This window comes from Phreatobacter stygius (assembly GCF_005144885.1).
Lineage (GTDB): Bacteria > Pseudomonadota > Alphaproteobacteria > Rhizobiales > Phreatobacteraceae > Phreatobacter > Phreatobacter stygius.
Genome location: NZ_CP039690.1, coordinates 3,784,269 through 3,841,939, shown reverse-complemented (window position 1 = coordinate 3,841,939; position 57,671 = coordinate 3,784,269). Strand labels below are relative to the sequence as shown.

The 57,671-nt window shown below is 67.7% G+C and carries 48 protein-coding genes and 1 pseudogene (2 of these 49 cut by a window edge); 37 read left to right on the top strand and 12 right to left on the bottom strand.

The window, feature by feature from the left end; translation table 11 throughout:
* The 10 genes and pseudogenes from E8M01_RS18090 to E8M01_RS18045 all read left to right on the top strand — a co-directional run.
* Positions 1-257: the end of an ABC transporter substrate-binding protein gene (locus E8M01_RS18090; RefSeq protein WP_136961398.1), read on the top strand. It extends 1,003 nt beyond the left edge of the window; the window shows 257 of its 1,260 coding nt (coding positions 1,004-1,260); its start codon lies beyond the left edge, outside the window; it ends in the stop codon at positions 255-257.
* 108 nt (positions 258-365) lie between these two features.
* Positions 366-1,235 carry a branched-chain amino acid ABC transporter permease gene (locus tag E8M01_RS18085; protein WP_136961397.1) on the top strand — a complete coding sequence of 290 codons (870 nt, stop codon included), beginning with the start codon at positions 366-368 and terminating at the stop codon, positions 1,233-1,235.
* Positions 1,232-3,760, top strand: coding sequence for a branched-chain amino acid ABC transporter ATP-binding protein/permease (locus E8M01_RS18080; RefSeq protein ID WP_136961396.1), 2,529 nt, complete (start codon positions 1,232-1,234; stop codon positions 3,758-3,760). Before E8M01_RS18085 ends, E8M01_RS18080 begins: the two co-directional genes overlap by 4 nt.
* A gap of 39 nt (positions 3,761-3,799) precedes the next feature.
* Positions 3,800-4,621 (top strand): shikimate dehydrogenase family protein, encoded by an 822-nt coding sequence (locus E8M01_RS18075; RefSeq protein WP_136961395.1) that lies wholly within the window; start codon positions 3,800-3,802, stop codon positions 4,619-4,621.
* Complete coding sequence (locus tag E8M01_RS18070) at positions 4,618-6,327, top strand: FAD-dependent oxidoreductase (RefSeq protein ID WP_136961394.1); 1,710 nt, start codon at positions 4,618-4,620, stop codon at positions 6,325-6,327. Before E8M01_RS18075 ends, E8M01_RS18070 begins: the two co-directional genes overlap by 4 nt.
* Positions 6,328-6,340: 13 nt before the next feature.
* Positions 6,341-8,095, top strand: a complete 1,755-nt coding sequence (locus E8M01_RS18065; RefSeq protein WP_215908762.1) for an FAD-dependent oxidoreductase — start codon at positions 6,341-6,343, stop codon at positions 8,093-8,095.
* Positions 8,085-8,699, top strand: a complete 615-nt coding sequence (locus E8M01_RS18060) for an NIPSNAP family protein (RefSeq protein WP_136961393.1) — start codon at positions 8,085-8,087, stop codon at positions 8,697-8,699. The genes E8M01_RS18065 and E8M01_RS18060 overlap by 11 nt, the downstream gene beginning before the upstream one ends.
* 12 nt (positions 8,700-8,711) lie before the next feature.
* Entirely contained in the window at positions 8,712-9,539 is an 828-nt protein-coding gene (locus E8M01_RS18055; RefSeq protein WP_136961392.1) for a sugar phosphate isomerase/epimerase family protein, read from the top strand.
* A gap of 49 nt (positions 9,540-9,588) precedes the next feature.
* Positions 9,589-9,851 (top strand): annotated as a pseudogene (locus E8M01_RS18050) (ribbon-helix-helix domain-containing protein).
* Entirely contained in the window at positions 9,826-10,152 is a 327-nt protein-coding gene (locus E8M01_RS18045) for a type II toxin-antitoxin system RelE/ParE family toxin (protein WP_136961390.1), read from the top strand. Before E8M01_RS18050 ends, E8M01_RS18045 begins: the two are co-directional and overlap by 26 nt.
* Positions 10,153-10,247: 95 nt before the next feature.
* On the opposite strand, the gene E8M01_RS18040 is transcribed toward E8M01_RS18045, so the two are convergent.
* From E8M01_RS18040 to E8M01_RS18015, 6 genes are all read right to left on the bottom strand, one after another.
* The gene (locus E8M01_RS18040) at positions 10,248-11,546 is read right to left on the bottom strand and encodes a chorismate-binding protein (protein ID WP_136961389.1); all 1,299 of its coding nucleotides are present in this window, start codon (positions 11,544-11,546) and stop codon (positions 10,248-10,250) included.
* Between the two features lie 108 nt (positions 11,547-11,654).
* The gene (locus tag E8M01_RS18035) at positions 11,655-12,587 is read right to left on the bottom strand and encodes a LysR family transcriptional regulator (protein WP_170181952.1); all 933 of its coding nucleotides are present in this window, start codon (positions 12,585-12,587) and stop codon (positions 11,655-11,657) included.
* Between the two features lie 34 nt (positions 12,588-12,621).
* Positions 12,622-13,890, bottom strand: coding sequence for an FAD-dependent oxidoreductase (locus E8M01_RS18030; protein WP_136961387.1), 1,269 nt, complete (start codon positions 13,888-13,890; stop codon positions 12,622-12,624).
* A gap of 18 nt (positions 13,891-13,908) precedes the next feature.
* Positions 13,909-14,898 (bottom strand): Bug family tripartite tricarboxylate transporter substrate binding protein, encoded by a 990-nt coding sequence (locus E8M01_RS18025; protein WP_136961386.1) that lies wholly within the window; start codon positions 14,896-14,898, stop codon positions 13,909-13,911.
* Positions 14,899-15,105: 207 nt separating this feature from the next.
* Positions 15,106-16,494, bottom strand: coding sequence for a serine hydrolase domain-containing protein (locus tag E8M01_RS18020; RefSeq protein ID WP_170181951.1), 1,389 nt, complete (start codon positions 16,492-16,494; stop codon positions 15,106-15,108).
* Positions 16,495-16,684: 190 nt separating this feature from the next.
* Positions 16,685-16,957, bottom strand: coding sequence for a hypothetical protein (locus tag E8M01_RS18015; RefSeq protein ID WP_136961384.1), 273 nt, complete (start codon positions 16,955-16,957; stop codon positions 16,685-16,687).
* A gap of 133 nt (positions 16,958-17,090) precedes the next feature.
* Here E8M01_RS18015 and E8M01_RS18010 point away from each other — a divergent pair, with 133 nt between their 5' ends.
* The 9 genes from E8M01_RS18010 to E8M01_RS17970 all read left to right on the top strand — a co-directional run bounded on the left by E8M01_RS18010 (position 17,091) and on the right by E8M01_RS17970 (position 29,363).
* Entirely contained in the window at positions 17,091-18,044 is a 954-nt protein-coding gene (locus E8M01_RS18010) for an NAD-dependent epimerase/dehydratase family protein (protein ID WP_170181950.1), read from the top strand.
* A 156-nt stretch (positions 18,045-18,200) separates the two neighbouring features.
* Complete coding sequence (locus tag E8M01_RS18005; protein WP_136961382.1) at positions 18,201-19,547, top strand: aspartate aminotransferase family protein; 1,347 nt, start codon at positions 18,201-18,203, stop codon at positions 19,545-19,547.
* A 3-nt stretch (positions 19,548-19,550) separates the two neighbouring features.
* On the top strand, positions 19,551-21,566 hold the full coding sequence (locus E8M01_RS18000) for a hydantoinase/oxoprolinase family protein (RefSeq protein WP_136961381.1): 2,016 nt from the start codon (positions 19,551-19,553) through the stop codon (positions 21,564-21,566).
* 3 nt (positions 21,567-21,569) lie between these two features.
* Positions 21,570-23,189, top strand: a complete 1,620-nt coding sequence (locus tag E8M01_RS17995) for a hydantoinase B/oxoprolinase family protein (RefSeq protein ID WP_136961380.1) — start codon at positions 21,570-21,572, stop codon at positions 23,187-23,189.
* A complete protein-coding gene (locus E8M01_RS17990; RefSeq protein WP_136961379.1) occupies positions 23,186-23,947 on the top strand; it encodes an SDR family oxidoreductase in 762 nt (253 codons plus the stop codon). The genes E8M01_RS17995 and E8M01_RS17990 overlap by 4 nt, the downstream gene beginning before the upstream one ends.
* 223 nt (positions 23,948-24,170) lie before the next feature.
* Entirely contained in the window at positions 24,171-25,784 is a 1,614-nt protein-coding gene (locus tag E8M01_RS17985; RefSeq protein ID WP_136961378.1) for an ABC transporter substrate-binding protein, read from the top strand.
* Positions 25,785-25,792: 8 nt separating this feature from the next.
* Entirely contained in the window at positions 25,793-26,824 is a 1,032-nt protein-coding gene (locus tag E8M01_RS17980; protein WP_136961377.1) for an ABC transporter permease, read from the top strand.
* Positions 26,821-27,669: an ABC transporter permease gene (locus E8M01_RS17975; protein ID WP_136961376.1), complete on the top strand. Its 849-nt coding sequence runs from the start codon at positions 26,821-26,823 to the stop codon at positions 27,667-27,669. Before E8M01_RS17980 ends, E8M01_RS17975 begins: the two co-directional genes overlap by 4 nt.
* Before the next feature lie 11 nt (positions 27,670-27,680).
* Positions 27,681-29,363 carry a dipeptide ABC transporter ATP-binding protein gene (locus E8M01_RS17970; RefSeq protein WP_136964701.1) on the top strand — a complete coding sequence of 561 codons (1,683 nt, stop codon included), beginning with the start codon at positions 27,681-27,683 and terminating at the stop codon, positions 29,361-29,363.
* Between the two features lie 10 nt (positions 29,364-29,373).
* Here E8M01_RS17970 and E8M01_RS17965 read toward each other — a convergent pair whose 3' ends face one another.
* The 4 genes from E8M01_RS17965 to E8M01_RS17950 all read right to left on the bottom strand — a co-directional run bounded on the left by E8M01_RS17965 (position 29,374) and on the right by E8M01_RS17950 (position 33,388).
* Entirely contained in the window at positions 29,374-30,813 is a 1,440-nt protein-coding gene (locus E8M01_RS17965) for an NAD(P)-binding domain-containing protein (RefSeq protein ID WP_136961375.1), read from the bottom strand.
* 110 nt (positions 30,814-30,923) lie between these two features.
* Positions 30,924-32,177: a hypothetical protein gene (locus E8M01_RS17960; protein WP_136961374.1), complete on the bottom strand. Its 1,254-nt coding sequence runs from the start codon at positions 32,175-32,177 to the stop codon at positions 30,924-30,926.
* A gap of 105 nt (positions 32,178-32,282) precedes the next feature.
* Entirely contained in the window at positions 32,283-32,516 is a 234-nt protein-coding gene (locus E8M01_RS17955; RefSeq protein WP_136961373.1) for a hypothetical protein, read from the bottom strand.
* A 215-nt stretch (positions 32,517-32,731) separates the two neighbouring features.
* Entirely contained in the window at positions 32,732-33,388 is a 657-nt protein-coding gene (locus E8M01_RS17950; protein ID WP_136961372.1) for a glutathione S-transferase family protein, read from the bottom strand.
* Between the two features lie 134 nt (positions 33,389-33,522).
* Between E8M01_RS17950 and E8M01_RS17945 the strand changes: the two genes are divergently transcribed.
* Positions 33,523-34,737: a polyhydroxyalkanoate depolymerase gene (locus E8M01_RS17945; RefSeq protein WP_136961371.1), complete on the top strand. Its 1,215-nt coding sequence runs from the start codon at positions 33,523-33,525 to the stop codon at positions 34,735-34,737.
* A gap of 168 nt (positions 34,738-34,905) precedes the next feature.
* Positions 34,906-36,243: an MFS transporter gene (locus E8M01_RS17940; protein WP_246088346.1), complete on the top strand. Its 1,338-nt coding sequence runs from the start codon at positions 34,906-34,908 to the stop codon at positions 36,241-36,243.
* A 28-nt stretch (positions 36,244-36,271) separates the two neighbouring features.
* Here E8M01_RS17940 and E8M01_RS17935 read toward each other — a convergent pair whose 3' ends face one another.
* Together E8M01_RS17935 and E8M01_RS17930 are read right to left on the bottom strand one after the other, a co-directional pair.
* Positions 36,272-37,159: an SDR family NAD(P)-dependent oxidoreductase gene (locus tag E8M01_RS17935; protein ID WP_136961370.1), complete on the bottom strand. Its 888-nt coding sequence runs from the start codon at positions 37,157-37,159 to the stop codon at positions 36,272-36,274.
* A 26-nt stretch (positions 37,160-37,185) separates the two neighbouring features.
* The gene (locus E8M01_RS17930; RefSeq protein ID WP_136961369.1) at positions 37,186-38,022 is read right to left on the bottom strand and encodes a MurR/RpiR family transcriptional regulator; all 837 of its coding nucleotides are present in this window, start codon (positions 38,020-38,022) and stop codon (positions 37,186-37,188) included.
* A gap of 135 nt (positions 38,023-38,157) precedes the next feature.
* Here E8M01_RS17930 and E8M01_RS17925 point away from each other — a divergent pair, with 135 nt between their 5' ends.
* From E8M01_RS17925 to E8M01_RS17850, 16 genes are all read left to right on the top strand, one after another.
* Positions 38,158-39,465: an ABC transporter substrate-binding protein gene (locus E8M01_RS17925; RefSeq protein WP_246088345.1), complete on the top strand. Its 1,308-nt coding sequence runs from the start codon at positions 38,158-38,160 to the stop codon at positions 39,463-39,465.
* A gap of 68 nt (positions 39,466-39,533) precedes the next feature.
* The gene (locus tag E8M01_RS17920) at positions 39,534-40,457 is read left to right on the top strand and encodes a branched-chain amino acid ABC transporter permease (RefSeq protein WP_246088344.1); all 924 of its coding nucleotides are present in this window, start codon (positions 39,534-39,536) and stop codon (positions 40,455-40,457) included.
* Between the two features lies 1 nt (position 40,458).
* Positions 40,459-41,463 (top strand): branched-chain amino acid ABC transporter permease, encoded by a 1,005-nt coding sequence (locus tag E8M01_RS17915; protein WP_215908761.1) that lies wholly within the window; start codon positions 40,459-40,461, stop codon positions 41,461-41,463.
* A 3-nt stretch (positions 41,464-41,466) separates the two neighbouring features.
* On the top strand, positions 41,467-42,210 hold the full coding sequence (locus tag E8M01_RS17910) for an ABC transporter ATP-binding protein (protein WP_136961368.1): 744 nt from the start codon (positions 41,467-41,469) through the stop codon (positions 42,208-42,210).
* Positions 42,210-42,911: an ABC transporter ATP-binding protein gene (locus E8M01_RS17905; RefSeq protein WP_246088343.1), complete on the top strand. Its 702-nt coding sequence runs from the start codon at positions 42,210-42,212 to the stop codon at positions 42,909-42,911. The genes E8M01_RS17910 and E8M01_RS17905 overlap by 1 nt, the downstream gene beginning before the upstream one ends.
* Entirely contained in the window at positions 42,908-43,555 is a 648-nt protein-coding gene (locus E8M01_RS17900; protein WP_136961367.1) for an ATP-binding cassette domain-containing protein, read from the top strand. The genes E8M01_RS17905 and E8M01_RS17900 overlap by 4 nt, the downstream gene beginning before the upstream one ends.
* A 95-nt stretch (positions 43,556-43,650) precedes the next feature.
* Positions 43,651-44,505: an ABC transporter substrate-binding protein gene (locus E8M01_RS17895; RefSeq protein WP_136961366.1), complete on the top strand. Its 855-nt coding sequence runs from the start codon at positions 43,651-43,653 to the stop codon at positions 44,503-44,505.
* Positions 44,506-44,932: 427 nt separating this feature from the next.
* Entirely contained in the window at positions 44,933-45,637 is a 705-nt protein-coding gene (locus tag E8M01_RS17890; RefSeq protein ID WP_136961365.1) for a lysophospholipid acyltransferase family protein, read from the top strand.
* Positions 45,638-45,863: 226 nt separating this feature from the next.
* On the top strand, positions 45,864-46,649 hold the full coding sequence (locus E8M01_RS17885; protein ID WP_136961364.1) for an IclR family transcriptional regulator: 786 nt from the start codon (positions 45,864-45,866) through the stop codon (positions 46,647-46,649).
* Positions 46,646-50,494: a hydantoinase B/oxoprolinase family protein gene (locus E8M01_RS17880; protein ID WP_136961363.1), complete on the top strand. Its 3,849-nt coding sequence runs from the start codon at positions 46,646-46,648 to the stop codon at positions 50,492-50,494. The genes E8M01_RS17885 and E8M01_RS17880 overlap by 4 nt, the downstream gene beginning before the upstream one ends.
* A gap of 65 nt (positions 50,495-50,559) precedes the next feature.
* Positions 50,560-52,188 (top strand): OPT/YSL family transporter, encoded by a 1,629-nt coding sequence (locus E8M01_RS17875; protein WP_136961362.1) that lies wholly within the window; start codon positions 50,560-50,562, stop codon positions 52,186-52,188.
* A gap of 40 nt (positions 52,189-52,228) precedes the next feature.
* Positions 52,229-53,161 (top strand): DUF1177 domain-containing protein, encoded by a 933-nt coding sequence (locus E8M01_RS17870; protein ID WP_136961361.1) that lies wholly within the window; start codon positions 52,229-52,231, stop codon positions 53,159-53,161.
* 9 nt (positions 53,162-53,170) lie between these two features.
* Positions 53,171-53,851, top strand: a complete 681-nt coding sequence (locus tag E8M01_RS17865; RefSeq protein WP_136961360.1) for an AroM family protein — start codon at positions 53,171-53,173, stop codon at positions 53,849-53,851.
* 83 nt (positions 53,852-53,934) lie between these two features.
* Positions 53,935-54,453 carry a hypothetical protein gene (locus E8M01_RS17860; RefSeq protein WP_136961359.1) on the top strand — a complete coding sequence of 173 codons (519 nt, stop codon included), beginning with the start codon at positions 53,935-53,937 and terminating at the stop codon, positions 54,451-54,453.
* Between the two features lie 293 nt (positions 54,454-54,746).
* The gene (locus E8M01_RS17855; protein WP_136961358.1) at positions 54,747-55,934 is read left to right on the top strand and encodes an efflux RND transporter periplasmic adaptor subunit; all 1,188 of its coding nucleotides are present in this window, start codon (positions 54,747-54,749) and stop codon (positions 55,932-55,934) included.
* A 12-nt stretch (positions 55,935-55,946) separates the two neighbouring features.
* A protein-coding gene (locus E8M01_RS17850) for an efflux RND transporter permease subunit (RefSeq protein WP_136961357.1) crosses the window boundary here: on the top strand, positions 55,947-57,671 show its 5' portion. Its footprint extends 1,458 nt past the window's final position; only the first 1,725 of its 3,183 coding nucleotides appear in the window; it begins with the start codon at positions 55,947-55,949; its stop codon lies off the right edge, out of view.

Here is a 57,671-nt window from a genome sequence, read left to right as displayed (position 1 = left end):
TCGCCAAGTCGACGGCGGCCCCGGAGATCGTCGGCGCGCTCGAACGCTGGACCACCCGGGAAGGCGACCTCTCGGTCAAATATCGCGACTTCGACCACCAGATGCTGCGGCGCACCGTGGTGGTCGAGACCAAGCCCAAGATCACCGATCGCTGGGACTATTTCGACGCCAAGGCCAACCTGCCGCGCAGCGCCGCCGAGATCGAGCCGATCTTCGGCACGCGCCAGCAGATCGGCTGCACCATGGACGGGGTCTGACGGCGCCCGGTCCGCCCGATCCCCTCATGACACCATGACTGCTCGATAGCGAGCGCCAGGCGCGACACCGGCCCATGCCGCCGGTGTCGCCGCTCCGGAAGGTGCCCCATGCTCGACATGATCCTGTCTCAAGCCGTCAACGGCCTCGTGCTCGGCTTCCTCTACGTGTTGATCGCCATCGGCCTGTCGATCATTTTCGGCCTGCTCGGCATCGTCAATTTCGCCCATGGCGCATTCTTCGCGCTCGGCGCCTATTTCGCCCTGTCGCTGTCGCGCCAGTTCGGCTGGGCCGCCATCTGGCTGGCGCCGGTGCTGACCGGCCTGGTTGGCATCGTGGTCGAATTCGTGCTGATCCGCAGGCTCTACGGCAAGGAGCCGCTGCTCGGCCTGATCCTGACCTTCGCGCTGGCGCTCCTGATCGAGGCCCTGCTGCGGCTCGCCTATGGCGGCGCGCCAGTGCCGTTCAGCGCGCCGCGCTTCCTGTCCGGCTTCATCGAATATGGCCCGATCCTGATCACCAGGTACCGGCTGTTCGTGCTCGCAACGACCGTCACCGCGCTGATCGGGCTCTGGGCCTTCCTGGTCTACACGCCTTATGGCCGGATCCTGCGCGCCGGTTCACGCGACGGCGAGATGGTCGGCCTGCTCGGCATCAACCTGCCGCGCGTGCTCTCCGGCGTGTTCGGCCTCGGCTGCCTGCTCGCGGGGCTTGCCGGCATGCTCGCCGCGCCGCTCTGGACGGTCAATCCGTCAATGGCCGCCGGCGCCATCATGCCGGCCTTCGTCATCGTCACCATTGGCGGGCTCGGCTCCTATAACGGCGCGATCATTGCCGGCCTCCTGGTCGGCCTGGTCACCGCCATGACCATCCAGTTCAAACCGGAAGCCTCGGGCGCGGCCATGTACGTGCTGATGGCGATCATCCTTCTCGTCAGGCCGCGCGGCCTGTTCGGCGAGCGTTGGGAGAGATTTGAATGAAAACCCCGTCGCTCCTGACCAATCCGATCCTGTGGGTCGCGGTCGTGCTGACCGCCCTGTCGGTCTTGTGGACCGCGCTCGGCGCGCCGATCTCGCTGGTCACCCAGATCGCCATCTATGCGCTCTACGGCGCCGGCGTGAACCTGTTGATCGGTTATACCGGCCTGGTGCCGTTCGGCGCCTCGGTGTTCTTCGGCTGCGCCAGCTATGCCGCCGCCTTCGCCATTGTCAGCGTGGTCGGCAACGAATTCGCCGCGCTGGTGCTGTCGGTCGTCTTCTCCATGGTCATGGCGCTGGTGATGGGGCTGATCATCCTCCGCCGCCGCGGCCTCTATTTTTCGCTGCTGACGCTCGCCTTCTCGCAGATCGCCTTCGAACTGGCGTTCAAATGGACCAGCGTCACCGGCGGCGAGAACGGCATCCAGGGCGTCCCGCGGCCCTCCTTCGGCAGCGACATGGCCTTCCACATCTTCACGGTGGCGAGCGTCGTCGCCGGCCTGTGGTTCCTCTGGCGGCTGGTCCATGCCCCCTTCGGCCGGGTGCTGCAGGCGGTGCGCGACAACGAGCAGCGCGCCTCGAGCCTCGGCTACAACACCTATCTGATCAAGCTCGGCTCGTTCACCCTGATGGCCGGCGTCATCGGTTATGCCGGCGCGCTTTTGACCCTCATGCTGCAGGGGGTCTATGCCAATAATCTGAGCTGGCAGCATGCCGGCGACCCGCTCCTGATGACCGTGCTCGGCGGCGTCCACCATTTCCTCGGGCCGCTGTGGGGCGCCATTGCCTTCATCGTGCTGGAGAACCGGCTGTCGGCCTTGACCGAGAACTGGTGGCTGATCTTCGCGCCGATCATCATCGCCTTCGCGCTCTTGTCGCCGGAAGGCATCCACGGGCTCGCCCAGCGGATCATGCGCCGCGAGCGCTGGACCTTGACGCGCGCCGCGATCCCTGCGCGCCCGGCTGACATCGCGCCTTATGAGAGCGCCGCGATCCAGGTCGATGCCGCCAGGCCGATCCTGTCGGTCAGGGGCTTGAGCAAGAGCTTCGGCAGCCTGGTCACGGCCAATGCCATCGACCTCGAGGTCATGCCGTTCCGGCTGCACAGCATCATCGGCCCGAACGGCGCCGGCAAGACCACCTTGTTCAACATGCTGACCGGCGTCCTGCCGCCGAACAGCGGCACCATTACCTTCGAGGGCAAGGACATCACCGGTCTGCCGATGTATGCGCGGGCCCGGCTCGGCATCAGCCGATCGTTCCAGATCCTGTCGATCTTCCCGAACCTGACCGTGTTCGAGAATGTCCGGGTCGCGGTGCAGGCGCAGCGCCACGGCATCAGCGGGCTGATCCGCGACGCCTATGATCTGACCGGTATCAACGACCGGTCCTGGTCGATCCTCGACGCGGTGGGTCTCGCCGACCAGGCAGCCGAGCCGTGCGCCAATCTGCCCCACGGCGCCAAGCGTCTGCTCGAGATCGCGGTGACGCTCGCCACCGACTGCAAGCTGCTGCTGCTCGACGAGCCGCTGGCAGGCCTTGCCGAAGCCGATCGCCAGGTCGTGGCGGCCCTGATCCGCAAGCTCGCCGACCGGCACGCCGTGCTGCTGATCGAACATGATATCGACCGGGTGCTGGCCTTGTCCGACCGCATCACCGTGCTGCATCAGGGCCGCCTGATCGCCGATGGCCCGCCGGCCGAGGTCGGTTCCAACCCCGAGGTCATCGCGGCCTATCTCGGCGCCGCCAAGGACGCCGGCGCGGCGGCGGCACCGGCGGTGACGCGTACCGACACCACCACGTCGAAACCGCTGCTGGTGGTGAAAAACGTCGCCGTCGGTTATGGCGGTTCGTCGGTGCTCGACGATCTCAACCTGGTCGTCCGCGAGGGCGAGGCCGTCGCCCTGCTCGGACGCAACGGCGTCGGCAAGACGACGACGCTGCGTGCGCTGACCGGCAGCCTGGCGATAAGCTCCGGCGCCATGAGTTTCGACGGCACCGATATCTCGGCATCCAAGACCTATGAGATCAACCGGCTCGGCATCTCCCTGGTGCCGGAAGGCCGGCGGCTGTTCCCGAACCTCACCGTCATGGAGAACCTGCAGATCGCCGCGCGACCGGGCGGGCTGTCCTTCGACGCGGTGTTCGAGCTGTTCCCGCGGCTGAAGGCGCGCCAGCGCGCCAAGGCCGAAAGCCTGTCCGGCGGTGAGCGGCAAATGGCGGCGATCGCCCGCGCCCTGGTCATGCCGAGCAAGCTGATCCTGCTCGACGAGCCGTTCGAGGGCCTGGCCCCGGCGGTCGTCAAGGAGGTGATGGAGGCGCTGGTCCGGCTGCGCGGCAAGGTCGCCATGGTGATCGTCGAGCACCATGCCGAAACCGTGCTGCCGATCGTCGACCGGGCCTATGTCCTGGTCAATGGCCGGGTCGCCTTCGAGGGCGACGCCGCAGTACTCGAACAGGACCACAAGCTGCAGGCGCGCCTGCTCGGCGTCGTCCAGGCCGAAGCGACACCCGAAGCCGTTCATTGAGATCAGACCCGACAGCCCGACAAGGGATGGAGCATTGCCATGACCGTGACAGTCGACGGAGCGACCCGGCTCCACATCATCGTCGGCGACCCGATCGCCCAGGTGAAATCGCCCACCGGCATGAGCGCAGCCTTCGCCACCCGTGGCCGGAACGCGCTCTGCGTGCCGATCCACGTGGCGCCGAAGGATCTACCCGGCCTGCTGGCCGGCGCCAGCCTGGCGCAGAACCTGGACGGCATCATCGTCACCGTGCCGCATAAATTCGCCTGCTACGCCCATTGCACCAGCGCCACCGAGCGGGCGCATTTCCTCGGCGCGGTCAACATCATCAGGCGGACCGCCGATGGCGGCTGGTTCGGCGAGATGTTCGACGGCCTCGGCTTCGTCGGCGGCATGCGCGCCAAAGGCGGCGAGCCCAAGGGCAAACGCGCACTGCTGGTCGGCGCCGGCGGTGCCGGCTCGGCGATCGCACTCGCCCTGGTCGAGGCCGGCGTCCGCGAGCTCGCCATCCATGACGCGGACAGCGTGCGGCGCGACGCATTGATCAAGCGGCTCGCCGCCGTGACGGCGACGCCGGTCAGCATCGGGTCGCCCGATCCGGCCGGTTTCGAACTGATCGCCAATGCCACGCCCGCCGGCATGCGGCCGACCGACCCGCTGCCGGTCAGGATCGAACATTTCACGCCCGACATGTTCGTCGGCTGCGTGATCACCGCGCCGGCCGTGTCGCCCATGGTGGAGGCTGCCCGCGCCATCGGCTGCAAGACCTCGGTCGGCGGCGACATGTATGCGGCCGAACAGCAGTTGATGCTGGAATTCCTGCTGGGTGGATCGAGCACGGAAGCGGGTGCGCGCCGATGATCGGCAAGCTCGACGGCCTTCAGGACGGCGCCAGCTACGACGTGGTGGTGATCGGATCGGGCGGCGCCGGCATGGCGGCCGCCGTGTTCGCGGCGATCGAGGACAAGCGGGTTCTCTTGGTCGAGCGGACCGAATATCTCGGCGGCACGACGGCGCTGTCGGCTGCCACCACCTGGGCACCGAACAGCCACCATGCCAAGGGATCGGGCGACAGTTTCGAGAAGGCCGACCGGTTCCTGACCAATGTCGTCGGCAATCATTCGCGGCTCGACATGCGCCGGGCCTTTTTGCGCAGCGCACCAAAAGCCATCGCCGTGCTGGAGGCCGGTTCCGATGTCAGGTTCAGGCCCTATGCGCTGCATCCGGACTATGTCCAGGAGGTCGAGGGTGCGACGCTGACCGGCCGCGCCCTGGAACCCCTGCCCTTCGACGGACGGCAACTGGGCGAGGTCCTGGCGCTGGTGCGTCCGCCGATCCCGGAATTCACGATCTTCGGCGGCATGATGGTCGACCGTACCGATATCGGCCACCTGTTGAAGCTGAAACAGTCGGTAGCCTCGTTCCGCCACGCAGCCAAGATGCTTGGACGTCATGCCCTCGACCGGCTGAGCCGCCCGCGCGGCACCCGGCTGGTCATGGGCAATGCACTGATCGGCCGGATGCTGCTGACACTCAGGCAACGCCAGGTCGACATTGTGCTTCAGACGTCGGTCACCGAGCTCATCCGGGACGGCCATACGGTCACCGGTGTCGTGCTGGCGAGCCAGGGCGCGGCGCGGCGCATCACCGCAACCTCCGCCGTCGTCATGGCATCGGGCGGCTTCAACCGGCACAAGACGCGCCGCGCCGAAATGCTGCACCGGCCGACGCCCGCCTATAGCCCTGGCGCGCCCGGCCATACCGGCGAACTGCAGGACCTGGCGCTCGGCCTCGGCGCACGCTTCGGCGAGGGCAGTCTCGATAATGCCTTCTGGGCGCCGGTCTCGGTACGCAAGCGCGCGGATGGTTCGACCGCGGTGTTCCCGCATTTTGTCATGGACCGGAGCAAACCCGGCACGGTGGCGGTCAACAGCCTCGGCCGCCGCTTCGTCAATGAAACCGTGTCCTATCACCTGTTTTCGCGCGCCATGTTCGAGACGCATCCTCAGGCGCCCTGCATCCCGGCCTTCCTGATCACCGATGCCGAGGGCTTGCGGAAATACGGGCTCGGCATGGTGCGCCCCGGCGGCCGCCGGCTGAAGCCTTACCTCGCCGACGGCTATCTGACGGAAGCACCGTCCGTTGCCGAACTCGCGGAGAAGCTCGGCATCGACGACCAGGCGCTGGAACAGACCATCGCCGCCATGAACGGCTATGCGGCCACCGGCGTGGATACCGCATTCGGCCGCGGCACGACCGCCTATCACCGGGTCAATGGCGATGCCGGCCAGCAGCCGAACCCGACGCTCGGGCCGATTGCGACCGCGCCGTTCTACGCCGTCAAACTCTATCCCGGCGATATCGGCGCGGCCAACGGCCTGGTCACCGACGAACAGGCCCAAGTGCTCGACCGCGACAACCAGCCGATCCGCCACCTCTATGCCTGCGGCAACGACATGCAGTCGATCATGGGCGGTACCTATCCCGGCCCCGGCATCACCATTGGCCCGGCCATCACCTTCGCCTATCGCGCCATCCGCCACGCCCTGCACGGCGAAACCAACTGATGACCTGCCGACCATGACCATGCCGGATCAGGACAGCTGCGACCTCGTCGTCGTCGGATCGGGCGCTGCCGGGCTTGCGGCCGCGGTCACCGCCGCCTGGCTCGGGCTCGACGTGGTGGTCATCGAGAAGGAGCCGGTGCTCGGCGGCACCAGCGCCTGGTCCGGCGGCTGGCTGTGGATCCCGCGCAATCCGCTGGCGCGCGCCGCCGGCATCGACGAAGACCCGGCGCGGCCGCGCGACTATCTGCGCCACGAGCTCGGCAACCGCTACGACGCCCGTTTCGTCGACATGTTCCTGGCGCAGGGCCCGCGCATGGTGTCCTTCTTCACCGCGCATACCGCGCTCAGCTTCATTGCCGGCAATACCATCCCGGACTTCCACGGCGGCAGTCCCGGCGCCGCGCTCGGCGGCCGCTCGGTCTGCGCCGCGCCGTTCGACGGCCGCAAGCTCGGTCCGCGGATCAAGGATCTGCGTCCGCCGCTCCAGGAGATCTCGCCCTTCGGCATGGGCATCGCCGCTGGCGACGATCTCCGACATTTCCTCGGCGCCACCTTTTCGCTCGCCTCGTTCCGGCATGTCGCGATGCGCCTCGTGCGGCACTGGCGGGATGTCGCGCTGAACGGCCGCGGCATGCACCTGGTCAATGGCAATGCGCTGGTCGCCGCGCTCCTGAAATCGGCCGACGATCTCAAGGTGCGGATCATGACGGCGACACCGGCGCACGGTCTCGTGCGCGAGGGCGCAGCGGTGGTCGGCGTCAGCGCCGCACATGACGGCCGGAGCGTCACGATCCGGGCGCGGCGCGGTGTGGTGCTGGCGGCCGGCGGCTTTCCCCATGACACGGCACGCAAGGCGGAACTGTTCGCGCACGCCCCAACCGGGACCGAGCACTGGTCGGCGGCGCCGGCGGGCAATACCGGCGACGGGCTCAGGCTCGGCGAGAGCGCCGGCGGCGCGGTCGGCCGCGATCTGGCTGCATCCGGCGCCTGGGCGCCGGTGTCGCTGGTGCCCAGGCCCGACGGCACCACCGGCCACTTCCCGCACCTGATCGAACGGGCCAAGCCCGGTCTCATCGCCGTGCGCCGCGACGGCCGGCGTTTCACCAACGAGGCGGATTCCTATCACGACATGATGACGGCGCTGTTCGCCGCGACGCCCAAGGGCGAAGCGCCGGAAGCCTGGCTCGTCTGCGACCACCGGTTCCAGCGCCGCTACGGCCTCGGCCATGCGAGACCGCGCCCCTTCGCGCTCGGACGCTGGCTCGCCAGCGGCTATCTCAAGCGCGGGACGACCGTCGAACAGCTCGCCGAAGCCTGCGGCATCGACCCCAGCGGCCTCGTCGAAACGCTCGCCGTCCATAACCACCACGCGGCGCAAGGTCGCGACCCGCTCTTCCACCGCGGCGAGAGCGCTTACAACCGGGTGCAGGGCGAGCCGCATCACCCGCTCAATCCGAGCGTCGGGCCGATCCTCGACGGCCCGTTCTATGCCGTGAAGATCGTCGCCGGCAGCCTCGGCACCTTCGCCGGGCTCGCCACCGACGAACATGCCCGCGTGCTCGGTCCCGATCACCGGCCGATCGCCGGCCTCTATGCCGTCGGCAATGACATGGCGAGCATCATGGGCGGCAATTACCCGAGCGGCGGCATCACGCTCGGGCCCGCCATGACCTTCGGTTTCATCGCCGCCCATCACGCCAGCGGCACGCCGCTGCCACAAGATCCCGATCGACCTTCTTCAACCCCGGAGCCAGGCCATGCTCTATGAACTCGCCACGCTGTCCATCCGTCTCGGCACCGCGGCCAAGGCCATTGCCGGCATCGACAGCTATGTGAAGGAGCCCACCGCGAAAGGCCGCCTGCTCGGCTGCTGGGCGAGCGAGATCGGCGAGCTCAACCGCCTCGTCGTGCTGCGCGGCTTCGCCGACGCCGACGCGCTTGCGGCCGAGCGGACCCGCACGCTCGGCACCACCAATCCGTTCCATTGTGGCGAGGCGCTGAGCCATCTGCGCCTGGAAAGTTATGCGCCGTTTTCCTTCCTGCCGCCGGTCACCACGGGAAAGTTCGGCCAGGTCTACGAGATCCGCACCTATGGCCTGAAACTCGGCGGCGTCGGCCCGACCAGCGCAGCCTGGGAGGCCGCCATGCCGGAGCGGGCCAAGCTGTCGCCCCTGACGATTGCCATGTATGCGCTCGATGGGCCCCAGCGCTTCACTCATATCTGGCCCTATGCCAGCCTCGACGCGCGTGCGGCGGTGCGCACCGAGTCGGTTGCCGGGGGTGTCTGGCCACCCAAGGGTGGGCCGGACTGGCTGACCGGCGAGATGGTCTCGACGATCGGCCTGCCGACCGCAATCTCGCCGCTCGCCTGACGGAAACGGATGATGTCGACGCGATACTCGCTTGCCCACCTCACGCTGCTGGACCTTTCGCCCACCGAACTGGTCCACGCGGCGGCCAAGACCGGCTACCAGTTCATCGGCCTGCGCCTGCTGCCCGCCTCGCCCGGCGGACGGTGCTATCGGCTGATGGACGATCCTGGCACCGTCCGTTTGATGCTCGCCCTGATGGCGGACACCGATGTCGACGTCTTCGACCTGGAGATCATCCGCATCGGCCCCGACTTCAGGGCCAGCGACTATCTCGCCTTCTTCGAAGTCGGCCAGAGGCTCAGCGCCCGGGCCATCCTGGTCGCCGGCGACGATCCGGACGAAGGGCGGCTGACGGCGAATTTCGCTGCGCTCTGCGAAGCGGCAGCGCCTTTCGAACTCAGCTGCGATCTCGAATTCATGCCCTGGACCAAGGTGCCGGACGCGTCCTCGGCATTGCGCATCGTTTCGCGCGCCGACCAGAAAAACGGCGGCGTCCTGGTCGACGCTTTGCATTATGGCCGGTCCAGTTCGACGCTTGCCGATGTCGCGGCGATCCCGCGCAAATGGCTGCACTATGCCCAGATCTGCGACGGGCCGGCCGGCACGGCACCTGTCGACGCACTGATCCATACCGCGCGCTGCGAACGCCTGCTGCCGGGCGAAGGCGGCATCGACCTCGTCGGCCTGTTCGCAACTTTGCCCGGTGACCTGCCGGTCAGCGTCGAATTGCCGAGCGAGAGCCGGGCGCCTCAGTTCGGTCCCGAGGAATGGGCGCGCCGGACGCTCGCCGCCGCGAAGGCGACAGTCGCCGCGGCTGAAGCCCGGCGGGCGCCGGCATGAGGGCGCTGGTCACTGGCACCAACCGCGCCATCGGCGATCCACCCAACAGATGAGCATCACGCCCCCGTGGAGATGGCGCGGCTTGTCAAAGAGAAGGTATCGAGCGGAGCATATGCATCCGAAAGCGAGGTGATCCGCGAGAGCCTGCGGGCCTTGCAGGAGCGCGACGTTGCCGTGGAGCGTTGGCTGCGGGATGAGGTGGCTCCGACCTATGATGCCCACCGCAAGAACCCGGGCAAGGCGCGGCCGTTGTCGGCCGTTGCTGCGGAGCTGGACAGCTTCATGGATGCCGCCGACAAGAAACCCCGCTAACCTTGGTGCATCGCGTTCGCCTGACCGAGGCGCCGAGGCCGACCTCAAAGGCATCTACGCGTTCATCCGTGACCAAGCCTCCCCGCGCACGGCGCGAAGCTACGTCGATCGCATTTTGACCGATCTGGCGGGGTTCGATCTGTTCCCCGAGCGCGGCACGGTACGCGACGAAATCCGCCCAGGGTTGCGGGTCATTGGGTTTGCGCGGCGAATAAGCATCGCCTTCATCGTCGAGGCCGAAGAAGTCGTGGTGCTTCGTATCCTCTACGCCGGGCGCCAGCTCGAAATCGATGAGGAATGAACCGTCGACAGCGGCTTCTCGACCCCCATCCTGTCGCATGTGCCGGGACTTGCGCGCTCGGCGGAGTGAGGCATCAGGGCCGCGCCTGACCGCCGTCAGCCGCCTGGCGTGCCGCGCGCCTCGGCCCGCGCGACGCCGTCGATCAGGAAGCGCGCCTTGGACAAGGCCTCGCGGTATTCGTCCTCGGCCGCCGAGGTGCCGACGACCTTGCCGCCGACACGCAGCGCCGCACGGCCTTCAGCGATCCAGAGCGAACGGATGACCACGGCGAGGTCCGCGAGACCTGGCTCGACCAGGCCAATGACCCCGCCATAAGGACCGCGCGCGCCAGCCTCGCCGCCGGACCCGAGCGCGGCGGCGGCCCGCTTCGGCCGGCCGGAGACGGCGGCGGCGGGCGCCAGAGCCAGGATCGCATCGGCGATATCGCAGCCATCGGCAAGCTCCGCCTCCAGCGCCGAATAGAGATGCATGACATGGGAGAACCGCCGCACCTGCCGATCGATCACCACCTCGATCGCGCCGTCGCGGGCGATCGGCAGGAGGGCGTCACGTTCGGCTTCGACCACCACCCGGTGTTCGGCGGCATCCTTGGCATTGACCAGAAGATCGCGCGCGGCGGCTTCGTCCCTGGCGGCATCACCGCCGACCGGCCGCGTGCCGGCATCGGTTTCGAGATGCAGCCGGCCGTGGCTCGCGGTGAGATAGGCGAGCGGCGAACTGCCGACCAGCGCGCTGCCGTCATGCTTCAGGACGAAACCGTAAGGCGAGGGATTGGCCGCGACGAATTCGCGGTAGAGCGCGAAGGGGCTCGCCCCGGTCGGCTTCGACAGGCCGAGCGACAGCACCGCGCCCTCGACCGTGCCGGCGGCGACGGCCCGCTTGATGGTCTCGACACGGCCGGCATAGTCGGCAAAACCGAGATCGGCGGTCCAATCGGAGAGATCGGCGCGCAATTCGCCGCCCGCCGGCGGCCCGGCGTGACGCGGCAGGGCGAGAAGCCGGCGACGCAGCGCCGCGACGTCGGCCGAGACGAGGCTGAGCGTGCCGGCCGCATGGTCGATGACGAAACCCTCGCTGACCTCGGCGACGAGGTGGCCGGGCAGGCCGGGGCTCCTTGCCGGCGGCCGGCCGAGCAGGGTTTCGAAGCCGGCAAAGACCAGCATCAGGCCGGGTTCGGATGCGGCTCGATCGAGCTGGCTCAAACCCCTGCGCAAGGCGCCGGCAAAGTTGCCGCCGTCGATGATCGCGACATCCAGGCCGACCACCGTGCGGGTGAGCCGGCGGGTCGAGAGGTCGAACCGCTGGAACAGGAAGGCGGTCGTGCCGCCGAGCTGTTCGGTCGCGGCGATCGGGTCGAGCCCGGCCATGGCCTCGGTCGCGCATCCGGATGTCATGGCAATCCCTCAGGGCTTGGCCGCTCGGCTGATGGGCGGCCCGGGCGATTGTCGACGGGCCGGCCTCGCCGGCCAAGGCCAGACCTTGGGGTCGCCGATAGCGCCGGGCTATCGCGGCACCGAGCGGACCGTGGCGCAAGGCGCCGCGGCGGCAATGGCGGCGAGCTGGCGGGTCAGCTCGCGCTGGAACAGTTGAGTGAAATGGCTGACCGGACGCTCGTGATTGACGTGCAGGAAAATGTCGAAGGCCGGGTCGAAAGCGACCGGCTTCACCGCAACCCGGCTCTGATCGGCGGAGAGTGCGCTGAACTCGTCGACCAGGGCAATGCCCAGGCCGGCCTCGGCGAGGCCAACCGCGGTTTCGGCGAAGCGCGCCTGATGGGTGCGGCCGAGGCTGACATCGGCCGAGCCGAGGAACCGCGCGATCGCCTGGCCGTGCACGGTATGCGGCTCGAAGACGATCAGGGTCTCGTCCTTCAGATGACCGGGCGCGACGGCGCCGTCGAAACGCTGCGCCAGCTCGTGGGGCACCAGGCAGACCAGCCGGGCCTGGCCGAGGCGGGTGCTGCGAATGGCGCCATGGGCAATCGGAAAGACCGACACCGCGCATTCGCCGGGACCCCCCAGGACATAATCGAGCACCTGGGCAACCGACAGGATCTCGAGATGCACGGTGAGCCCCGGATGACGCGTGACCAGCGCGTTCAGCACCTCCGGAACCAGCCGGCGGCCAATGCTCGGCGCCGCCCCGAGCCGAAGCGTCGCGGCCTCGCGCCGGGCCACCTTGTCGACCCGCATCACCGCCTGTTCGAGCTGGACGAAGGCGCGGTCAATCTCGGCGAGGATGTTGACCGCTTCGGCGGTCGGATAGATGCGGCCGCCCTGGCGCAGGAACAGCGGCACACCGAGCCGGTCCTCGATGCGCGCGATGACATTGGTCACCGTCGGCTGGGCGACGCGCAGCAGGCGCGCCGCGCCGATAAAGCTCTTGGCCGCCATCACGGCGCGGAACATTTCGATCTGGCGCAGTGTCAGGGTCATGGACATCAAGCGGAGAAACGGGGACCCGAGCCTATCACAGGATCGCGCCCTGGCGGCTCAGCGCGCTGCGCAGCAGGCCAACCGCGACGTCGTCGGTGCCGGCCGCCTGCAGCGCCGCGGCAAGGCCGGCGGCATGGCCGGTGGCAAAGGCCGTGCCCATCACCCGGACGGACGCGAAGGCAATGTCGTCGCAGCCGATCAGCCGGCCGCCGAGCCAGAGATTGTCCGTGTTGCCGGCACGCAGGCTGCCGAAGGGCACGTCGAAATAGCCCTTGCCGCCAATATTGCGAAACTCGATGCGGCCGGGGCCGTGATGGATCTCCACCGGCCAGCCGCCGCGGCCAATGCCGTCGTCGCGCGTGAGGCCCTGTTCGGCGGCGGCGCCCGACAGGCTTTCGCGCGCCGCGACACGGCGCGACTGGCGGATGCCGACCTGCGGCCCGGTCGAAACGATATGGGCCTTGTCGAAACCCGGCGCGCCGGCGCGCAGCGCCTCGACCAGGCCAAAGGCCATTTCACGGCCCTGCAATTCGGCGGCGGTCAGGCTCGCTGCGCTGACCCCGTCGGTTTCGAGGTCGGCGACCAGCCACCAGAGGTCGCCGGAGACCGGCAGGCGCGCGCCGACGCCGCCGGACAGCCGATGGATCGGAAAGCGCGCGGTGGCATTATAGGCCGCAACCGCCGCGCTCATCACCGCCTTGGAGAAGGCGACATCCGGCGCCACGCCGCCAATGCGAATGGGATAGGAGGCCGGCTGCAGGTGCCGGCCGGGCGCGATCGCCTCGGCCGGCACGAGGGCGCCGGTCAGGGCAGCGAGATCGCCTTCGCCGCTGGCGTCGACGAAGGCCCTGGCGCGGATGTCGCACGGGCCGGCATGGTCCTGGATGGTGACACCGGTGATGCGCCGGCCATCGGTCGCGGCACCGACGAGCGAGGCATGCAGCCTGAGTTCGGCACCGCTGGAACCGACCAGCCGGTCGAGCGCGAGCTTGAGGATTTCCGGATCGAGCATGACGATGAGATTGCCCGAGGCGCTGCGGATCGGACGGCGGTCGAGGCCAAGCCGGCCGAGCTGATCGAGCAGCTCGGCGCCGACACCGCCGACCACCGGTTCGATAGCGGTGCCTTGGGCGAACAGGCCGCAATAGGACAACACCGAGGCGTTGGTCGCCGAGCCGCCGAGAAAGCCATAGCGCTCGACCAGCAGGGTGCGCGCGCCATTGCGCGCCGCGCCGACCGCCGCCGCGATGCCGGCGGAGCCGCCACCCACCACCACGACATCATAGGTTTCGGCAGGGCTCATCAGGACAATTCCATGGTTTCAGTCTTCCGGCTTGAGATTGGCGGCCTTGATGATGTCGGCCAGCACCGCCATGGTGCTGACCTGATAGGCCGCGAAGGCCTTGGCATCGCGCACCTCGATGGCGAAGCCGAGCCGGCTGATCGCTTCCACCACCGGCGGTGCGCCGAGTGCTGCGACGATCTCCTGGGACAGGCGCGTGACCGAAGCGGGCGGCGCGGTCGCCGGCGCGAAGAAGGCGGTCCAGGACGACAGGTCGGCATTGACCACGCCCTGCTCGCTGAGCGTCGGCACGTCGGGGATCATGGCGTTGCGCCGGGCGCTCTGCATGGCGAGCGCCCTGACCTGGCCAGCCTGGATCTGCGCCACAACGCTCGGCAGCACGGCGCAGGCGAAATCCATCCGGCCGGCGACCAGATCCTGGGCCATGGCGGCAAGGCCACGATAGGGCACATGGGTCAGTTTGGTGCCGGTGCGCGCCATGAACAGCTCGGCCGACAGGTGCGAGCCCGAACCTGGGCCAGTCGAGGCGAAGTTCAGTTCGCCCGGACGCGCCTTGGCATAAGCGACAAATTCGGCGATCGACCGGACCGGCATGTCGGCGCGCACCACCAGGACATTCTCGAAGGCGCCGGCGCCGGCGAGCGCGGCGAAGTCCTTCACCGCGTCATAACCGGGCGTGCGCATGAGGAACATGTTGGTGCCATGCGACTGGTTGTTGCCGAAGATGATGGTGTGACCATCGGGCTCGGCGCGCGCCACCTGGCGGGTGCCGAGCGCGCCCGACGCGCCGGCGACATTTTCGACGATGACGTTCTGGCCGAGCGGCGTCGCGATTTGATGGGCGACGATACGGGCGATGGCATCGGTCGCGCCACCCGCCGGATAGGCCACGACGAGGCGCATCGGCCGGCTCGGCGCCCAGGCGGCCTGGGCACGAGCGAGCCGCGGCAGGACGGGCGCCGCGAGCGCCGCCCCGATGAATGCACTGGCCATCCGTCGTGTCGTCATGATTGTCCTCCCGCTGGGTTGCCGGCATCCGGTTCTCCGCCGGATGTCCTCCGATCTCTGGTGTCTCGATTCACACTCCTGCCGATCGGACGACGCGCAGCGGCCGCCCGTGCCCGTCACCTTTGACGACGGGCCGGAGGTCGCAAGTCAAAACAGTGCGGGACCCGATAGCCTTTGACTATCGCAAGGCGGGTCGGACGGGCCGGCTCAGCGGGCCTCGGGCAGCCGCGGTTCGATGAATTCCAGCGGGCGGGAACTGGCCGGCGGATCGAGATTGGCGAGCGCCACCAGGACATAGCCGAGCCTGGGGAAGACATGGAGGTCGCCGCTCATGCCGGGCGCGCCGCCATTATGGCCGAACCCCTGCCAGTCGCCGTCGCCGACGACGGCAAAACCCAGGCCGAACGGGCCGGCCTGCCGGCGGGTCGCGGCCTGAAACAGCGCCGGCGATATCAGCCGGCCCGCCTGCAGCGCCTCGACGAAGCGGAGGAGGTCGCCGACGGTCGAATAACCGCCGCCGGCCGATGTCCCGCGCCATGGCAGCGTATCGCTGTTCGGCACCAGCTCGTTGCCGCGGCTGATATAGCCGACGGCACGCTCCGGCACCGCTTCGGATTCGGGCAGCGAGCCGGTCGAGGTCATGCCCGCCGGCTCGAACAGGTGGCGGCGGACATAGTCGTCATAACTCATGCCGCTCGCCGTCTCGATCAGCGCACCGAGCAGGATAAAGCCATAGTTGGAATAGCGCTGGCCGGCGCCCGGCGGATGGTCCGGGGCGCGCTCGCCATAAAGCCTGACATAGTCGTCATGGGTCCTGAGATTGTGCCGGTTCTCGGCGAAGCCGGGACCGAAAATGTCGCCGGTGCCGCCGGTATGGGTCAAGAGCTGGCGAATGGTGACGGTCTCGGCAATGGCCCGGTTCGGATAGCCGGCGAGATGTCGGCCGACGGTGTCGTCGAGCCCCAGCTTGCCGGCCTCGACCAGTTGCAGGACCGCAACGGCGGTGAACATCTTGCTCATCGAGCCGATGCGGAAGCGCGTCTCGACGGTTGCCGGCAGATTGCGCGCACGATCGGCCAGCCCCCAGGCGCGTTCCAGCAGAACCTTGCCGTCGCGGGCCACCAGCACGGCGCCGGCGAAACGGTCGCGGCGCGCCGCTTCATCGAGGTGGCTGACCAGTTGGGCGACCGCATCGGCCTCGGACAGGCGCTGCACGGCGAGGTCCGCCGGCGGCGGCACGAGATCGAGCGCGAAGCTCGCCAGGACCGGTTCGGGATCGCCGGTCAGAGCCATCTGCACCTGCGCGAAACGTTGGCTCTCCACTTCCTTCAACAGGCCGGTGAAGCGGCTTGCCTCGCTCGCCACCACCCGGACCAGGACGAAGCCGCCGCTCTGCCGGCGAAGGCCGCTCAACTGCGCCAGTGAAGGCGCTGGCCGATAGGTTCGGTCGAAGGCGCCGACCTTGACGGCATCGGCGGAGTTGAAGGCGTCCAGCCAGGCGGCAAAGACCGCGGCCGCCTTGGTTTCGGGCACGGCCGGTTGCGCCTGCGCCGTCGCCAGAAAGACAATCGTGAAGACCGCGACGAGCAGGCGCATGCCGAACCCCAGATGCCGTGACGGCGGCATCGGTGCCGGCCGTTCATGGCGCCAGCATGTCGCAACGAGGGCCAGGCTGGATCGCGCCGGCTGGCGATCGCGCTTTAGCACGTGATCGTGTGAGAGCGAAGCAAGCCTCGAAGGACGGCAAACCGCGGCGCCGTGCGCTTCGATGCGAGACGGTCAGACCCTAGAACGCGCCCCAGACCAGGATGGCCACCACCAGCGTGACCACCGGCAGCAAGGCCAGGACGAAAGCGAAGCGCAAGCCGCGGTTCTTGAAGGCGAGCACCAGAGCGGGCAGGCCGGACACCGCGAAAATGCCGGTGGCGATGAGTGCTGCGGCCGTGTCGAGCCCGCGCGTCGCCGGATCGGAGCGCGACAGCAGCCCGTTGGCCGCGACCAAGAGCCAGAGCAGCGCTTCGGCTCCGCCGATCGCCAGAACCACTCCACGCAGGCGCATGACAGCCACCCGACCCCTGTCGGCAGGCCTGGGATGACCGGCCCGCGCTTCTGTTCGCAAAGCCTAGATGCCAACCTCGCTCGCGGCAATGTCGGGCGGCCGGGGGCACGGCGATCGAAACAGGTGCGGCGCTATGACGGTCATGATCACGGGTGGCACGGGTTTTGTCGGCGTCGCGGTCGCCGACCATCTGGCACGCATGGGCCGGCGCGCGGTCGCCTTCGCGACCCATCCCGCGCCACCGGGCTGGTTGCCCGAGCAGGCGGTGGAGATCATCGGCGACGTTACCGACGCCGATCAGGTGAAGGCGGCCATGGCCGCCGAGAAGGTGACGGTGGTGATCCATGCCGCCGCCATGACGGCCGGTCCCGAACAGGAGCGTCACGCGCCCGAGCGGGTGGTCGCGGTCAATGTCGCGGGCACCGCCGCAGTTCTCAGGGCGGCTGCCGAGAGCGGCATCAAGAAGGTGATCCTGGCATCGTCCGGCAGCGTCTATCCGCTCGACAAGAACGGCGAAGGCCGGTTCGACGCGCGTATCGACCGGCCGGCACCGGCGGCGCTCTATGGCATGACCAAGCTCGCCGCCGAGCAGATCGCGCTCCGGCTTGCGGTGGTCTACGGCCTTTGCCTGCCGATCGTCCGGCTGTCGGCGGTCTATGGCCCGTTCGAGCGCGACAGCGGCGTCCGTGAGATCCTGTCGGCGCAAGCCCAGGTCGTGGCGCTGGCGCGACGCGGCGAAGAGGTGCGCCTGTCGCGGCCGGGCTTCGGCGGCTGGCTCTATTCGCGCGACGCGGCGGCCGCCCTGGTGGCGCTGATCGACAAGAAATTCCCCGAGCCGCCACCGGTGTTCGATCTCGGCGGCCAGGAGGTGTTCTCGATCCTGGATTTCTGCCAGGCCCTGGCGGCGCGCCTGCCCGGCTGGAGCTACCGGATCGACGAAGAGGATCCCAACATCCGCTTCCAGCTGCCGGCCGATCGCCGGCCGAGCGACTTCATTCGCCTGCAGGCGGCCACCGGCTTCAAGCCGCGCTTCGACCTGGCAACAGCGATCCCGGATTATCTCGACTGGCTGGACAAGACCGGCTGAACCGCCACCCGCTTCGGCTCCCGGCCAATCTCGGGGGCGCTACGAAATCACCGAAGCCGCGGCCATGCAACCCCGTGATCCGGGCGGCGGCATGCGCATTGCGCATTTGACCGTCCGCTCCGCTCGACCCTAGCCTTCGCGTCACGAGGGCTTCACATGAACGATATCGGTCATCGCTGGTTGAACCAGCACAAGGTCGGCGAGCGGCTGCCCAAGGCGGTCGGCGGCGAAGGCATCTATGTCATCGACGAGACCGGGCGGCGCTATCTCGACGGCTCGTCGGGGCCGGCGCTGTTCTGCCTCGGCCACGGCCATCGCGAGGTGATCGAGGCGATCAAGGCGCAATATGACAAGCTGTCCTTCGGCTATTCGGCAAATTTCACCTCCGATCCGATCGACGAACTGGCCGAGACGATCATCGACCAGGCCGGCGGCGGCATGAGCCGGGTCAGCTTCGTCTCCGGCGGTTCGGAGGCCACCGAAACCGCAATGAAGATCGCGTTGCAATACCACCTCGCCCGCGGCCATTCCGGCCGCACCCATTTCTTCGCCCGGCGGCAGTCGTGGCACGGCTATACCTTCGGCGCGCTGTCGCTGTCCGGCCATCCGGCCCGGCGCAAGCCCTATGCCGCGGCGCTGATGCCGGTGACCCATCTGTCGCCGGCCAATGCCTATCGCCCGCCGGCCGGCGTCGCGCCCGATGAACTGGCCGAGCATCTGGCCGCCGAGTTCGAGCGCGAGATCCACCGGGTCGGCGCCGAGCATGTCGCCGCCCTGTTCTTCGAGCCGGTGGTGGGGGCCGCCGGCGGCGCCGTGCCGGCGCCCGAGGGCTATGCCCGGAAGATGCGCGAGATCTGCACGCGCTACGGCATCTTGATGATCGCCGACGAGGTGATGTGCGGCGTCGGCCGCTGCGGCACCTGGCGGGCGCTCGCCCATGACGGCGTCGCACCCGACGTGATGTATACGGCCAAGGGGCTTGCCGGCGGTTACGCGCCGCTCGGCGCGGCGCTGATGACCGAAGAGGTCTACCGCACCATTGCCGACGTGTTCGGCACGATTGCCAGCGTCCATACCTATTCCGGCCATACCGCGGCCTGCGCCGCCGGCCTCGCCGTGCAGAAGGTGATCATCCGCGACGGCCTGGTGGAAAAATGCCGCACCGACGGCGACTACCTGATGGGCGCGCTGCGCGAGGCCTTCGGGCAGAACCCGCATGTCGGCGACATCAGGGGCCGCGGTTTCTTCGTCGCGCTCGAACTGGTCAGGGATCGCGAGACCAAGGCGCCGTTTGCCGCCGCCCTCGGCGTGCAGGCGAAGATCAAGGAGGAGGCGTTCAGCCGCGGCCTGCTCTGCTATCCCTCGCCCGGCACGGCCGACGGCTACAACGGCGACCACGTCATCCTGGCGCCGCCCTATATCATCTCGCGGGCCGAGATCGACCAGATGGTCGAGACGCTGAAGGCGGCGACGACGGCGGCGCTTGCCCGCGTGGCCTCCTGATCGATGGCGGACGAGACCCGTTCCGGCGGCTGGACCGTCGGCATCGACATTGGCGGCACCTTCACCGACGTGGTGGCGGTGGGCCCGGAGGGGCTGCGCCACGCCAAGACACCGACCACGCCGGGCGATCCGCTCGCCGGGCTTGAAAAAGCGATCGCGGCGGTCGATCTCGACTGGCCGTCGATCGGCTCGCTCATCCACGGCACGACGCTGGTCACCAATATGCTGGTGGAGGCAAAACTCGCCCGGGTCGCGCTGATCACCACCGCCGGCTTCGAGGACGTGCTGCATATCGCACGCGCCAGCCGCGACGACCTCTACAGCCTGGATAGGCCGCCGCGGCTTGCGTCGCTGGTGCCGCCCGAGCTGACCTTCGGCATCACCGAACGGATGGATTTCCGGGGCGAGGTGATCGAGGCCCTGAGCGAGGCCGAGATCGCCCGAGCCGTCGCTTTCGTGCGCGCGACCAGGCCCGAGGCGGTGGCGGTGTCGCTCTTGCACGCCTATGCCAATCCCGAACACGAGGCGCGGCTCGGCGCGGCGCTGCGTGAGGTCCTGGCCTATGTCTCGCTGTCCCACGAAGTCAGCCCGGAGGCGCGCGAATATGAGCGCACCGCCTCGACCGCCCTCAATGCCGCGGTCATGCCGCGCGCCTCGGCTTATGTCGACAGGCTGCTGGCGAGCGTGCCCGAGACCACCGCGATCAGCCTGTTCCATTCGGCCGGCGGCGTCGCCATGCCGGCGGTGCTGCGCTCGGCGCCGCTGGCGCTGGCACTGTCCGGGCCGGCCGCCGGCGCCATCGCGACCGCCGATGTCTGCCGCAAGCTCGGCATCGAGACCGGCCTCGCCTTCGACATGGGCGGCACCACCACCGATGTCTGCCTGGTCGCCCATGGCCGGGCCGAGATCGCCACCAACCGCAAGCTCGGCGGCCGGCCGGTGCGCCAGCCGATGATCGCCATCGAGACGGTCGGCGCCGGCGGCGGCTCGCTGGTCCGGCTCGGTGCCGGCGGCCTGACCATCGGGCCGGACAGCGCCGGCTCCGATCCGGGTCCGGCGAGCTACGGCCTCGGCGGCACCGAACCGACCATTACCGATGCCAATGTGCTGCTCGGCTATCTCGATCCGGCGCGCCGGCTCGGCGGGGCCATCACGGTCGATCCGGCCAAGGCGCGCCAGGCGCTCGAACCGATCGCCGGCAGGCTCGGCCGGCCGGCCGGAGAGGTCGCGCTCGGCGTGCTCGACGTCGCCAATGCGGTGATGGCGCGGGCGCTGCGGCGCGTCACCGTGCAGCGCGGCGTCGACCTGCGCGGCGCGACGCTGGTCGCCTTTGGCGGCGCCGGGCCCATGCATGCGGTGTCGCTCGCCCGCCAGATCGGCATCAGCCATGTTCTCGTGCCGGAATTCTCCAGCGGCTTCTCGGCCTTCGGCTGCATTGCCGCGCCGCCCCTGATGGCGAAACAGAAGACCATCCGGCTCGACAGCGAAAACTTCGACGCGGCCCGGCTCGACCGCGAGCGCGCCGGGATCCGGAGCGATCTCTCGGCTGCGCTGATGCGCTCGGGCGTCAGGCCGGAGGCCATCCGCCATGCCGAGCAATTGCTCATCCGTTATGTCGGCCAGAGCGTGGCGGTCGAAGTGCCGGTCGGCCCCGATGCCGATCTTGCAACCATTGGCCGGAGCTTTCGCGAGGTGCACCAGCGCACCTATGGTTATGCCACCGACGAGCCGTTCCAGATCGAGAGCCTGCGCATCGAAGCCTCGGCGCCCGGCGCCGACGTGCTCTCGACCCGCCATGGCGCGACCGGCACCGCCCTGCCCGAGGCCGTCTCGGTTTTGCCTTGCATCTTCGGGCCGGGCGGCGCGGTCGCGACACCGCGCCACGGCCGCGAGACTTTGCCGATCGACGTGCCGGTCGCCGGCCCCGCGGTGATCGAGGATGCCTGGTCGACGGTGGTGCTGCCGCCCGGCGCGACCTGCCGGCGCGACACTGCCGGCCACCTGCATGTGGAGGTCTGAGCCATGACCGACGGCGCCACGGCAAATGTCGATCCGTTCACCGTCGAGGTGATCCGCCACGCCTTGACCGCGGCGGCCGAAGAAATGTCGGCGGTGGTGATGCGTTCGGCCCGCTCGCCGCTGCTGCGCGAGGCCGGCGATCTCTCGTCGACCATCATGGATGGCGACGGCGAACTGATCGCCCAGGGCCATGACGTGCCGGTGCATCTCGGCGTGCTGAGCTATACCGTCAAGGCCTTCCTCGAGCGCATCCCGAAGGCGCGGCTGAAGCCCGGCGACATCTGGTTCCTCAACCTGCCGGAGGTCGGCGGCAACCACCTGCCCGACGTCAAGGCGATCCGGCCGATCTTCCATGACGGCGAGATCGTCGCCTTCGCCGTGTCGCTGGCCCATTGGGCCGACATGGGCGGCGCCTCGCCCGGCAGCTATTACGCCGCGGCCACCGACGCCTGGATGGAGGGCCTCAGGATCAGCCCGTTGCGGGTCTTCGCCAATGACCAGGCCGACCCGGAAAAACTCGACATCATCCTGTCCAATGTGCGCGGCCGGCGCGAGCGCGAAGGCGACCTCCTGGCGCAGACCGCGGCGACGCGGGCGGCCGACCAGCGCATCGCCGAGATCATCGAGCGGCACGGCCTCGCGACCTTCCAGGCCGCCGTCGCGACCCTGCACGACCTCTCGGAAGCGCAGATGCGCGACGTGTTGCGAGGCTTGCCGGACGGCCGGTTCGAGGGCGAGGACTTCCTCGACGACGGCGGGCCCGATGACCGGCCGGTCGGCATCCGCGTCAGCATCGACAAGCGCGGCGACCGGGCGACCTTCGACTTTTCCGCGACCGACGACGCGATCAGCGGACCGCTCAACACGACACCCTTCGTGGCGGGTTCGGCGGTGTTCTTCGCCATCCGCGCCCTGGCCAAGACGCCGATCGCCATCAATGGCGGCTGCTACCGGCCGCTGACCATCGTCGTCCGGCCCGGCTCGGTGTTCGACCCCGGTCATGACAAGCCGCTGGTCGGTGGCAATCACGAGACTTCGCAGCGCGCGGTGGATGCCATTTTCCGCGCGCTCGAACCGGCGATCGGCGAGCGCGTGAGCGCCGGCGGCATGGGCTCGGCGGGCCTCCTGATCTTCTCCGGCAAGCGGCCGGACGGGCGCTTCGCCACCTTTTACGAAACCCATGGCGGCGGCGAAGGCGCGCGGGCCGACCGCGACGGCATGCCGGTGGTGCGGGTCAACCTGACCAATGTCATGAACACGCCGATCGAAGTGATCGAGGCCGAATATGGCTTGCGGGTGGAGCGGCAGAGCCTCAGGCCGGGCTCCGGCGGAGCCGGCCGCCACCGCGGCGGCGACGGCCTGGTACGCGCCTATCGCGCCATCGAGGACGGCATCGCCATGACCAGCATGTTCGAGCGTAGCATCGTGCCGCCCTACGGTCTGCGCGGCGGCGCGGCGGGCGCGCCCATGCGGGTGACGCTCCACCGCGCGTCCGGCGCCACGGTCAAGGTCCGTGGCAAGCAGAACATCAGGCTGAACCAGGGCGACCTGGTGGTGGTCGAGACGCCGGGCGGCGGCGGCTTCGGCGCACCGTCCGATCCGGCAGGCGGAGAAGGCCGATGAGGCTGAAGGACAAGGTCGCGGTCATCACCGGCGGCGGATCCGGCATCGGCCGCGCCTCGGCCGTCAAATTCGCCAGCGAGGGCGCCAGGCTCTGCCTCGTCGACCGCGACGCGGCCGGCGCCAATGAGACCGCCGCGATGATCCTGTCGACGGGCGGCGAGGTCATGGTGCGGATCGCCGATGTCGGCGAGCCCGGCTCGGCCGATCGCGACGCCGCCGCGGCCCTCGAACGGTTCGGGCGGATCGACGTGTTGTTCACCGCCGCCGGCTTTTCGGTCGGCGGTACGGTGCTGACCACCCGTCCGGAGGATTGGGACGCGGTGTTCCGCGCCAATGTCGGCGGCACCTGGCTCTGGGCCCGGGCCGTTGTGCCGGCCATGCAACGGCAAGGCGGCGGCGCGATCATCACCACGGCATCCCAGCTCGCCCTGGCCGGCGGCGCCGGCAACAGCGCCTATATCGCCGCCAAGGGCGCCATCCTCAGCCTGACCCGCACCATGGCGCTGGATTTCGCCGCCGATCGCATCCGGGTCAATGCACTCGTCCCGGGCGCCATCGACACGCCGATGCTCAGGCGCAGCTTCGCCCGCAAGCCGGACCCGCACGCCGCCGAGGAGGCCTCGCGCCAGCGCCACCCGCTCAACCGCCTGGGCCTGCCGGAAGAGGTCGCGGAGGCCGCCCTGTTCCTGGCAAGCGACGCTTCCGCCTTCACGACGGGCACGACACTTGCGGTCGATGGCGGCTGGCTCGCCGGATGAGGCAGCCTGCCCAAAAAGCCGGCAGCCGATGGTTCCATGACCTGTCTGAACACCAAGGCATCGCGGACGGCGTTTTGAAACAAATGAGTCGCCTGGACGTACCGAAGGAGAAGATTCTCCACGCCCGGATGCTGGTACGTGGATTGCTTCGATGCCACCATGACCTGAGGCGGCCGGCAGGTCGGGCAAGCCAAGGCTTCAAGAAACCAATCGAGAGGGTGACATGACAATCACGCGTCGGGATGTGCTCGCCGGTTCGGCCGCCTTGGCCACGGCTGCGACAATGGGCGGTTCGGCCTCGGCCCAGACCCGTGCCGAAACGCTGCGCCAGGTCACCGGCAATGCGGTCAACACACTCGACCCGACCATGCCCGGCTCGACCCGCGAGGCCTTCGGCATCAGCGTCAATGTCTATGACCGGCTGGTTTCCTTCGGCAAGAAGAAGCTCGGCAATGGCTGGGTGTTCGACCCCGACACGATCCGCGGCGAACTGGCCGAACGCGTCGTCACCAGCGCCGACGGCATGACCTTCACCTTCCACCTGCGCCGCGACGCCAAGTTCCATGACGGGGCGCCGGTCACCGCCGAGGACGTGAAATGGTCGCTCGACCGGGCCGTCTCGGCCAGATCGCTGGCCGCCGCCCAGATCCAGACCGGATCCTGGACCAAGCCCGACCAGTTCAAGATCATCGATCCGTTCACCGTCGAGGCCAAGGTCGACAAACCCGACCGGCTGGCGCTGCCGAACCTCTGCACGCTCTATTGCATCATCTTCAACACCAAGCTGGTGAAACCGCATATGACGGCCCAGGACCCCTGGGCCCAGGCCTGGCTGAAGGACAATGCCGCCGGCTCCGGCGCCTATATGGTCGAGAGCTTCAAGCCCGGCGAGCAGGTGGTGCTCCGGCGCAACGACCATTGGAAGGGCGGCGAGGACGGCAAGCCGGCGCATTTCCGCCGGATCATCTGCCAGACCATCCCGGAGGCCGCCACCCGCGCCAGCCTGATCGAGAAGGGCGACGCCGACATCGCCATCGACCTGCAGGCGAGCGACGTGCCGACGCTGGCGACCCGCGAACGGGTCAAGGTGGTCTCGACGCCACAGTTCAACGCCTTCACCATGGTCGCCTTCAACACCCAGATGGCGCCGTTCAACAATGTAAAGCTGCGCCAGGCGGTGGCTGCCGCGATGCCTTACCAGGATATCTTCAAGGCCGCCCTGTTCGAGCGCGGCGCGGCGCTGTTCGGCGGCACCTGGACCGAGGGGCCCGACAAGGCGGTGTTCCCGCAGCCGATGCCGCTGAAGACCGATCTCGCCAAGGCCAAACAGCTGTTGACCGAGGCCGGCTTCCCCAACGGCCTCGACACCACCTTCTCGTTTAATGTCGGCTCGGCCGCGGTGAGCGAGCCAATGGCCGCCCTGATCAAGGAATCGCTCGGCAAGATCGGCATCCGGGTCGACATCCAGAAACTGCCGGACGCGCAGATCTCGACGCTGGTCACCGAGAAGAAGCTGCCGTTCCTGACCGAGACCTCGATCGCCTGGCTGCCGTCGACCGACTATTTCTTCCGCAACTTCTTCACCGGTGACCAGCGCTGGAACTATTCCTCCTGGAACAATGCCGAGATCAACGCGCTGACCGCCCAGGCACGGTTCGAGCAGGATGCGGCAACCTATGAGAAGCTGTGCAAGCGGATGATCGCCGTGCTCGCCGAGGAGGTGCCGATGATCATGCTGTGGCAGCCGAACCAGGACGCGGTCATGGCCAAGACCATCGACGGTTACGTCTATGGCTATCACCGCCAGGTCGACTATCGCGACATGAAGCGCGTGTGAGCCGGTCCATGGGTCTTGCGGGTCTGATTGCGCGGCGGGCGGGGCGACGGATCGTCTCGTCCCTGCCGGCGCTGTTGGGGGTGGTGGTGTTCACCTTCCTCCTGATGCGCGTCCTGCCGGGCGACCCGGCGATCTTTTTCGCCTCCGGACCCAATGCCGGCCAGGCCGAGATCGAACAGATCCGCGAGCAGATGGGCCTGGACAAGCCGATCCCGCAACAGCTGGTGCTCTATCTGCGCGACATCGCCACCGGCAATCTCGGCCGCTCGATGACGACGGGCCAGCCGGTGCTGTCCGACCTGAAGAACCGGCTGCCGGCTTCGCTCGAACTGACCTTCGTCGCGCTGATCCTGGCTTTGTCGCTGGCGCTGCCGCTCGGCATCCTGGCGGCGCTGAAACCCAATTCGATCGTCGACAATGCCGTGCGCTTCCTCTGCACGCTCGGCGTCTGCGTGCCGACCTTCGTCTCCGGCCTGCTGTTCATCTTCGCCTTCTATTACCTCCTGGGCATTGCTCCCGACCCGACCGGCCGGATCGACATTTTCGCCAGCCAGCCGCCCGTCGTGACCGGCTTCCTGCTGATCGATGCGGCGCTCGCCGGCGACTGGGAGGCCTGGCGTTCGGCGGCGAGCCGATTGGTGCTGCCGGCCTCGACCATGGCGCTGTTCGTGCTGGCGCCGCTCGCCCGCATGACGCGCGCCTCGATGCTCGCGGTGCTGACCAGCGATTTCGTCCGCACCGGCGAGGCGCTCGGCCTGTCGCGCCGGCGGGTCGTGCTGGTCTATGCCCTGCGCAACGCGCTTTTGCCGGTGCTGACCATCATGGGCATCGTGTTCTCGACCATGCTCGGCGCCAATGTGCTGGTCGAGAAAGTGTTCTCCTGGCCGGGCGTCGCCTCTTATGCGCTCGATGCCCTGCTGTCCTCCGACTATGCCCCCGTGCAGGGCTTCGTGCTGCTGATGGCGACGATCTTCGTCGCGGTGAACCTGACCGTCGATGTGCTCTATGGCCTCGCCGATCCCCGGATCTCGATCGAATGATAGCTGCAACCCTTCGCCATACCGGCTGGATCCTGCGCGGCAACCCGATGACGCTCACCGCCAGCATCGGCGCGGCGCTCTTGGTGCTGCTCGCCCTCTGCGGCCCGTGGATCGTGCCTTATGATCCGATCGCCTCGAACGTGCCGATCGCCTTGCAGCCGCCGAGCGCCGCCCACTGGTTCGGCACCGACCAGCTCGGCCGCGACGTGTTCAGCCGGGTGGTCGTGGCAACCCGGCTCGATCTGCTGATCGCCGCTTCCGCGGTGAGCCTGTCCTTCATCATCGGCGCGCTGATCGGCAGTTTCTGCGGTTATACCGGCGGCAGGCTCGACCGCTGGGTCGGCCGCTTCGTCGACGTGCTGATGGCCTTCCCGCTGTTCGTTCTGGCCATGGCCATGGTCGCGGCGCTCGGCAACCGGGTCGAGAACATCATCTACGCCACCGCCATCATCAACCTGCCGTTCTACATCCGCTTCGCCCGCGCCGAGGTGAATGTCCGGCGCGGCGCCGGCTGGGTCGAGGCGGCGCGCGCCTCCGGCAACAGCCATGCTCGCGTCGTCATGCTGTTCCTCTTGCCCAATGTGCTGCCGGCCATGGCCGTGCAGATCTCGCTCAATCTCGGCTGGGCCATCCTGAATGCCGCGGGCCTGTCCTTCCTCGGCCTCGGCGTCAAACCGCCGACGCCGGAATGGGGCATCATGGTCGCCGAGGGCGCACGTTTCATCACCACGGGCAAATGGTGGCTGGTGGTCTTCCCCGGCGCGGCGCTGATGTTCGCCGTGCTGTGCTTCAACCTGCTCGGCGACGGTCTGCGCGACATCCTCGATCCAAGGATGCGGACATGAGCGATGCGCAGATGACCGCGCCGCTGCTCGCGATCGAAGACCTGCGCGTATCGTTCTCGACCCGGCGCGGCCAGGTCGAAGCGATCAAAGGCATCTCGCTCGCGGTCGCTGCCGGCGAGACGCTCGGCATTGTCGGCGAGAGCGGCTCGGGCAAGTCGGTCACCGCCTTTTCGGTGATGCAATTGCTCGACCGCGCCGGCCGGATCACCCATGGCCGCATCACCTTCCGTGGCCAGGACATCACCCGGGCCTCGCGCGCCGTGCTGCAGCCGCTGCGCGGCGCCGCCATGTCGATGATCTTCCAGAACCCGCGGGCAGCGCTCAACCCGATCCGGACGGTCGGCCTGCAGATCGCCGACGTGTTGCGCGCCCATGGCGACGTCTCGCACAAGCAGGCGCGCGACCGCGCCGTCGAGCTCCTGCAGGCGGTGCTGATCCGCGATCCGGTCGGCCGGCTCGACGCCTATCCGCACGAGCTCTCGGGCGGCATGTGCCAGCGGGTCATGGTGGCCATGGCGATCGCCTGCGAACCGAGCCTCCTGATCGCCGACGAGCCGACCACCGGCCTCGACGTCACCACCCAGAAAACGGTGATGGACCTGCTCGCCGAGATCACCCGGCGGCGCGACATGGCGATGATCCTGATCACCCATGACCTCGGTCTCGCCGCGCAATATTGCCGGCGTGTCGCGGTCATGGAACAAGGCCTGGTGGTCGAACAGGCGCCACCGGAAACGCTGTTCGGCCGGCCGGGCCACGGCTATACCAAGCGCCTGGTCGCGGCCTCGCCGACCCGCACCTCGACGGTCGAAAGCCTGGTGGTCGACAGTGAGGCCGGGCCACGGCCGGTGCCGGCGATCATCCAGCGCCGGGCCGCGCCGCCGCTCCTGGACGTGCGCAACCTGGTCAAGCGGTTCGGCGCCGATTTCAAGGCGGTCGACGACGTCTCCTTCGCGCTCGGCCAGGGCGAGAGCCTTGGCCTGGTCGGCGAATCCGGGTCGGGCAAGAGCACGATCTCGCGGCTGATCTGCCGGCTGATCGACCACACGTCCGGCGCGATCAGCTTCGACGGCCAGGATATCGGCAAGATCCCGACACGCGAGTTCCACCGCTCGCGCTTCCGCCGGGATATCCAGATCGTCTTCCAGGATCACGGCGACAGCCTCAATCCACGCTTCTCGGCCTTCGATTCGATCGCCGATCCGCTGAAGCTCCTGGCCGGCCTGCACGACGCCCGGGAATTGCGGGCCAAGGTGGCCGAATGCGCTGAGCGCGTCGGCTTGCCGGCGGAATTCCTCGACCGCTTCCCGCACCAGCTCTCGGGGGGCCAGAAGGCGCGTGTCGGCATTGCCCGCGCGATCGCCGCCGGACCGCGCCTCCTGGTGCTGGACGAGCCGACGGCGGCGCTCGACGTATCGGTCCAGGCGGTGATCCTGCATTTGCTCGACAAGCTGCGCCGGGAGACCGGCCTGTCCTACCTGTTCGTCAGCCACGACCTGAACGTCGTGCGCATGATGTGCGAGCGCACCATCGTGCTGCAGAAGGGCCAGATCGTCGAAGAGGGCCGGAGCGCCGAATTGTTCGTCGCACCGAAATCGGCCTATGCGGCGGAGCTGATCTCGGCGATCCCGCATTTCGACCCGAATGCCGGCCATGCCAAGACGGCGGGCGGATCGGCGGCGCTTGCATCCTGAATCGGCTGGCCTATTCGGCCGCCGGCCCAAGGCCCTTAACCGTGACGCCGACCTTGGCCTGGGCCACGTCATAGGCCTGGAAGGCCTGCCAATGCGCCTCGATGTCGTCGGCGAACAGGCCGCGGGTGACCCCCTCGACGAGCTTCGGGATCGCCGTGGTCATGGCATTGATCGAGGAGCCCGACGGGCCGAAGCTCATGGTCGAGGCAATGGTGAACAGATGGACATTGGCGATCCAGGGCGTCAGGCCCGGCGACCGCTCCATGAAGGCATATTCGGCCGAAAGATAAGGAAAGGCGGCGAGCCGGTCGTCGCGTTCCTCCGCCGGCGGGTCGTAGCGGTCGGCCCAGGTCAGGATATTGCCGGCGAAGCCTGAAAGCTCCGGCCGCGCCTCATAATCCATGGCAATGCCGGTGCCGCAGATCAGGAAATCCGCGGTGAACTCGCCATGGGGCGTGGTGACCACCGGCCGGCCGGCGGCGACACGGGCGCCGGTCCAGGCGGCGTCGGTGTGCAGCACGAAATTCGGATGGCGGCCGCAGCGGTCATAGGTTGCCTGGGGAAAGCCTTCGCGCAGGCTCAAGACCCTGGCCATGAACCGCCAGCGCCAGACATCGTCGAGATCGCCGAGATGTTTCAGGAAGCCGCGAAAGGTGATGTAGCGATAGGGCTGGACGACCTGCACCTCGGCGCGCCGGCAGAACAGGTGAACCTCGCCAGCACCTTGCTCCAGCGCCACCGCGGCATTGTCGAAAGCCGAGGCGCCGGCGCCGAGCACCGCCACGACCTTGCCCTTCAGGGCCTCGAAATCGATCGGATCGGCGGCATGGGCCCGCAGCGTCGCAGGCAGGGCCGAGACGAATTCCGGCATCCACCAGCGACCGGTCGATTCCTGGCCGGTGGCGAGCACCACCTTGCGGGCAAACAGCCCGCGCCGGCCGCCCGGCCCCTCGACCGTCGCCCGAACCAGGCCGCCATCGTCGTCAAGGCCGACGAGAGCGGTGTCATTGAGCACCTCGACGCCGGTGACCCGCCGGACGAACAGAAGATAGTCGTTCCAGTCGTGGCGGCTGATCAGCTCCAGCGCCTGCCAATGCGCCTGGCCGTAACGCGCCTCGTGCCAGGACTGATAGGTGAGACTGGGAATGTCGAGGTCGGGGCCGGTGAAGTCCTTGGGGCTGCGCAGGGTCTTCATGCGGGCATAGGTGACCCAGGGTCCCTCCCGGCCATAAGGCGCCTTGTCGATGACCAGCACGTTGTCGACCCGGTTGCGCTTCAGGCAGAAGGCCGCGGCAATGCCCGATTGGCCGGCGCCGATGATCAGCACATCGAGCGCCTTGGAGCCATCGGGCGCGGTTCGCGGCTTCAGCCATTCGGCATGCGGATGGGCGATCCGGGCGAGATCGCCACGGACACGGGCTTCGAGATCGGCAAGGCGGGCATCGGTCATGGAGGGCAGGCGCTTTCCGGCGGGAACAGTCGACCGTCCCTACCAGCAAGACGCGGGCCGCGGCAGCCCCTTGGGCGGGAGGGCCGTATTCGCCGTCGGCGCTGCCTGCGTCAGAACCAGGCCGAAGCCGTCAGGGTCAGGCTGATCGCGCGGCCACCCAGATCAAAGAACGGGCTTTGCCGGTCCGGCAGATCGAGCGAACCCGAGCCATAACCGAGTTCCAGCGCCAGGCTCGACTGCGCCGTCGTCTGGTAGGTGATGTTGGCCGCCGCCCGGGTGAGGCGGGCGCTGCCGCGATGCGGCGAGATGGTCGGAAAGGACAGGCTCATGTGGCTGACATAAAAGGCCGTGTAGAGCTTCGGCGTCCAATCCTGCTTGAGCGACACGACCGCACTGTAACCGCGGGTCGCATCGGTCGGCTGCAGGATGGAGGCGAGCGTGCCGATATCGACCGGCGTGCCGAGATAGGTCGGCATATCGCTGGCATAAGCCAGCTGCCCGGAAAAGGTGTGGGTGACATTGCCGATCGTGGTGGCCCAGAGACCACCCACCGTGGCAGCAAAACCGGCGCGCGGGCGGGCGCTGTTGCCCGGGACATTGGGCCGGAGCGCAACGGCGGCATGAAACGCCAGGCTGTCGGTCTGATAGCGCCCGCGCAGGACGATGTCGGGGGCGCTCGACACGACCTCGTCGCGCGGCATGAGCGCCGGCAGCAAGGGCACGGCCGGCAATGTGACCGCCGGGCGGATGCTGGCCTGTTCGAAGGCCAGCGTCACCGACCAGGGCGACGGCTTGACGATGTCGAAGGCGAGAAGCGCGGTGCGGCGCTGCGGGGTGAACACGGCATTGGCGAAATCGTCGATGTTCCAATAGTTGAAGGTCGACTGGGCGTAGCCCGCGAGCAGCCGATCGATGCGAAACGAGGCTTCCTTGACGAAGCCGCCGCTCGACGGCAGACGAACGCCGGCGACGAAGACGAGGGTCGTGCCGACGAACAGACCCTCGGTCTTCCAGCCGGTCGCGACCGTCGTTTGCGCGCCCGCCTGGAAAGAGCCGAAGGACGACGGCGCCGTCGCCCGCAGGCGCGGATCGTCGAAACGAAGATCGGTGGCGATGAGGATGGCGCTGGCCCAGGTGTTCACCGACAGACAGCCGCCGCCCGGCAGCGGCGCGTAGAGCGTCGTATCCGGCTCCGCCGTGGCGCTCGAATCGTCGTCGTCAGCGGCGCCGGAGGCGGCGGCCGGCGCCTCGCCATAAACGGGAACTTCACAGGCGTCGCGGCGCAGAACCGGCTCGGCCGACGCCAAAGACGACACGAGCCCGGTAGCCGCTACCGCCAACAGCCATTGCCAGGGCAAGCTCATCATCGCGCTCCACGCGCCCGAAGCGCAGCTGAGCCTCGCTTAGCGGCACAACCATTTCAAGAGCGACTTTGCCGGCCAAATCGTGGCAGGCCGCGTCGACCGAGGTCAGCGCGGCGACTTCGCCTGCGCGCCGGCGGCGGGTGCCGAAAAGACCCACGGGTTGCCGGACAAGAGGCCGGCCAGACCATCGATCGCCGCCGCGACGCCTTCGACGGTGCGGTAGTCCTCGCCGTGAAGCGGCAGGACGTCGAGAGCCCTGAGACATTCGTGCCGCGCCTCCTTGAGTGCGGCGAGCAGCCTTTCGTCGTCGACCAGGGCGACCGATCGCTTGCCTCTCATCGATGCTGGTCCTTCACTGCCTGCATGCCGGTCGCCAGGGATCGCCACAACCGTATCGCCACGACCATCCTGCCGCCGCCGCGCCGGGACGGCGCGGAGACCCCGATCGCCGGTCGAATGCATCTTGCCGATGTTCTCTTTATGTTCTTTTTTCAAGCCGGAGGCAAGCCGCCCGACGCGCCGGCCACAGCCTTTCGGCTCGGACAGGCTCGACCTCAGAATTCGACGTCGAGCTCGTCCATCTCGTCGGGCTCGCGCTTGGCCGCCTCGATCCATTCCCGCATTGGCGCCCAGCTCATGATGGCGCGGCAATAGCCTGACGAGATCGCGTCGAGCCCGACGTCATAAGTGACGAAGCGGCTGCAGACCGGGGCATACATGGCATCCGCCACCGTCGGCCTGGCGCCGAACAGGAAAGGCCCGCCATAGGTGGTCAGGCAGTCGCGCCAGATCGCGGTGATGCGGTCGATGTCAGGCTGGGCGCCGGCCCAGATCTTGAAGCCGGGATAATGGCCCTTGAGATTCATCGGCAGCGCAGAGCGCAGGTTGTGGAAGCCCGAATGCATCTCACCCGAGACCGAGCGGCAATGGGCCCGGGCGGCGGCCTCCTCCGGCAGCAGACCGGCCTTCGGCGCCTTCTCGGCGAGATATTCGGCAATCGACCAGGTGTCCCAGATCTTGATGCCCTGGTCGGTCAGGCACGGCACCAGGAAAGACGGAGAGAGCAGCAGCAACTCGGCGCGCATGCCGGGGTCGTCCATGGAGACCGGCACCTCGTCGAAGTCGAGGCCGGCCAGCCGGCACAACAGCCAGCCGCGCAACGACCAGGACGAGTAGTTCTTGCTGGAGATGGTCAGCTCGGCCTTGGCCATCGTCATGCCTCCCCGGGGACGGTCGCTGCTGTGCCGCAGCAAAGCGTGAGAAAGAATAGTCTCGCAGTGCAGCAAAAAGTGCACTAGCTTTTTTTGACAAGCCCTCCAGGGGGCCGGGTCCAATGGGTTGGCCGATGATCTATCAAGCCTTCGAAGCCCAGAGCATGCTGTTTGCTCCGGTGCGGGACATGGCCCGATGGGCGATCGCAGCCTATGGCCCGATGCTTGACGGCATCGACCAGCGGCTCGGCCGGGAATTCCTGGCGAGCTGGGAGCTGATCGTGCGCGCCGGCTTCACCCATCACCGGCCGCCCTTCGGCATCGACAGCGTCAGTGTCGGCAATCGCGAAGTGCCGGTGACCGAGGTCGCCGTGCACAGCACCGCCTTCGGCACGCTGCTGCATTTCAAGAAGGACACGACGGTGACCCAGCCACGGGTGCTGGTGGTGGCGCCGCTGTCGGGGCATTTCGCGACCCTCCTGCGCAATACGGTCAGGACCCTGCTCGCCGATCATGATGTTTATATCACCGACTGGCACAATGCCCGCGATGTGCCCTGGACCGCCGGCGATTTCGGCTTCGACGACTATGTCGGCCACCTGATCCAGTTCCTCCAGGTGCTGGGCCCGGGCGCCCATGTCGTGGCGGTCTGCCAACCCTGCGTCCAGGCGCTGGCCGCGGCCGCCGTGATGGCCGAGGCGGGCGACCCGGCGCAGCCGCGCAGCATGACCCTGATGGCCGGCCCGGTGGATGTCCGGATCAACCCGACCAAGGTCAACGAGCTCGCCTTCCAGCACTCCTATGAGTGGTTCGAGAGCAACCTGATCTCGACCGTGCCGCTGCCCAATGCCGGCGCCGGCCGCAGGGTCTATCCGGGCTTCCTGCAGCTCATCGCCTTCATGACCATGAACCAGCAGCGCCACGTGAAGGCGCATCTCGACCTGCATGGCCATATCGCCGCCGGCGAGACCGACAAGGCCGAGGCGATCAGGACCTTCTACGACGAATATTTCGCCGTGCTCGACCTGACGGCCGAATTCTATCTCGAGACCATAGACCGGGTATTCCAGCGGGCGCTGCTGGCCAAGGGCGAACTGACCTATCGCGGCCGGAAGGTCAATCCCGGGGCGATCACCAAGACCGCGCTGCTGACCGTCGAGGGCGAACGCGACGACATCTGCGCGCTCGGCCAGACGGTCGCTGCCCACGATCTCTGCACCGGCCTGAAGCCGTTCCGCAAACGCCACCACATGCAGGCCGGCGTCGGCCATTACGGCGTGTTCAGCGGCCGCAAATGGGACGGCCAAGTCTATCCGATCGTGCGCAACATGGTGCTGGCGAGCGAGTGACAAGCCGACCGCTGTGAGCAATGCGCGGCTTTTCCGCCGCATTGCTGACATGCCCGGGCACAAATCCCCCATCGCCTTTCCGCAAGCCTGCTTTGCCGTTGACACATTTGCGACGCGGCCAGAAAGCTCAGACGAGACAATCACAAAAAATTTCATGCGGAGAGTGCCATGAACGCTTCGAGCCTGCCGCCAGTGAGCGACGCCATGCGTCGCCGGGTGGTCATCTCCTCGACCATCGGCAATGCGCTCGAATGGTTCGACTTCACGGTGTTCGGGCTGTTCGCCGGCGTCATCGCCAAGCACTTCTTCCCGTCGAACGATCCGTCGAACTCGCTCTTGCTGACCTTCGCGACCTTCGGCATCGCCTTCGCCGCCCGGCCGCTCGGCGGCCTGGTCTTCGGCATCTATGCCGACAAATACGGCCGCAAACGCGCGTTGATCGTGATGATCATGATGATGGCCGTCGGCACCGGCATGATCGGCGTCTTGCCGACCTATGCGGCGATCGGCATTGCCGCACCGATCTGCGTGCTGATCGCCCGGCTGATCCAGGGCTTCTCGGCCGGCGGCGAATTCGGCAGCGCCAGCGCCATGCTGATCGAATTCGCGCCGCCCGGCCGGCGCGGCTTCTACGGTTCCTGGCAAATGGTGTCGCAGATGCTCGCCTTCGCCATGGGCGCGAGCTTTGCCTATGTGCTGTCGTCGCGGCTCTCGCCCGAGGCCTTCGACAGCTGGGGCTGGCGCGTTCCCTTCATTCTCGGCGTGCTGATCGGCCCGATCGGGTTCTACCTGCGCCGCGCCATCGACGAGACGCCGGAGTTCAAGGCGCTGATGGCGTCGCGGACGGTGGTCGAGAACTCGCCGCTGCGCGACGTCATCAGACAATATCCGCGCGAACTGGTGACGGCCTTCTGCATCATCGCCGTCGGCACCGCGATCAACTATGTCGCCGGTGTCTATATCACCACCTATGCGGTGACCGAGCTGAAGCTCAATCTCGCCGATGCCCAGTTCGGCCTGATCGTGTTCAGCGCGCTGAACACCGTCGTGGTGGTCCTGTCGGGCGCGCTGTCGGACAAGATCGGCCGGCGCAACGTCTTGCTGCCGGCGACGATCGCCTATTGCATCATGTTCTACCTGATGCTGTCGCGGCTGATCGCCGATCCGACGATCCAGAACCTCTATTATGTCCAGGCCTGCGCGCTGCTGCTCGGCGTGCTCGCCGGCCCGGCGCCGGCGGCAATGACCGAGATCTTCCCGGTCCGCCTGCGCTCGACCGGCGTCTCGCTGGTCTACAATCTGGCGGTCATGCTGTTCGGCGGCCTCGCCCCGTTCATCAACACCTGGCTGGTCAGCACCACCGGCAACAAGCTGGCGCCGGTCTATTACATCTTCTTCGCCGCGGCCGTCGGCATAGTCGGTTTCCTGCTCTATCGCGAGCCGCCGCCGGCCGGCCTCGCGGCGGCCGACGACCGGTCGATGGAGGCCATCGCCCCGGGCCAGTAGCGGCCACAGCGGCGGCTGGCGCGCCGGCTCAGCCCGGCCAGCACTGGCCGCCGCCATCGACCCTCAGCACCTGGCCCGAAACGAAGGCGCCGAGGGGACCTGCGAAGATCTCGACGATGCGCGCCACCTCGTCGACGGTGGCGATGCGGTCGAGCGTGCCGCCTTCGGCCATCCGCGCGGGATCGACCGCGCGTGTCCCGAGAAAACGGCCGGTGCGGGTGTCGCCCGGCGCGATGCAATTGACCGTGATGTCGTAATCTCGCAACTGGTCGGCGAGGCAGCGCGTGTAATGGGTCACGCCGGCCTTGGCGACCGCATAGATCGCGCCGTTGGTGCGGCCCTTGAAGGCGGCGATCGAGCCGAGCGTGACGATCCGGCCGGTGCGCCTTTGCATCATGCCGCGCGCCACCTCCTGGCAGGTCAGGATGGTGCTCAGGAGATTGCGGTCGAGCACCGCCCGCACGTCCTCCTCGGCAATGCCGACGGCATCGTTCGGATCCGGCTTGCCGCCCCTGGCGGCAATGTCGCCGCCGGCATTGTGAACGAGGATGTCGATCGGCCCGAGGGCTTCGCTGGCGGTCGATACCACCCGCGCGATCTCGTCGCCGCGGGTCAGGTCGCCAAGCACGCTGACGGTGCGCACGCCGTGGTCGCGGCCAACCTCTTCGGCGACTGCCGTCAGGGTGGTGCCCTCGCCATATTCGGCCGGGCCGGTCTCGCGCATGCCGTGAATGGCGATGGCGGCGCCCATGGCCGCGAGCTTTTCGGCAAAGGCGCGGCCGAGCCCGCGCCCAGCACCGGTCACCAAGGCAACCTTGCCGGCGAGCGGGCGCGGGGTCTCAAGCGATTTCGGCCCGGCACCGGTCACCAGGGCAACCTTGCCGGCGAGCGGGCGCGCGGCCTCCTTGGATGTCATGGTCTTCCTCCTGCTTGCCTTGTGCGTCAGTCTGCGGCGAGATCGAGGCCGATCGCCAGAGCCTGGACCAGGCACATCGGCGCGACCAGGGTGCGCAGCGCCGCCTCAGGCATGTCCTGGATCTCGAACACCACGCCGGCGCCACTGACGATCGGGCTGAGCAGGCTGTCGGTGATGGCAATCGCCGGCACGCCCTGGGCGAGGATCTGCGGGAACAGGCGCGCGGTGTCCGGGTAGTAGTTGCGGAAGCTGATGGCGACCAGCGCATCCTCCGATGTCGCCGCATGCGACTGCTCGCCGATGCTGCCGCCGATGCCGTCGAGCAGCACGACCCGGCGGCCGAGCTTGCGCAGGACGTAAGCGAGATGGGCGGCAACCGGATAGGAGCCGCCGAGACCCAGCAGATAGATGTCGCGGGCCGGCTGCAGGATGGCGATGGCGGCATCGAGATCGCGCTCATGGGCCGACTGGCTGAGCGTATCGAGCGCGGAATGGGCCTCGGTGACGAAGCGGCCGAGCACCGCCGCGGGCTTGCGGCCGAGCGTCGAGTTCTCCTCGCGCTTCATGCGGGCCAGCCGCGCCTTGTAGCTCGGCGCAACGCCGGCAACCAGGCGCGAACGGAACACCTGCTGCATCTCGGTGAAGCCGCCGAAGCCGAGCGCGCGGGCGAAACGGACGATCGCCGAAGGCTGGACCCCTGCCCGCCCGGCCACCTCGGCAACCGTGCCGAGCGCCACATCGGTCGGGTGGTCGAGCACGAATTCGGCGATCTGCTGCAGGCGGCCCGACAGGGCGCCGTGGCGCTGGGCGATGGCGCTGCGCAATTCGTCATAGGTCGCCCCGCTCGGCCAGATCTCGTTCATGCCGCCTCCTTCGATGCGTCGTTTCGCTGCAGCCGGGCCTGCCGCAGGTCGTGGATCATATATTCCACTTTACAGTATCAAATGGAATGTTCATTCTAACACCCAAGGCCAATAAAAAGCCAAGAGGAGGAAACGATGACCCAGAAGCGCATCTTGGGGCGCATGTCTCGGCGCAGCGTCGTGCATGGCAGCCTGATGGCGGCAGCGCTTGCCGGAGCGGGCAGCTTCTTCGGTCCCTGGAAGGCCAACCGGGTCTGGGCGCAAGGCGCCAAGAAACCGATCAAGCTCGGGCTGACCTGCGACGCCAGCGGCCAGTATGGCAATAGCGGTCAGGACGATCTCCTGGGCATGCGGCTCGCCATCGACGAGTTCAATGCCAAGGGCGGCGTCGCCGGCCGCAAGATCGAATGGATCACCACCGATACCGAAACCAATCCGGCCACCGCCACCCGTGTCGCCGAGCGTTTCATCGCCCAGGAGCAATGCGGCTTCCTGGTCGGCGCGGTGCATTCGGGCGTCGCCAATGCGATCACCCAGGTCGCGGCGAAATATGGCACCGTCTATATCAACACCAATTCCTCGGCGCCGAGTGAGGCAGGCGAGAATTGCTCGCGCGTCAAGTTCGTCTGGGACGGCAACGGCACCAATTTCTCCAAGGCCTCGGTGCGCAACGCCGTCGACAAGGTCGGCAAGCGCTGGCTTTTGCTGACCAATGACTATGTCTGGGGCCATACCACCTCGGCCTCGACCAAGGCGCTGGTGGAAGCCGCCGGCGGCCAGATCATCGACAACCTGCTGGTGCCGCAGAACACCCGCGACTTCACGTCCTATCTGTTGAAGATCCAGCAGACCCGGCCGGACGTGGTGGCCACCGCGATTGGCGGCGACGACATCAAGGCCTTGCGCCAGCAGGTCACCGACCTGAAGCTGGAGGAGCGCACCGCCTGGATCAACAACCAGCAGGACTGGCCGGATATCTGGGGGGCACCCGACAGCCTGTTCGGCGTGTTCGGCACCACCTGGTACCACAAGCTGCAACTGCCGGGCGTCGCCGAATTCGTCAGGCGCTGGCAGACCGCCTATCCGCAGTCGCCGATCCCGGTGCCCGGCAACGTGTCCTATAACGGCTATACCGCGACGCGCGAATTGCTGCGGGCGATCGAACGAGCCGGCTCGACCAATAATATTGCCGTCATCAAGCAGCTCGAAGGGCTGAAAATGACCGCCGCCGACCGCATGCAGCATTTCGATGCGGTGATCGATCCGGCGACCCACCAGGTGCAGCAGACGATCTATCTGGCGCGCCGCAACGCCCGGCCGTCGGATCCGACCGACCTGTTCGAGATCCTGAGCCAGACCGAGCCGAAAAACGCCATGGACGACGCCGCGCCGGGCAAGTGCAACCTCATCGCCTATGACAAGGTGCCGACCTACGAGATGTGACGCGTCCGGACACTGACGAAGGGGCGGCCGAGCCGCCGCCCCGGCCCTCCACAAGTGATTGGTCGGACATGCTGATTGATCTCCTGCCGCATCTGGTCAACGGCCTGACGCTAGGCCTGCTGTTCGCGCTGATCGCGCTCGGCTTCATGCTGATCCTCGGCCTGATGGAGCAGATCAATCTCGCCCATGGCTCGCTGTTCGCGCTCGGCGCCTATTTCGCCTTTGCCATCGCGACGCCGCGCCTGCCTTTGCCGCCCGACATGCTGAAGATCTGGGCCGGCGTGCCGCTCGGCTGGCGCTATACCGCGGCGATCCTGATCGCGCCGGTGCTGGTCGCCCCGTTCGGCGTGGTGATCGAGCGGCTGATGCGGCGCACCTATGGCCGCGACCCGCTCTACGGCCTGTTGCTGACCTTCGGCATCGCCATGGTGCTGGAGGACCTGATCCGGGCGGTCTGGGGCACCCGCGACTATGTCCTGCCGGTGCCGCGCGACATTTCCGGCGGCTTCCTGTTCCTCGATCTGATCTGGTCGAGATATCGCTTCTGGGCCGCCGCTTTCGCCATCGCGGCGATCGCCATCGTCTGGCTGGTGGTCGAGCGCACCCGCTTCGGCGCCATGGTCAAGGCCGGCGCCCATGACAGCGAGATCGTCCAGGCGCTGGGCATCGACCTGAAGAAGCTGCGCACCGGGGTCTTCGTCTTCGGCACCATGCTGGCGGCGCTCGCCGGCGTCATCCTGGCGCCGATCTGGGGCATCCGCCCGCATATGGGGGTCGACGCGGTGGTCCCGGCCTTCCTGGTCATCGTGCTCGGCGGGGTCGGCAGCTTCTGGGGGGCGGTCATTGCCGGTCTCCTGGTCGGCATGGTGGTCGGCCTGTCCGGGGCCTATGCCTCGGAGTGGTCGCTGCTCTCGATGTATCTCTTGCTCATCCTTGTCGTGACCTTCCGCGCGCGCGGGCTGTTCGGCAAGAAGAGCGTGCTGGAGGCCTGAAATGGACGCCCGCCGGACGGTTCCGACGCTGACGCCCGCCATGCTGGTCACATGGGCCCTGTTCGCCACGCTGCCGTTCTGGATCGAGCCCATCGGGCTCTACCACTATCTCGGCATCGAGATCCTGATCTTCGCGACCTATGCGCTCGCCTATAACCTGGTGCTCGGCCATGCCGGCCTGCCCTCGTTCGGCCACGGCGCGTTTTTCGGCATCGGCGCCTATGCCTTCGGGCTCGCCCAATTCAACATCGCGCCGAACCTCTGGATCTGCCTCGCCGTCGCGGTGCTGGCGACCGCGCTTGCCGGCGCCCTGGTGGCCCTGTTCATCTCGCACCGGCGCGGCATCTATTTCTCGCTGATGACGATCGCCTTCGGCCAGGTGTTCTGGTTCGTCGCGATGAAGGCGCACGCGATCACCGGCGGCGAGGACGGCCTGTTGAAGATCGCCCGGCTGCCGGCCGATCTCGGCCTGACGGCGATCCCGCTCGAGACCAATGTGGCGCTCTATTACGGCGTGCTGGCGATGTTCATGCTGGTGTCGCTCGGGCTCTGGCGGCTGATCCATTCGCCGTTCGGACGGGTGGTGAAAGCGATCAAGCAGAACGAGGAGCGCGCCCGCTTCATCGGCTACGACGTCTGGGCCTGCAAGTTCGCCGTCATCGTGCTGTCGGCGGCGCTCTCGGGCCTGGCCGGCGGGCTGTTCGCCATGGCCCAGCGCTCGGCCTTTCCCGATGTGATGAGCCTGCACTATTCCGGCTATATCGTCATGATGACGCTGATCGGCGGCGGCCTCGTGTCGTTCTGGGGGCCGGTGATCGGCGCCGTCGTGTTCTTCCTGGCACGCGACCTGATCGGTGCCCTGACCACCAGCTGGATGCTGTGGTTCGGCCTGTTGTTCGTCATCCTGGTGCTGTTCCGGCCCGAGGGGCTTGCCGGCCTGTTCGAGGCGCTGCGCCGCAAGCCGCCGCCGGCGCCGGTCGCCGCGCCCGATGCGAAGGAGGCCTGAGCCATGGCCTTGTTCGAAGCCAAGGGCCTGCATCTGCGCTTCGGCGACCGGGTGGTGCTGGAGAATATTTCGCTCGCCTTCGAGGCCGGCAAGCTCTCCGGCATCATGGGGCCGAACGGCGCCGGCAAGACCACCTGCTTCAACGTGCTGACCGGCCGCTATCGGCCCGATCGCGGCCAGGTGCTGTTCGACGGCCAGGACATTACCGGCCTGAAACCGCACCGGATCGCCAGGCTCGGCATAGCCCGGTCGTTCCAGCTGATGAACCTGTTCGACGAATTCAGCGTGTTCGAGAATGTCGCGATCGCGCTGCCGGCGACCCGCGGGCGCGTCCATGACCCGCTCGGCCAGGCCTATGCCGATCCTGCCGTCGCCGCCGCCGCCATGGCGGTGCTGGAACGGGTCGGCCTGGCGCGCCGCGCCGACGACCCGGCGAAGTCGCTGCCTTATGGCGCCAGGCGCGCGCTGGAAATCGCCGTTGCGCTCGCCTCCGATCCGAAGCTGTTGTTCCTCGACGAGCCGACCGCCGGTCTCGGCAGCGATGGCCGGGCCCGGCTCGCCACGCTGATCCGCAGCCTGAAGGGCCTGGTCACCATCGTGATCATCGAACACGACATGGATTTCCTGTTCTCGCTCGCCGACGAGATTTCGGTGATCCATTGGGGCCAGGTGATCGCGCATGGCTCGCCGGCCGAACTGATGGCCAATCCATGGGTCAAAGCCTCAAGCCTCGGGACGGTGAACTGATGCTCGATGTCCAGGCGGTCGACACTTTCCACGGCGAGACCCAGGCGCTGTTCGGCGTCTCGCTGACCGTGCGCGACGGCGAGGTCCTGGCGCTGCTCGGCGCCAATGGCGCGGGCAAGACCACACTGTTGCGCTCGATCCTCGGCCTGACCCGGCCGCGGCACGGCGAGATCCGGTTCCGCGGCCGGACCATTACCGCGAACCCGACCCACCAGATCGCCCGGCAGGGCATTGGCTGGGTGCCCGACGACCGCCGGCTCTGCCCGACACTGACGGTGGAAAAGAACCTGGCGCTCGGCATCAAGCGCACGGCGTTCCGGCCCTGGACGCTCGGCGAGGTCACCGAGATCTTCTCGGCGCTCAAATATCTGATGAGCCGCGACGCCGAGACCCTGTCCGGCGGCGAGATGCAAATGGTGGCGATCGCCCGCGCCCTGCTCGGCAGTCCCGGGCTGGTGCTGTTCGACGAGCCGAGCCAGGGGCTCGCGCCGAAGATCGTCAACGACGTGATGGCGGTGATCCGGCGCCTGAAGGCCGAAGGCATCGCCGCGATCGTCGTCGAGCAGAATGCCGATGTCGCGCTGTCAGTCGCCGACCGGGTGGTGGTGCTGCAGCGCGGCCAGGTCGCCTGGTCGGGCGAGGCGGCCGAGCTTGTCGCCGATGCCGCACTCAAGCGTTCGCTGATCGGAGGCGTGCAATGAGTACCGCGCCGCTGCTTGTCCTCGACCGGGTCGAGAAGGTCTATCACCGCGGCCTGATCGTCCGCACGCCGGCCTTCCGGCTCGGCGTCGACCTCAGCTTCGACCGATCGGAAATCGTCGGGGTGCTGGGACCGAACGGCGCCGGCAAGACCACCCTGTTCGAGATGATCGCCGGGTCCAACACACCGAATGGCGGCGAGATCCGGATCGCCGGTCACGACATCCATCAGGTGCGCTATCGCGAGCGCGACCGGCTCGCCATCCACTATCACCAGTCCTACCAGGTGCGCCGTTTCGCCAAGACCAAGCCGGCCTTTCTGATGCAGCGGGCTGAAAGCGTCTATCCGCTGGTCCATCTGTTCGACGAACCGCAGTTCAACACCCAGGACGGTTATATCGGCTTCATGCTGGATTTCTTCCGCCGGCTGAAGCGCGAAGGCCGGCTGGTCTTCGTCTGCCTGCATCCGACCGCGCCGTTCCAGCTCGATATCCTCCAGGAGATCTGCGACCGCTTCCTGTTCGTGGCCGGCGGCCGGGTCGCCGCATTTGCCGATTTCGACCAGACGGTGCGCGACCAGGCAGTGCGCGCCTATCTGGGTGAACTGGCGCCTGTGGCGGCACCCGCGCCCCGGCTCCAAAATTGAGGCAGGCCGAAGACTGGCTGTGACGCACCGCCTCGACTAGCATCCTTGCGGCTTGCCTGGTTCGGACAGTCCGGCCGGGTCCGTGGGGGAATTTGATGACCAGTTTTCTATCGCGCCTCGGCCTTGCCGGCGCAGCCTTGGTTCTTGCTCACATCGCGCCGGTGGCGGCGCAGGGCCAGGCCCCGATCCCGCTGCCGGACGCGATCCGCAGCGCCGGCACGATCCGCGTCGGCATCGAGGCGACCTATCCGCCGATGGCCTACAAGGACCCGGCGACCAATGAGCGCCGCGGCCTGAATGTCGACCTGGTGACCGCCATCGCCAAGGAATTGAACATCGCCATCCAGTGGGAGGAAATGACCTTCGAGCAATTGATCACCGGCATCACCGCCGGACGGGTCGATTTCAGCGGCAGTTCGATGACCGACCTGCCGGCACGCCGCGAGAAGCTGAGCTTCGTCGACTATATCTCGACCGGCCCGCAGATCTTCACCACCAGCCAGCAGGCCGGCGGCATCGCCACCCCGCTCGACATGTGCGGCAAGTCGATCGCCACGCCGCGCACCACCAATTATTTCCCGACCGCGCAAGCCTGGAGCGAGGCCAATTGCGTCGCCGCCGGCCGGCCGCCGATGCAGGTGATCGGCACGGCGGGCGCCGCCGCCAGTCGCGCCGACCTGCAGCAGGGCCGTGCCAATGCCGCCCTGCTGGGCGCCGAATATGTCACCTATCTGCGCCAGCAGAACCCCGGCGCCTTCGTGGCGGTGGGCGCGCCGATCGGCCGCAACCTTTCCGGCCTCGCCTTTCCGCGCGGCAATCCGGCGCTACGCGACGCCGTCGCGGCGGCGCTGACCCGGCTGATGGCCAACGGCACCTATCTGGCGCTGTTGAAAAAACATGGGCTGGAAAGCCAGGCCCTGACCGAAGTCGGTATCGACGCCGGCCAGTGAGGCAGATCGGAACGTCCTCCACGGTGGGAATTGCGTGGGGGACATACAGGCTTGGCCTCTCGCCGGCGAGGGGAACAACACCGACGGTGCAACGCCGACGCGTCGCCCACCACCTCGTCATGGCCGTGCTTGTGACGGCCATCCACGTCTTCGACGGTCAAGGTCATGCGTGGATGGCCGGCACGAGGCCGGCCATGACGGATGGGGTGGCGAGGTTGGATAAGGCCTCCTCCCCTGGTCCTGATGTGAAGTCGGTGGTTCCTGTGCGAGACTTTGAGGACGCGAACCCCATCCGATCCCCCGAAACTTGCCAAGCCGCCTTGCCCGTGACGAAATCGCCAGTGACATAGCATCTCCGCCTGCCTATGGGTGGCGCATCACTTGTGGCACTCTGCCGGTCCGGCGGGTCAAAGCTCGGTCGGAACAGATGGTCACCATTCGCTCGAAGACGTTCGACATCCTGTTCGGCCTGTGGACCGCGCTGTTCGGCGCTTTCATTCCGGTGCTCATGCTGGTCGGCTCGCCGCGCATGGTCCGCTCGGTGTCGCGGCGCTGGGTGCGCGGCGCGCTGTTCCTTCTGAAACATGTCGTCGGGCTCGATTATGTCGAGCGTGGCCTGGAAAACCGGCCAGCCGGCCCCTGCATCGTCTTGAGCAACCACCAGTCGACCTGGGAGACGCTGGCCGCCAACGTGCTGTTTCCCGATGTCGCCGTGGTCGCCAAGAAGGAATTGCTCAAGGTGCCGGTGTTCGGCTGGTATCTGAGAAACCAGCCGATGATCACCATCGACCGGGAGCTCGGCACCCAGGCGCTGCGCAGGATGATCGACGGCGCGAAGACGGCGCTGGCCGAGGGCCGGCCGGTTCTGGTCTTTCCGGAAGGCACGCGCAAGAGCCCGGACGAACCGATCGACTTCAAGCGCGGCGTCGAGATGATCTATGCAAGGCTCGACGTGCCGGTGCTGCCGGTGGTGGTGAATTCGGGCCGTTTCTGGGGCATTTCCGGCGGCGCCCGGCGCCCCGGCACCATTGTCGTGTCCTATCTGCCGGCGATACCGCCAGGCCTGACCGGCAATGAAATGGTCGAGCGGGCCACGGCCGCGATGGAAGCCGAGCGGCTCAGGATCGGCTGACCGGCCAACCAGCCGAGGCTGCTCCGGCGCGCCCGGCGAAACTCCGTACCGTCCTGATCTCGTGCAACGGGCGGCCAGCCATCGGTCGGCCGCGCCGCATCGCCGCGCCATACGAACAATTCCGGACAGAGCCGCTCGGCGTTTGACAGCGCCGTGACATTCGCACTATTTTCATATTATAGAACTCAAGTTCCATTTTATGGAACAAATGAAAGGCGTGGCCCGCATGTCCATCCTTTCCAGCGCGGCCGATGTGCTCCGTTGTTTCTCCGTCACCCGCAACGAGCTGACGGTGACCGAAGTGTCGTCGGTGCTCGGCCTGCCGAAGAGCAATGTGTCGCGCCTGCTGCGCGCAATGCGCGATGCCGGATTTCTGGAAACCGTGGGCGAAACCAAACGCTACCGGCCCGGCCTGCTGCTGCACCAGACCGGCCACATCTATCGCTTCGCGACCTCGCTGATCGACCGGACCGACGCGATCGTGGCGCGGGTCGCGGCCGAGATCGGCCATACCGGCTATATCAGCATGCGGCGCGGCGGCGAGGTGGTCGGCATCACCGTGCACCCCGGCCGCAACATCCTGCGCGTGGTCTCGACCATCGGCGACCGGATCTCGGCCTTTGCCAGCAGCACCGGCCGCGCCCTGCTCGCCCGGCTGCCCGATGACGAGGTGCGCAAGCTCTACGCCCAGGGTTTCGTGCCGCCGTCTGCCACCGCGCCGCAGACGCTCGACGACCTGATCACGCGGCTTGCCGCGATCCGCCGGGCGGGCTTTGCCGAATCCCATGACGAGGCGGTGCGCGGGGTCGGCGCCATCTCGGTCGCCGTCGGCGATCCCGTCACCGGCGACGAGGCCGCGCTGTGCATTTCTTATCCCGCATCCACCGTCACGCCGCATGAGCGGACCCGGATCATCGCGGCGCTCGGCGAAGGGGCCGCCGAGATCGCCGCCGTGATCGGCGACAAGCGTTTTATTCCCGTGAGATTTCCTATTGAGGAGAAGAGCTTATGACCCAGCGTTGGCGCATCGGCTTCGACATCGGCGGAACCTTCACCGATTTCATCCTCTATGACGGCGTCGAGAAATCGGTCCGCCTGCACAAGCGCCTGACCACGCCGCACGATCCGTCCGAGGCAGCCCTGATCGGGCTCGAGGAACTGGTCGCCATGGCCGGCATCACGCTTGGCGAGGTATCCGAGATCGTCCACGGCACGACGCTGGTGACCAATGCGGTGATCGAGCGCAAGGGCGCCAAGCTCGGCCTGATCACCACGCGCGGCTTCCGCGACATCCTGGAGATGGGCACCGAGCAGCGCTACGACATCTATGACCTGTTCCTGGCCTTCCCCGAGCCCTTCGTGACGCGCGACCTCAGGCTGGAGGTCGCCGAGCGGATCGATCGTGACGGCGCCGTCGTCACCGCCCTGGACGAGAAGGCGGTGCGCGCCCAGGCCGAACGGCTCGCCGCCGCCGGCTGCCAGGCGATCGCCATTTGCTTCCTCAACAGCTATCGCAACCCGCAGCACGAACAGGCGGCCGGCCGGATCGTGCGCGAGGCCTTGCCTCAGCTGACCGTGTCGCTGTCGAGCGAAGTGGTTGCCGAGATCTGGGAATATCAGCGCTTCGTCACCACCTGCGCCAACGCCTATGTCCAGCCCTTGATGCACAGCTACCTGGCGCGCCTGCAGCGTGAGCTCGAAGCCCGTTCGTTCACCGGCGCGCTCCGCCTGATGCATTCGGCCGGCGGGCTGGTGTCGCCCGAGACCGCCCGCACCTTGCCGATCCGCTTGCTGGAGAGCGGGCCGGCCGGTGGCGGCCTGGCCACCGCCCTGTTCGGCGAGCTTGCCGGCCACAAGGACGTCATTTCTTTCGACATGGGCGGCACGACGGCCAAGGCCTGCATGATCGAGAACGGCCGCGCCGAGATCGCCCAGATGATCGAGGCCGGCCGGGTCAACCGCTTCGCCAAGGGGTCCGGCCTGCCGATCAAGGCGCCGGTCATCGACATGATCGAGATTGGCGCCGGCGGCGGCTCGATCGCGGCGATCGACGAGGTCGGCCTGTTGAAGGTCGGCCCGCATTCGGCCGGCTCCGATCCGGGCCCGGCCTGCTACGGCATGGGCGGCACGAGGCCAACCGTAACCGACGCCAACCTGGTGCTCGGCTATTATGATCCCGGCTTCTTCCTCGGCGGGCGCATGGCGCTCGACGCCAAGGCCGCCGCCGACGCCATCGCAACGGTTGCCGCCCCGCTCGACCTGACGGTCGAGGAGGCCGCCTGGGGCATCCACAAGGTGGTGGTCGAGAGCATGGCGGCCGCCGCCCGCGTCCACCTGGTCGAGAAGGGCAAGGATCCCCGCCGCTACGCCATGGTCGGTTTCGGCGGCGCCGGCCCGGCCCATGCCGCCGACGTGGCGCGCGTGCTCGGCGTCAAGGAAGTGATCATTCCGCCAGCCTCGGGCGCGGCTTCCGCGCTCGGCTTCCTGGTCGCGCCGCTGTCCTTCGACATGGTCCGTTCGCTGCCGGTGGAATTTTCCGAGGGCTTCGATGCGGCCGGTGTCAACGCGCTCCTGACCGAGCTCGAGGCCGAAGGCCGCCGCCATCTGGTCGAGGCCGGCGTCAAACCCGACGACATCACGGTGGAGCGCGGCGCCGACATGCGCCTGGTCGGCCAGATGCACGACATTGCCGTGCCGCTGCCGGGCGGCGCCATCAGCGCGGCGAGCCTCGGCGCCATCCGCCAAGCCTTCACCACGGTCTATTCGTCGCGCTACACCTCGGTCTATGAGGGCGCGCGCCTGGAGGCGATCAATTTCCGCGTCCGCTGCGCCGGTCCCGCCGCGACGCTGTCGCTATCAGGGGCAACCGGCGGCGGCGATGCCGGCGCCAAGATCAAAGGCACGCGCCGCGCCTGGTTCGACGGCGGCTGGCAGGATGCCACCGTCTATGACCGCTATGCCCTGCGCCCGGGCGACAGGCTGGCCGGCCCGGCCATTATCGAGGAGCGGGAAGCCACCACCATCGTGCCGCCCGGCGACCACGTCACGGTCGATGAGGTGCTCGACCTGATCATCGCCATCGGCCAGGCCGACGCGGTCGAGACGGTGATATCAGCCGACATGCCGGTGGCGGAAGCCGCCCGCCGGATCGAGGCCGATCCGATCGCGCTGGAGATCATGTGGAGCCGCCTCGTCAATGTCGTCGAGGAAATGTGGCTGACCGTCTGCCGCACCGCCTTCTCGCTGGTGATCTCGGAAGCGCAGGATTTCGCCTGCGAACTGCTCGATCCAGAAGGCGAGACGCTGGCGCACAGCCCGCGCGCCATGCCGGTGTTCAACCTGACCCTGCCGCGCGCGGTGAAGGCGCTGCTCGCGCGTTATCCCGCCGAGACGCTGAAGCCCGGCGACGTGCTGATCACCAATGATCCCTGGCTCTGCGCCGGCCACCTGTTCGACATCGCCGTGGTGACGCCGGTGTTCATGGGCGACCGGGTGGTCGGCCTGATGGGCACGGTCGGCCATGTCTCCGACATCGGCGGCACCAAGGACAGCATGCGGGCGCGCGAGATCTATGAGGAAGGTTTCCAGATCCCGCCGATGAAGCTCTACGAGGCGGGCAAGCCGAACGAGACCTTGCTGCGGCTGCTCGGCGAGAATGTCCGCAATTCCGAACAGGTGCTGGGCGACCTGCATTCCTTCGTCGCCGCCAACGCCATCGGCGCCGAGCGGCTGGCATCCTTCATGGCCGATTACGGCATGCAGGACCTGCGGGCGCTGGCTTCCGTCGTCCAGAACCGCTCGGAAAAGGCCATGCGCGAGGCGATCGCGGCGCTGCCCGACGGCATCTATCACGGCACGGTCACCAACAATCCCCTGGGCACGCCGATGACCTATCCGCTGGCGCTGACGGTGAAGGGCGAGACCATCGAGCTCGACTTCGCCGGCGCTCCCGCGCAATTGCCGCAAGGCGGGCTCAACTGCACGCTGAACTACACCACGGCGCACGCGACCTACCCGTTGAAATGCATGCTGACGCCGAATGTGCGCGGCAATGCCGGCTGCTACCGCGCCTTCACGGTGAAGGCGCCGGAGGGTTCGATCCTCAACTGCGACAAGCCGATGGCGGTGAACCTGCGGACCCGCACCGGCTGGTATATCGCACCCAACATCTTCCGGGCGCTGTCCAAGGCGGCGCCGACCCAGGTCCAGGCTTTCACCGGCCTGCCGGTGGCGGCCAATGTCTATGGCCGCGACCGCGCCGGCGACACCTATTCGGACATGCTGTTCATGGGTGGCGGCCAGGGCGGCTCGGCCCATGGCGACGGCAAGTCGGGCCTGCTCTATCCGACCTCGGCGGCCAATACCTCGATCGAGACCTTCGAGGCGCGCGTGCCGGTGCTGGTGATCGAGAAGACCTATATCGCCGATTCCGGCGGCGCCGGCCGGCATCGCGGCGGCCTCGGCCAGCAGGTCAGGCTGCGCAAGCTGACCGATGACGGCCTGCCGACGCTGGTCTCGGTCTATCCGGAAGGGGTCAACAATCCGATCCCCGGCCTGTTCGGCGGCAAGGCGGGCGGCGGCGCGTCCGGCCGCGTGCTTGATGACACCGGCCACCTGATCAAGGATTGCGGCACCGGCGAACTGGTTCAGATCGACAAGCCCCACGAGGTGGTCGAGGTCGTGCTGGCCGGCGGCGCCGGCTATGGCGATCCGGCCGAGCGCCCGCGCGAGGCGGTCGCCGCCGACGTCGCGTTCGGGCTGGTCACACCGGACGCCGCCAAGCGCGATTACGGCTTGCATGGCGCGGAACCGCGGCGCGCGGTCGCCGCGGAGAAGTCCGGCATTCTGGTTGCATGACGACCGGCCGGTCGCGGGCGACGGCGATCGGCCCATCACGGCCAAAAAACGAGGGGACCTTCCACATGAGCGATATCAACCAGCCGGCGCCCGAGGGGGCATCCCGGCGCCATCCGAGCCTGTTCGACCCGGCCACTTTCGTGCTGATCGGCATCCTGTCGATCTTCGGAGCGATCATCGGCATGCAATTGCTGGTGTCGCTCGGCGTCACCGCCAACACCTCGCTGATCGGCGCCATGGCCGCCATGGCGCTGGCCCGCGTGCCGGTGGGCCTGTTCATGCGCTATCGCTCGATCCATGTGCAGAACCTGGCGCAGAGCGCCATTTCGTCAGCAACCTTCGGCGCGGCGAACAGCCTGCTCCTGCCGATCGGCGTGCCGTTCCTGCTCGGCCGGCCGGACCTGATCCTGCCGATGTTTGCCGGCGTCTTCCTGGCCATGCTGCTCGACGCCTATCTGCTCTACCGGATGTTCGACAGCCGGGTGTTTCCGGCGACCGGCGCCTGGCCGCCGGGCGTTGCCGCGGCCGAGGCGATCAAGGCCGGCGATGAGGGCGGGCGCAAGGCCGTGCTGATGGGCATCGGCGTGGGCTTCGGCCTGATCGGCGCCTTTTTCCGGATCCCGATGTCGGCCTTCGGCGTCGCCTTCATCGGCAATATCTGGGCGCTGTCGATGTTCGGCGTCGGCCTCTTGCTGCGCGGCTATTCCGGCGACCTGTTCAACAACACCCTGTTCGCGTCGCTGATCCCGCGCGGCGACCTGATGGCTGCCTATATCCCGCACGGCTTCATGATCGGCGCCGGCATCGTCGCGCTGATCCAGGTCGGCCAGATCTTGATGGCGCGCGACAGCGCCACGGCGGCTGAGACCGCTGGCCGGCCCGATGCCGAAGTCAGGCGCGCGCTCGGCCTCGGCACGGCAGGCTATCTCGCCATCGCGGTGTTCCTGGCGATCGCCGGCGGGCTCGCCAGCGACATGTCGATCGGCATGCTGATCCTGTTCGTGCTCTATGCCGCTTTCGCGGCCTATGTTCACGAGCTGATCGTCGGCCTCGCCGCCATGCATTCCGGCTGGTTCCCGGCTTTCGCCGTGGCCCTGATCACCTTGATCATCGGCATGCTCATCGGTTTCCCGCTGCCGGCCTTGGCGCTGCTGGTCGGCTTCTCGGCGGCCACCGGACCCGCCTTTGCCGACATGGGTTATGACCTGAAGGCCGGTTATCTGTTGCGCGGCAATGGCGCCGACCCGGCCTTCGAACGGGATGGCCGCCGCCAGCAGCTGTTCGCCGCCATGCTCGCCTTCGTGGTCGCCGGCATCGTCGTGTTGTTCAGCTACCAGACCTATTTCGCCCAGAACCTGATCCCGCCGGTCGACCGGGTCTATGCCGCCACCATCCGCGCCGGAGTGGCGCCGGGCGTCGCCTGGTCCTTGTTCATCTGGGCGATCCCCGGCGCGATCCTGCAATTCGTCGGCGGGCCGAAGCGCCAGATCGGCGTGTTGTTCGCCACCGGCCTGTTGATCAACTTCCCGGCGGCCGGCTGGGCGGTGCTGGTCGGCATCGCCGCGCGGCTCATCTGGGAGCGGCTGCGCGGCAAGGACAGCGATGGCGACATGGAAGTGTTCGCCGCCGGCATCATCGCCGGCGACGCGCTGTTCAACTTCTTCGACTCGGTGATCAAGAACCTCAGGCGCTGAGCCCTCGGGCCCGGCGCCGCCAACCGCCAAGGAACAGACGATGAGCCTCTCGCAAACCCTCCAGGTGTTCGACGCTTTCGACAGCGCCTATGCCTCGGGCCAGACCGTGGTCGATCTGTTCGCCCGCTTCCCGGACGCCAAAGTCAGCGTCCGGGAAATCTCTGGGCCGAAAGGCAAGACCGATTTCGTCAAGATCGTCCTGCCTGGCCTGACCGGCCGGACCGGCGGCGGCGCGACCCCGACGCTCGGCGTGGTCGGCCGCCTCGGCGGCATCGGCGCGCGGCCGAGCCGGATCGGCCTGGTCTCCGACGGCGACGGCGCGATCGCGGCGGTGGCGACCGCGCTGAAGCTCGCGGACATGCAGACCAAGGGCGACGCGCTGCCCGGCGACGTGATCGTCACCACCCATGTCTGCCCGGATGCCCCGACCCGGCCGCACCAGCCGGTCGACTTCATGGATTCGCCGGTCGAGACCGAGGACATGAATGCCGAGGAGGTGCTGCCCGAAATGGAGGCGGTGCTGTCGATCGACACCACCAAGGGCAACCGGATCCTCAATCACAAGGGCATCGCCATCTCGCCGACGGTCAAGCAGGGCTATATCCTGCGGGTGGCCGAGGATCTGGTGCGCATCATGGAAATGACCACCGGCCGACCGGCGGTGACCTTCCCGATCACCACCCAGGACATCACGCCCTACGGCAATGGCGTCTATCACCTCAACAGCATCCTGCAGCCGTCGATCGCGACCTCGGCCCCGGTGGTCGGCGTAGCCATCGCAGCCGAAAGCGTCGTGCCCGGCTGCGGCACCGGCGCCAGCCACGAGGTCGATATCGCGCTTGCAGTGAAATTCGCGGTCGAGGTCGCCAAGGAATTCACCCGTGGCACCTGCCAGTTCCACGACCCCGCCGAATATCAGCGCCTGATCGCGCTCTACGGCTCGCTCGCCCATCTGCAGAAGCGACAGGACTAGGATCGCCCCATGACCATCCGCAAACTCGGGACGCTCACCATCGGCCAGGCGCCGCGCGCCGACATCACGCCGATCCTCGACGCCCATGTCGACAACGCCTTGCCGCGCATTCATGCCGGCGTGCTCGACGGCCTGACCGCCGGCGAGGTCGCCGAGCAGTTCGCGCCGCGGCCAGGCAAGCCGGTGCTGATCACCCGGCTGCGCGACGGCAGTTCCGTGATCATCGACAAGCAGGCGACCGAGACCGCCGCCCGCGACAAGCTCGCCGCCTTGGAGGCCGAAGGCTGCACGACGGTCGTGATGTTGTGCACCGGCACTTTCGAGACGCTGCATTGCGCGCGGGCGCGGCTGGTCGAGCCGGACCGGATCCTGCCCCCGACAGTGGCGGCCGCGGTCCAGGACGCCCAGGTCGGCATCATCGTGCCGTTGATCGAGCAGATCGACAGCGAGGCGTCGAAATGGGCGGCGCTCGCCCGCCAGCCGATCTATGCCGCCGCTTCGCCTTATGCCGAGGGCCAGGCCGAGCTTGAAGCTGCGGCGCGCGATCTCGCAGCCCGCGGCGCCGACATCCTGCTGATGGACTGCATGGGTTTCCTCGAGCAGCACCGCCAGGTCGTCGCGCAAGCCAGCGGGCTGCCGGTGATCCTGTCGAACGCGCTGATCGCCAAGGTGGTGTCCGAGATCGTCTGATCGGCGCCTGGTTGACCACCGATTTCCGCTGCGGCCATGATGGCGCCCGCGAAGGCAATCGCGGACCAGCCAAGGCCTCGCCGATGACCTCACCACCGGAGACAGCGTCGGACGTTTCCGCCGCAGCCGCCCGCCGGTCCGACCGGACCTGGGCGCTGCTGCTGGTCATCGAGACCGTCGCGGCGCTGTCCATCGTGCTGCATATCCAGGCGGCCTTCCAGCGGCTGCTGGATACGCTTGGCCAGCAGCAGCTGATCGAAGCCCGCTTTTATGCGGAGCTCGCCGTGGCCACTTTGGTCATTCAGCTCTGCTACTGGGTCCGGCTCCTGCGGCTGCCGGCCGGGCTGGCCTGGCGAAGCGTGCTGATCGGCCATGTCCTGGTCTTCGCCAGCAAGCTCAGCTTCATCTTCGGCGGCGCGCTGTTCTCGGTGGTGTTTTTTCGTCACCTGCCGGAATTCGAGACCTTGCCCGACGCCTTCGGCCTGGCGCTTCGCGGCCTTCTGTTGATCGCCATGCTGTTCTCGCTGTTCTGCTACACGCTGGAGCTCGAGCGCTTCGGCAACGCCCTGCAGGCGCCGCGCGGCTCGCGCCTGATCACCTGATATTGAAGCGGGCAATGGCCCGGCAAGTTCGGGCCCGCGACAATCCGACGCTTCTCCCAACACGGCAGAAACCCAACGCGATCCGTTCAGCGACCCGTGATGACGAGCGGCGGCGTGCGCGCTTGACTATTGCACCGCAATATACATACATACGTGTCTGTATATCACGTTTTGTATCGGTCAATTGGGCCGGCGCAGGACGACCCCAGTCTTTTCAAGCCGCCCGTTCAACGTGCGGCTTTTTCGTCTTTTGCCCGTCAAACCGCGCGCCCGCGCCATTTCCTGGATCCACCATGCGCTTCCAACCCTCGCGACTCATGCTGCCGATCGCCCTCTCGTTCAGCCTGGTGCTGGTGGGGTGCAAGGACGGTCAGCAGGCCCAAGGCGGCCCCGGCATGCCGCCGGCCCCGGTGGCGGTGTTCACCGCGACGCCCGAGGATATCGCGATCACCAACGAGCTGCCCGGCCGTATTGCGCCGACACGCATCGCGCAGGTGAGGCCCAGGGTCTCCGGCATCGTGGTCGAGCGGGTGTTCCAGCAGGGCACGGCGGTGAACGAAGGCGACGTGCTGTACCGGATCGATCCGGCGCCGTTCCGCGTCGAGGTGGAGCGTGCCCAGGCAACGCTGCAGCGCGCCGAGGCGACCCGCATCCAGGCCCAGCAGCAGGCCGAACGTTATGAGCAGCTGCGCGCGCGCAATGTCGCGAGCCCGCAGCAACATGAGAGCGCGGTCGCATCGCTCGCCCAGGCCGATGCCGACGTCGCCAGCGGCAAGGCCGGCCTCGCCGCGGCCCAGCTCAACCTGCAATATACCAATATCACCGCGCCGATCCGCGGCCGCACCGGCCGGGCCCTGGTGACCGAGGGCGCGCTGGTCGCCGCCAACGGCGCCGAGCCGATGACCATCATCCAGCAGCTCGACCCGGTTTATGCCGACTTCACCCAGTCGGCGACCGACCTGGTGCGCCTGCGCCGCGCGCTGCAGGCCGGCGCGCTGGAAGCGACCGGGCAGGACGAGGCGCGGGTGCGCCTGGTGCTCGACGACGGCAGCGTCTATCCGCATCCCGGCCGCCTGCTGTTCTCCGAGGCAACCGTCGACACGACCACCGGCCAGGTGACGCTGCGCGGCGAGTTCCCCAACCCCAATGGCGACCTCTTGCCGGGCCTATATGTCCGCGTGCGGATCGAGCAGGGCGTCGAGCGCAACGCCATTGCCGTGCCGCAGCAGGCGGTGCAGCGCGACAATGCCGGCCGGCCCCAGGTCTATGTCGTCAAGCCGGACGACACGACCGAGCTCAGGACGGTGACCTCCAACCGGGTGGTCAACGGCCGCGCCGTCATCAACGAGGGCCTGAAGGCCGGCGAACGGGTGGTGGTCGACGGCTTCCAGCGGCTGCGCCCGGGCGCCAAGGTCAATGCAACGGCCTGGGTGCCGCCGGCTCAGACGACCGCCGCGGCCAGCAACACCACCGTTCAGTAAGGTCGGCACGCCATGCCTCAATTTTTCATCGAACGCCCGATCTTTGCGTGGGTCGTCGCGCTTTTCATCATGCTGGCCGGCGCGATCGCCGTGCCGCTGCTGCCGATCGCGCAATATCCGACCGTCGCGCCGCCGCAGATCTCGATCACCGCCAGCTATCCCGGCGCCTCGCCTGAGAACGTCTATCAGGCGGTGACCCGGCCGATCGAAGAAGAGCTGAACGGCATTGTCGGCCTGCTCTATTTCGAATCGACCTCGGACACCTCGGGCTCGGTCGAAATCACCGCCACCTTCCAGCCGGGCACCAATCCGGCCCAGGCGGCGGTCGACGTGCAGAACCGTGTCCGCCGCGTCGAGCCGCGCCTGCCCCGGTCGGTCGCCCAGCAGGGCGTCCAGGTCGAGCAGGCGAGCTCGAGCTTCCTGATGGTGGTCTCGCTGACCTCGTCCGACGGCTCGGTCGACGATATCGGGCTCGGCGACTACATGATGCGCAACATCATCGGCGAGGTTCGCCGCATTCCCGGCGTCGGCAAGGCGCAGCTGTTTGCGACCGAGCGCTCGATGCGCATCTGGATCGACCCGGACCGGCTGGTCGGCCTCAACATGACCGCCACCGACGTGGTCGCGGCGATCACCGCGCAGAACGCCCAGGTTGCCGCCGGCAGCATCGGCGCGCTGCCCAACCCGATCACCCAGCAGATCTCCGCGACCGTGCTGGTCAAGGGCCAGCTGACCTCGCCCGAGGAGTTCGGCGCGATCGTCATGCGCGCCAATCCCGATGGTTCGGCGGTGCGGCTGCGCGATGTCGCGCGCGTCGAGGTCGGCGGCCTGTCCTACAGTTTCTCGTCGCGCCTCAACGGCAAGCCGAGCGCGGCGATCGGCGTCCAGCTGTCGCCGACCGGCAATGCCATGGCGACGTCGGAAGCGGTGACCGCGCGGCTGAAGGAGCTCGCCGTCTATTTCCCGCCGGGCGTCGAATTCTCGGTGCCCTACGACACCTCGCCCTTCGTCAGGGCCTCGATCCAGAAGGTCGTGGAGACACTGGCGGAAGCCATGCTTCTGGTCTTCCTGGTGATGTTCCTGTTCCTGCAGAACATCCGCTACACGCTGATCCCGGCCCTGGTGGTTCCGGTGGCCCTGCTCGGCACCTGCGCCGCCATGCTGGCCTTCGGCTTCTCGATCAACGTGCTGACCATGTTCGGCATGGTGCTGGCGATCGGCATCCTGGTCGACGACGCGATCGTCGTGGTCGAGAATGTCGAGCGCATCATGGCCGAGGAAGGCCTGTCGCCGAAGGAAGCGACCAAGAAGGCGATGGGCCAGATCACCGGCGCCATCATCGGCATCACGCTGGTGCTGGTGGCGGTGTTCATTCCCATGGCCTTCTTCCCGGGCGCGGTCGGCGTCATCTACAAGCAGTTCAGCATCACCATGGTGGTGTCGATCCTGTTCTCGGCCCTGCTGGCGCTGAGCCTGACGCCGGCGCTCTGCGCCTCGTTCCTGAAGCCGATCCCGGCCGAACATCATGAGAAGCGCGGCTTTTTCGGCTGGTTCAACCGCTCGTTCAACCGGACCTCGCATGCTTATAGCGGTTTCGTCGGCAAGCTGATCCGGCGCGCCGGGCGCTATATGATCATCTATGCCGCCCTGCTCGCCGGGCTCGGCTACCTGTTCGTCCGGCTGCCGACCGCCTTCCTGCCTGACGAAGACCAGGGTTATGTGATTGTCAACTTCCAG

What these genes read in the sequence shown, in the direction of transcription:
- E8M01_RS18085 (WP_136961397.1), top strand. Translation starts at nt 366, where the DNA reads ATGCTCGACATGATCCTGTCTCAAGCCGTCAACGGCCTCGTGCTCGGC.
- E8M01_RS18080 (WP_136961396.1), top strand. Translation starts at nt 1,232, where the DNA reads ATGAAAACCCCGTCGCTCCTGACCAATCCGATCCTGTGGGTCGCGGTC.
- E8M01_RS18075 (WP_136961395.1), top strand. Translation starts at nt 3,800, where the DNA reads ATGACCGTGACAGTCGACGGAGCGACCCGGCTCCACATCATCGTCGGC.
- E8M01_RS18070 (WP_136961394.1), top strand. Translation starts at nt 4,618, where the DNA reads ATGATCGGCAAGCTCGACGGCCTTCAGGACGGCGCCAGCTACGACGTG.
- E8M01_RS18065 (WP_215908762.1), top strand. Translation starts at nt 6,341, where the DNA reads ATGACCATGCCGGATCAGGACAGCTGCGACCTCGTCGTCGTCGGATCG.
- E8M01_RS18060 (WP_136961393.1), top strand. Translation starts at nt 8,085, where the DNA reads ATGCTCTATGAACTCGCCACGCTGTCCATCCGTCTCGGCACCGCGGCC.
- E8M01_RS18055 (WP_136961392.1), top strand. Translation starts at nt 8,712, where the DNA reads ATGTCGACGCGATACTCGCTTGCCCACCTCACGCTGCTGGACCTTTCG.
- E8M01_RS18045 (WP_136961390.1), top strand. Translation starts at nt 9,826, where the DNA reads ATGCCGCCGACAAGAAACCCCGCTAACCTTGGTGCATCGCGTTCGCCT.
- E8M01_RS18040 (WP_136961389.1), bottom strand. Translation starts at nt 11,546, where the DNA reads ATGACATCCGGATGCGCGACCGAGGCCATGGCCGGGCTCGACCCGATC.
- E8M01_RS18035 (WP_170181952.1), bottom strand. Translation starts at nt 12,587, where the DNA reads ATGACCCTGACACTGCGCCAGATCGAAATGTTCCGCGCCGTGATGGCG.
- E8M01_RS18030 (WP_136961387.1), bottom strand. Translation starts at nt 13,890, where the DNA reads ATGAGCCCTGCCGAAACCTATGATGTCGTGGTGGTGGGTGGCGGCTCC.
- E8M01_RS18025 (WP_136961386.1), bottom strand. Translation starts at nt 14,898, where the DNA reads ATGACGACACGACGGATGGCCAGTGCATTCATCGGGGCGGCGCTCGCG.
- E8M01_RS18020 (WP_170181951.1), bottom strand. Translation starts at nt 16,494, where the DNA reads ATGCGCCTGCTCGTCGCGGTCTTCACGATTGTCTTTCTGGCGACGGCG.
- E8M01_RS18015 (WP_136961384.1), bottom strand. Translation starts at nt 16,957, where the DNA reads ATGCGCCTGCGTGGAGTGGTTCTGGCGATCGGCGGAGCCGAAGCGCTG.
- E8M01_RS18010 (WP_170181950.1), top strand. Translation starts at nt 17,091, where the DNA reads ATGACGGTCATGATCACGGGTGGCACGGGTTTTGTCGGCGTCGCGGTC.
- E8M01_RS18005 (WP_136961382.1), top strand. Translation starts at nt 18,201, where the DNA reads ATGAACGATATCGGTCATCGCTGGTTGAACCAGCACAAGGTCGGCGAG.
- E8M01_RS18000 (WP_136961381.1), top strand. Translation starts at nt 19,551, where the DNA reads ATGGCGGACGAGACCCGTTCCGGCGGCTGGACCGTCGGCATCGACATT.
- E8M01_RS17995 (WP_136961380.1), top strand. Translation starts at nt 21,570, where the DNA reads ATGACCGACGGCGCCACGGCAAATGTCGATCCGTTCACCGTCGAGGTG.
- E8M01_RS17990 (WP_136961379.1), top strand. Translation starts at nt 23,186, where the DNA reads ATGAGGCTGAAGGACAAGGTCGCGGTCATCACCGGCGGCGGATCCGGC.
- E8M01_RS17985 (WP_136961378.1), top strand. Translation starts at nt 24,171, where the DNA reads ATGACAATCACGCGTCGGGATGTGCTCGCCGGTTCGGCCGCCTTGGCC.
- E8M01_RS17980 (WP_136961377.1), top strand. Translation starts at nt 25,793, where the DNA reads ATGGGTCTTGCGGGTCTGATTGCGCGGCGGGCGGGGCGACGGATCGTC.
- E8M01_RS17975 (WP_136961376.1), top strand. Translation starts at nt 26,821, where the DNA reads ATGATAGCTGCAACCCTTCGCCATACCGGCTGGATCCTGCGCGGCAAC.
- E8M01_RS17970 (WP_136964701.1), top strand. Translation starts at nt 27,681, where the DNA reads ATGACCGCGCCGCTGCTCGCGATCGAAGACCTGCGCGTATCGTTCTCG.
- E8M01_RS17965 (WP_136961375.1), bottom strand. Translation starts at nt 30,813, where the DNA reads ATGACCGATGCCCGCCTTGCCGATCTCGAAGCCCGTGTCCGTGGCGAT.
- E8M01_RS17960 (WP_136961374.1), bottom strand. Translation starts at nt 32,177, where the DNA reads ATGAGCTTGCCCTGGCAATGGCTGTTGGCGGTAGCGGCTACCGGGCTC.
- E8M01_RS17955 (WP_136961373.1), bottom strand. Translation starts at nt 32,516, where the DNA reads ATGAGAGGCAAGCGATCGGTCGCCCTGGTCGACGACGAAAGGCTGCTC.
- E8M01_RS17950 (WP_136961372.1), bottom strand. Translation starts at nt 33,388, where the DNA reads ATGGCCAAGGCCGAGCTGACCATCTCCAGCAAGAACTACTCGTCCTGG.
- E8M01_RS17945 (WP_136961371.1), top strand. Translation starts at nt 33,523, where the DNA reads ATGATCTATCAAGCCTTCGAAGCCCAGAGCATGCTGTTTGCTCCGGTG.
- E8M01_RS17940 (WP_246088346.1), top strand. Translation starts at nt 34,906, where the DNA reads ATGAACGCTTCGAGCCTGCCGCCAGTGAGCGACGCCATGCGTCGCCGG.
- E8M01_RS17935 (WP_136961370.1), bottom strand. Translation starts at nt 37,159, where the DNA reads ATGACATCCAAGGAGGCCGCGCGCCCGCTCGCCGGCAAGGTTGCCCTG.
- E8M01_RS17930 (WP_136961369.1), bottom strand. Translation starts at nt 38,022, where the DNA reads ATGAACGAGATCTGGCCGAGCGGGGCGACCTATGACGAATTGCGCAGC.
- E8M01_RS17925 (WP_246088345.1), top strand. Translation starts at nt 38,158, where the DNA reads ATGACCCAGAAGCGCATCTTGGGGCGCATGTCTCGGCGCAGCGTCGTG.
- E8M01_RS17920 (WP_246088344.1), top strand. Translation starts at nt 39,534, where the DNA reads ATGCTGATTGATCTCCTGCCGCATCTGGTCAACGGCCTGACGCTAGGC.
- E8M01_RS17915 (WP_215908761.1), top strand. Translation starts at nt 40,459, where the DNA reads ATGGACGCCCGCCGGACGGTTCCGACGCTGACGCCCGCCATGCTGGTC.
- E8M01_RS17910 (WP_136961368.1), top strand. Translation starts at nt 41,467, where the DNA reads ATGGCCTTGTTCGAAGCCAAGGGCCTGCATCTGCGCTTCGGCGACCGG.
- E8M01_RS17905 (WP_246088343.1), top strand. Translation starts at nt 42,210, where the DNA reads ATGCTCGATGTCCAGGCGGTCGACACTTTCCACGGCGAGACCCAGGCG.
- E8M01_RS17900 (WP_136961367.1), top strand. Translation starts at nt 42,908, where the DNA reads ATGAGTACCGCGCCGCTGCTTGTCCTCGACCGGGTCGAGAAGGTCTAT.
- E8M01_RS17895 (WP_136961366.1), top strand. Translation starts at nt 43,651, where the DNA reads ATGACCAGTTTTCTATCGCGCCTCGGCCTTGCCGGCGCAGCCTTGGTT.
- E8M01_RS17890 (WP_136961365.1), top strand. Translation starts at nt 44,933, where the DNA reads ATGGTCACCATTCGCTCGAAGACGTTCGACATCCTGTTCGGCCTGTGG.
- E8M01_RS17885 (WP_136961364.1), top strand. Translation starts at nt 45,864, where the DNA reads ATGTCCATCCTTTCCAGCGCGGCCGATGTGCTCCGTTGTTTCTCCGTC.
- E8M01_RS17880 (WP_136961363.1), top strand. Translation starts at nt 46,646, where the DNA reads ATGACCCAGCGTTGGCGCATCGGCTTCGACATCGGCGGAACCTTCACC.
- E8M01_RS17875 (WP_136961362.1), top strand. Translation starts at nt 50,560, where the DNA reads ATGAGCGATATCAACCAGCCGGCGCCCGAGGGGGCATCCCGGCGCCAT.
- E8M01_RS17870 (WP_136961361.1), top strand. Translation starts at nt 52,229, where the DNA reads ATGAGCCTCTCGCAAACCCTCCAGGTGTTCGACGCTTTCGACAGCGCC.
- E8M01_RS17865 (WP_136961360.1), top strand. Translation starts at nt 53,171, where the DNA reads ATGACCATCCGCAAACTCGGGACGCTCACCATCGGCCAGGCGCCGCGC.
- E8M01_RS17860 (WP_136961359.1), top strand. Translation starts at nt 53,935, where the DNA reads ATGACCTCACCACCGGAGACAGCGTCGGACGTTTCCGCCGCAGCCGCC.
- E8M01_RS17855 (WP_136961358.1), top strand. Translation starts at nt 54,747, where the DNA reads ATGCGCTTCCAACCCTCGCGACTCATGCTGCCGATCGCCCTCTCGTTC.